At 68.9% G+C, this 47,247-nt stretch carries 55 protein-coding genes; 40 read left to right on the top strand and 15 right to left on the bottom strand.

Translation table 11 applies throughout. The features are described 5' to 3' along the window. Positions 1-197: 197 nt before the first annotated feature. On the bottom strand, positions 198-758 hold the full coding sequence (locus ACZ7KI_RS39380) for a cysteine hydrolase family protein (RefSeq protein WP_470278092.1): 561 nt from the start codon (positions 756-758) through the stop codon (positions 198-200). A 71-nt stretch (positions 759-829) separates the two neighbouring features. On the opposite strand from ACZ7KI_RS39380, the gene ACZ7KI_RS39375 reads away from it, so the two are divergent. Beyond that, positions 830-1,816, top strand: a complete 987-nt coding sequence (locus ACZ7KI_RS39375; protein ID WP_470278091.1) for a GlxA family transcriptional regulator — start codon at positions 830-832, stop codon at positions 1,814-1,816. Further along, entirely contained in the window at positions 1,789-2,562 is a 774-nt protein-coding gene (locus ACZ7KI_RS39370; protein ID WP_470278090.1) for an enoyl-CoA hydratase-related protein, read from the top strand. Before ACZ7KI_RS39375 ends, ACZ7KI_RS39370 begins: the two co-directional genes overlap by 28 nt. Positions 2,563-2,577: 15 nt before the next feature. Here the strand turns inward: ACZ7KI_RS39370 and ACZ7KI_RS39365 are convergent, their stop codons facing one another. Beyond that, positions 2,578-3,117, bottom strand: coding sequence for an NUDIX domain-containing protein (locus ACZ7KI_RS39365; RefSeq protein ID WP_470278089.1), 540 nt, complete (start codon positions 3,115-3,117; stop codon positions 2,578-2,580). Positions 3,118-3,154: 37 nt separating this feature from the next. On the opposite strand from ACZ7KI_RS39365, the gene nucS reads away from it, so the two are divergent. The 13 genes from nucS (at position 3,155) to ACZ7KI_RS39300 (ending at position 15,186) form a co-directional block, all read left to right on the top strand. Beyond that, positions 3,155-3,814 carry an endonuclease NucS gene (gene nucS, locus ACZ7KI_RS39360; protein WP_044852472.1) on the top strand — a complete coding sequence of 220 codons (660 nt, stop codon included), beginning with the start codon at positions 3,155-3,157 and terminating at the stop codon, positions 3,812-3,814. Positions 3,815-4,080: 266 nt separating this feature from the next. Beyond that, positions 4,081-5,043, top strand: a complete 963-nt coding sequence (locus ACZ7KI_RS39355) for a patatin-like phospholipase family protein (RefSeq protein ID WP_470278088.1) — start codon at positions 4,081-4,083, stop codon at positions 5,041-5,043. Positions 5,044-5,087: 44 nt separating this feature from the next. Continuing rightward, complete coding sequence (locus ACZ7KI_RS39350; RefSeq protein ID WP_470278087.1) at positions 5,088-5,864, top strand: hypothetical protein; 777 nt, start codon at positions 5,088-5,090, stop codon at positions 5,862-5,864. A 216-nt stretch (positions 5,865-6,080) separates the two neighbouring features. Beyond that, complete coding sequence (locus tag ACZ7KI_RS39345; protein ID WP_470278094.1) at positions 6,081-7,778, top strand: sodium:solute symporter family protein; 1,698 nt, start codon at positions 6,081-6,083, stop codon at positions 7,776-7,778. A gap of 10 nt (positions 7,779-7,788) precedes the next feature. After that, positions 7,789-8,055: a hypothetical protein gene (locus ACZ7KI_RS39340; protein ID WP_465461399.1), complete on the top strand. Its 267-nt coding sequence runs from the start codon at positions 7,789-7,791 to the stop codon at positions 8,053-8,055. 47 nt (positions 8,056-8,102) lie between these two features. After that, entirely contained in the window at positions 8,103-9,101 is a 999-nt protein-coding gene (locus tag ACZ7KI_RS39335; RefSeq protein ID WP_470278086.1) for a DUF3558 domain-containing protein, read from the top strand. Between the two features lie 69 nt (positions 9,102-9,170). Then, on the top strand, positions 9,171-10,172 hold the full coding sequence (gene dhaK, locus ACZ7KI_RS39330; protein ID WP_470278085.1) for a dihydroxyacetone kinase subunit DhaK: 1,002 nt from the start codon (positions 9,171-9,173) through the stop codon (positions 10,170-10,172). Between the two features lies 1 nt (position 10,173). Continuing rightward, complete coding sequence (gene dhaL / locus ACZ7KI_RS39325) at positions 10,174-10,815, top strand: dihydroxyacetone kinase subunit DhaL (RefSeq protein WP_470278084.1); 642 nt, start codon at positions 10,174-10,176, stop codon at positions 10,813-10,815. After that, complete coding sequence (gene dhaM / locus ACZ7KI_RS39320; RefSeq protein WP_470278083.1) at positions 10,812-11,486, top strand: dihydroxyacetone kinase phosphoryl donor subunit DhaM; 675 nt, start codon at positions 10,812-10,814, stop codon at positions 11,484-11,486. The genes dhaL and dhaM overlap by 4 nt, the downstream gene beginning before the upstream one ends. Positions 11,487-11,705: 219 nt before the next feature. Then, positions 11,706-13,481 carry a 3-hydroxyacyl-CoA dehydrogenase family protein gene (locus tag ACZ7KI_RS39315; RefSeq protein ID WP_470278082.1) on the top strand — a complete coding sequence of 592 codons (1,776 nt, stop codon included), beginning with the start codon at positions 11,706-11,708 and terminating at the stop codon, positions 13,479-13,481. Positions 13,482-13,512: 31 nt separating this feature from the next. Further along, positions 13,513-13,878, top strand: coding sequence for a hypothetical protein (locus ACZ7KI_RS39310; RefSeq protein ID WP_470278081.1), 366 nt, complete (start codon positions 13,513-13,515; stop codon positions 13,876-13,878). 9 nt (positions 13,879-13,887) lie between these two features. Beyond that, entirely contained in the window at positions 13,888-14,721 is an 834-nt protein-coding gene (locus tag ACZ7KI_RS39305) for a YwqG family protein (protein WP_470278080.1), read from the top strand. 186 nt (positions 14,722-14,907) lie between these two features. Next, positions 14,908-15,186: a hypothetical protein gene (locus ACZ7KI_RS39300; RefSeq protein ID WP_470278079.1), complete on the top strand. Its 279-nt coding sequence runs from the start codon at positions 14,908-14,910 to the stop codon at positions 15,184-15,186. A gap of 42 nt (positions 15,187-15,228) precedes the next feature. Here ACZ7KI_RS39300 and ACZ7KI_RS39295 read toward each other — a convergent pair whose 3' ends face one another. Further along, complete coding sequence (locus ACZ7KI_RS39295; protein ID WP_061982398.1) at positions 15,229-15,702, bottom strand: Lrp/AsnC family transcriptional regulator; 474 nt, start codon at positions 15,700-15,702, stop codon at positions 15,229-15,231. A 59-nt stretch (positions 15,703-15,761) separates the two neighbouring features. Here ACZ7KI_RS39295 and ACZ7KI_RS39290 point away from each other — a divergent pair, with 59 nt between their 5' ends. Next, complete coding sequence (locus ACZ7KI_RS39290; protein ID WP_470278078.1) at positions 15,762-16,880, top strand: trans-sulfuration enzyme family protein; 1,119 nt, start codon at positions 15,762-15,764, stop codon at positions 16,878-16,880. A gap of 57 nt (positions 16,881-16,937) precedes the next feature. Continuing rightward, positions 16,938-17,321: a DUF6401 family natural product biosynthesis protein gene (locus tag ACZ7KI_RS39285; protein WP_465501192.1), complete on the top strand. Its 384-nt coding sequence runs from the start codon at positions 16,938-16,940 to the stop codon at positions 17,319-17,321. A 34-nt stretch (positions 17,322-17,355) separates the two neighbouring features. Here the strand turns inward: ACZ7KI_RS39285 and ACZ7KI_RS39280 are convergent, their stop codons facing one another. Both ACZ7KI_RS39280 and ACZ7KI_RS39275 read right to left on the bottom strand, forming a co-directional pair. Further along, on the bottom strand, positions 17,356-18,318 hold the full coding sequence (locus tag ACZ7KI_RS39280; protein WP_470278077.1) for a mechanosensitive ion channel family protein: 963 nt from the start codon (positions 18,316-18,318) through the stop codon (positions 17,356-17,358). Positions 18,319-18,415: 97 nt separating this feature from the next. Continuing rightward, positions 18,416-18,628 (bottom strand): FmdB family zinc ribbon protein, encoded by a 213-nt coding sequence (locus tag ACZ7KI_RS39275; RefSeq protein ID WP_016336811.1) that lies wholly within the window; start codon positions 18,626-18,628, stop codon positions 18,416-18,418. 51 nt (positions 18,629-18,679) lie between these two features. On the opposite strand from ACZ7KI_RS39275, the gene ACZ7KI_RS39270 reads away from it, so the two are divergent. Next, positions 18,680-19,804 (top strand): alkaline phosphatase family protein, encoded by a 1,125-nt coding sequence (locus ACZ7KI_RS39270; protein WP_470278076.1) that lies wholly within the window; start codon positions 18,680-18,682, stop codon positions 19,802-19,804. A gap of 28 nt (positions 19,805-19,832) precedes the next feature. Here ACZ7KI_RS39270 and ACZ7KI_RS39265 read toward each other — a convergent pair whose 3' ends face one another. Then, positions 19,833-20,396, bottom strand: coding sequence for a class I SAM-dependent methyltransferase (locus ACZ7KI_RS39265; protein ID WP_470278093.1), 564 nt, complete (start codon positions 20,394-20,396; stop codon positions 19,833-19,835). 51 nt (positions 20,397-20,447) lie between these two features. Between ACZ7KI_RS39265 and ACZ7KI_RS39260 the strand changes: the two genes are divergently transcribed. Beyond that, a complete protein-coding gene (locus ACZ7KI_RS39260) occupies positions 20,448-21,200 on the top strand; it encodes an AraC family transcriptional regulator (protein ID WP_470278075.1) in 753 nt (250 codons plus the stop codon). Positions 21,201-21,226: 26 nt separating this feature from the next. Continuing rightward, positions 21,227-21,514 carry a hypothetical protein gene (locus ACZ7KI_RS39255; RefSeq protein ID WP_061982250.1) on the top strand — a complete coding sequence of 96 codons (288 nt, stop codon included), beginning with the start codon at positions 21,227-21,229 and terminating at the stop codon, positions 21,512-21,514. On the opposite strand, the gene ACZ7KI_RS39250 is transcribed toward ACZ7KI_RS39255, so the two are convergent. Then, entirely contained in the window at positions 21,515-22,015 is a 501-nt protein-coding gene (locus ACZ7KI_RS39250; RefSeq protein WP_470278074.1) for a GNAT family N-acetyltransferase, read from the bottom strand. It abuts the gene before it with no gap. A gap of 40 nt (positions 22,016-22,055) precedes the next feature. Here ACZ7KI_RS39250 and ACZ7KI_RS39245 point away from each other — a divergent pair, with 40 nt between their 5' ends. Next, complete coding sequence (locus tag ACZ7KI_RS39245) at positions 22,056-22,802, top strand: alpha/beta fold hydrolase (RefSeq protein WP_470278073.1); 747 nt, start codon at positions 22,056-22,058, stop codon at positions 22,800-22,802. A gap of 110 nt (positions 22,803-22,912) precedes the next feature. Next, the gene (locus tag ACZ7KI_RS39240) at positions 22,913-24,121 is read left to right on the top strand and encodes a glycosyltransferase (protein ID WP_470278072.1); all 1,209 of its coding nucleotides are present in this window, start codon (positions 22,913-22,915) and stop codon (positions 24,119-24,121) included. Here ACZ7KI_RS39240 and ACZ7KI_RS39235 read toward each other — a convergent pair. Next, positions 24,118-24,957, bottom strand: a complete 840-nt coding sequence (locus ACZ7KI_RS39235) for a phosphotransferase (RefSeq protein WP_470278071.1) — start codon at positions 24,955-24,957, stop codon at positions 24,118-24,120. The genes ACZ7KI_RS39240 and ACZ7KI_RS39235 overlap by 4 nt on opposite strands. Positions 24,958-25,094: 137 nt before the next feature. Between ACZ7KI_RS39235 and ctaD the strand changes: the two genes are divergently transcribed. The 5 genes from ctaD to ACZ7KI_RS39210 all read left to right on the top strand — a co-directional run bounded on the left by ctaD (position 25,095) and on the right by ACZ7KI_RS39210 (position 31,298). Beyond that, on the top strand, positions 25,095-26,873 hold the full coding sequence (gene ctaD / locus ACZ7KI_RS39230) for an aa3-type cytochrome oxidase subunit I (protein ID WP_005165634.1): 1,779 nt from the start codon (positions 25,095-25,097) through the stop codon (positions 26,871-26,873). 87 nt (positions 26,874-26,960) lie between these two features. Beyond that, complete coding sequence (serB, locus tag ACZ7KI_RS39225; RefSeq protein WP_470278070.1) at positions 26,961-28,190, top strand: phosphoserine phosphatase SerB; 1,230 nt, start codon at positions 26,961-26,963, stop codon at positions 28,188-28,190. A 74-nt stretch (positions 28,191-28,264) separates the two neighbouring features. Continuing rightward, positions 28,265-29,023 carry a peptidyl-tRNA hydrolase gene (locus tag ACZ7KI_RS39220; RefSeq protein ID WP_470278069.1) on the top strand — a complete coding sequence of 253 codons (759 nt, stop codon included), beginning with the start codon at positions 28,265-28,267 and terminating at the stop codon, positions 29,021-29,023. Between the two features lie 21 nt (positions 29,024-29,044). Next, entirely contained in the window at positions 29,045-30,883 is a 1,839-nt protein-coding gene (locus tag ACZ7KI_RS39215; protein WP_470278068.1) for a plasmid pRiA4b ORF-3 family protein, read from the top strand. A gap of 10 nt (positions 30,884-30,893) precedes the next feature. After that, positions 30,894-31,298, top strand: a complete 405-nt coding sequence (locus ACZ7KI_RS39210; protein WP_470278067.1) for an OsmC family protein — start codon at positions 30,894-30,896, stop codon at positions 31,296-31,298. Between the two features lie 71 nt (positions 31,299-31,369). On the opposite strand, the gene ACZ7KI_RS39205 is transcribed toward ACZ7KI_RS39210, so the two are convergent. From ACZ7KI_RS39205 to ACZ7KI_RS39195, 3 genes are all read right to left on the bottom strand, one after another. Next, entirely contained in the window at positions 31,370-31,723 is a 354-nt protein-coding gene (locus tag ACZ7KI_RS39205; RefSeq protein WP_465461377.1) for a hypothetical protein, read from the bottom strand. Positions 31,724-31,780: 57 nt separating this feature from the next. Beyond that, positions 31,781-33,838, bottom strand: a complete 2,058-nt coding sequence (locus tag ACZ7KI_RS39200; protein WP_470278066.1) for an ATP-dependent DNA helicase — start codon at positions 33,836-33,838, stop codon at positions 31,781-31,783. Between the two features lie 125 nt (positions 33,839-33,963). Continuing rightward, positions 33,964-34,554, bottom strand: coding sequence for a biotin transporter BioY (locus ACZ7KI_RS39195; protein ID WP_470278065.1), 591 nt, complete (start codon positions 34,552-34,554; stop codon positions 33,964-33,966). A gap of 153 nt (positions 34,555-34,707) precedes the next feature. On the opposite strand from ACZ7KI_RS39195, the gene ACZ7KI_RS39190 reads away from it, so the two are divergent. Next, positions 34,708-35,382: a hypothetical protein gene (locus tag ACZ7KI_RS39190; RefSeq protein ID WP_470278064.1), complete on the top strand. Its 675-nt coding sequence runs from the start codon at positions 34,708-34,710 to the stop codon at positions 35,380-35,382. Between the two features lie 77 nt (positions 35,383-35,459). On the opposite strand, the gene ACZ7KI_RS39185 is transcribed toward ACZ7KI_RS39190, so the two are convergent. Genes ACZ7KI_RS39185 through ACZ7KI_RS39175 form a run of 3 tightly spaced genes read right to left on the bottom strand, consistent with a single transcriptional unit; the run spans position 35,460 to position 38,010 of the window. Further along, positions 35,460-36,113 (bottom strand): bifunctional 4-hydroxy-2-oxoglutarate aldolase/2-dehydro-3-deoxy-phosphogluconate aldolase, encoded by a 654-nt coding sequence (locus ACZ7KI_RS39185; RefSeq protein WP_470278063.1) that lies wholly within the window; start codon positions 36,111-36,113, stop codon positions 35,460-35,462. Further along, on the bottom strand, positions 36,110-36,685 hold the full coding sequence (locus tag ACZ7KI_RS39180; RefSeq protein WP_465501209.1) for a nicotinamidase: 576 nt from the start codon (positions 36,683-36,685) through the stop codon (positions 36,110-36,112). Before ACZ7KI_RS39180 ends, ACZ7KI_RS39185 begins: the two co-directional genes overlap by 4 nt. A 20-nt stretch (positions 36,686-36,705) precedes the next feature. Beyond that, the gene (locus ACZ7KI_RS39175; protein WP_470278062.1) at positions 36,706-38,010 is read right to left on the bottom strand and encodes a nicotinate phosphoribosyltransferase; all 1,305 of its coding nucleotides are present in this window, start codon (positions 38,008-38,010) and stop codon (positions 36,706-36,708) included. Positions 38,011-38,084: 74 nt separating this feature from the next. Between ACZ7KI_RS39175 and clpS the strand changes: the two genes are divergently transcribed. From clpS to ACZ7KI_RS39140, 7 genes are all read left to right on the top strand, one after another. Then, positions 38,085-38,384: an ATP-dependent Clp protease adapter ClpS gene (gene clpS / locus ACZ7KI_RS39170; RefSeq protein WP_063277132.1), complete on the top strand. Its 300-nt coding sequence runs from the start codon at positions 38,085-38,087 to the stop codon at positions 38,382-38,384. Beyond that, positions 38,381-38,938: a DUF2017 domain-containing protein gene (locus ACZ7KI_RS39165; protein WP_037320714.1), complete on the top strand. Its 558-nt coding sequence runs from the start codon at positions 38,381-38,383 to the stop codon at positions 38,936-38,938. The genes clpS and ACZ7KI_RS39165 overlap by 4 nt, the downstream gene beginning before the upstream one ends. Next, a complete protein-coding gene (locus ACZ7KI_RS39160) occupies positions 38,935-39,927 on the top strand; it encodes a P1 family peptidase (RefSeq protein ID WP_470278061.1) in 993 nt (330 codons plus the stop codon). Before ACZ7KI_RS39165 ends, ACZ7KI_RS39160 begins: the two co-directional genes overlap by 4 nt. 61 nt (positions 39,928-39,988) lie before the next feature. Beyond that, positions 39,989-40,396 (top strand): M67 family metallopeptidase, encoded by a 408-nt coding sequence (locus ACZ7KI_RS39155; RefSeq protein ID WP_465461369.1) that lies wholly within the window; start codon positions 39,989-39,991, stop codon positions 40,394-40,396. 71 nt (positions 40,397-40,467) lie between these two features. Beyond that, positions 40,468-40,740 (top strand): MoaD/ThiS family protein, encoded by a 273-nt coding sequence (locus tag ACZ7KI_RS39150; protein ID WP_465461368.1) that lies wholly within the window; start codon positions 40,468-40,470, stop codon positions 40,738-40,740. 3 nt (positions 40,741-40,743) lie between these two features. Next, on the top strand, positions 40,744-41,694 hold the full coding sequence (locus ACZ7KI_RS39145; RefSeq protein ID WP_061982233.1) for a PLP-dependent cysteine synthase family protein: 951 nt from the start codon (positions 40,744-40,746) through the stop codon (positions 41,692-41,694). A gap of 111 nt (positions 41,695-41,805) precedes the next feature. Beyond that, a complete protein-coding gene (locus ACZ7KI_RS39140) occupies positions 41,806-42,525 on the top strand; it encodes an aspartate/glutamate racemase family protein (RefSeq protein ID WP_470278060.1) in 720 nt (239 codons plus the stop codon). On the opposite strand, the gene ACZ7KI_RS39135 is transcribed toward ACZ7KI_RS39140, so the two are convergent. Next, positions 42,480-43,358 carry an arylamine N-acetyltransferase family protein gene (locus ACZ7KI_RS39135; RefSeq protein WP_470278059.1) on the bottom strand — a complete coding sequence of 293 codons (879 nt, stop codon included), beginning with the start codon at positions 43,356-43,358 and terminating at the stop codon, positions 42,480-42,482. The two genes, ACZ7KI_RS39140 and ACZ7KI_RS39135, sit on opposite strands and share 46 nt — an antisense overlap. A gap of 82 nt (positions 43,359-43,440) precedes the next feature. Between ACZ7KI_RS39135 and ACZ7KI_RS39130 the strand changes: the two genes are divergently transcribed. Genes ACZ7KI_RS39130 through rdgB form a run of 5 tightly spaced genes read left to right on the top strand, consistent with a single transcriptional unit; the run spans position 43,441 to position 47,112 of the window. After that, a complete protein-coding gene (locus tag ACZ7KI_RS39130) occupies positions 43,441-44,109 on the top strand; it encodes a rhomboid family intramembrane serine protease (RefSeq protein WP_470278058.1) in 669 nt (222 codons plus the stop codon). Continuing rightward, positions 44,106-44,912, top strand: coding sequence for a glutamate racemase (gene murI, locus ACZ7KI_RS39125; RefSeq protein WP_470278057.1), 807 nt, complete (start codon positions 44,106-44,108; stop codon positions 44,910-44,912). The genes ACZ7KI_RS39130 and murI overlap by 4 nt, the downstream gene beginning before the upstream one ends. 30 nt (positions 44,913-44,942) lie before the next feature. Next, complete coding sequence (locus ACZ7KI_RS39120) at positions 44,943-45,710, top strand: MBL fold metallo-hydrolase (RefSeq protein WP_470278056.1); 768 nt, start codon at positions 44,943-44,945, stop codon at positions 45,708-45,710. A gap of 23 nt (positions 45,711-45,733) precedes the next feature. Next, positions 45,734-46,510 (top strand): ribonuclease PH, encoded by a 777-nt coding sequence (rph, locus tag ACZ7KI_RS39115; protein ID WP_044852815.1) that lies wholly within the window; start codon positions 45,734-45,736, stop codon positions 46,508-46,510. Then, positions 46,507-47,112 (top strand): RdgB/HAM1 family non-canonical purine NTP pyrophosphatase, encoded by a 606-nt coding sequence (gene rdgB, locus ACZ7KI_RS39110; protein WP_470278055.1) that lies wholly within the window; start codon positions 46,507-46,509, stop codon positions 47,110-47,112. The genes rph and rdgB overlap by 4 nt, the downstream gene beginning before the upstream one ends. Positions 47,113-47,247: the final 135 nt, after the last annotated feature.

Raw genomic sequence — 47,247 nt, 5'->3', positions numbered from 1 at the left:
ACCCGCTCGCGAAACCACGCATACCGCCCAAGTTGGACACTTACCCGTGCAAATAGGGTCCTTTGTGGACAGACCAGTCGCCGTCCCCGCTCCCGCCAGCCGGTCCGGACCCACGCCGGGGCACGCCACGTTTGGGTTACCTCTCAATAACCCGAATCGCCACTCACGACCACCTCGACCCAAGCGCTCCGGAGGCTTCAAAGGCTCCCGAGGATGTCCTTCGTCGAGGTGACCGTGGCGAACCCGCCGCCGTGCAGGTTCGTCGCGGTCGCCTTGGCCAGTTCGTCAGCGGTGAGGACGCTCCCGTCCGGACCGGCGAGGTCGAAGGTGAAGGTGGCGTCGAGGGCGAAAGTGACGTCGTAGCCGAGGTTTCCGCCGATCCGCGCGGTGGTCTCGCAGCAGAAGTTCGTCTGGATGCCGGCGAGCACGAACGAGGTGATGCCGCGCGTCTTCAGCCACCCGTCGAGGTCGATGTCGCCGTGGAAGGCCGAGTTGACCTTCTTGCCGAACACGAGATCCGCGCGGACGCCGTCGAGTTCGGGCTTGAAGTGGTTGCCCTCCTGGCCGGGCCGCAGCGACGAGCCGGGTTTGACGGAGTCGTGGTGCACCAGCACGATCGGCAGTCCCCGTTCCTGCCAGGCGTCCACGAGCGCCTTGATGTTGGCTTCCGCGCCCGGGTTGTTGCGCGGTCCCCAGACCGGCTTGTCGAAGCCACGCTGGACGTCGATCACGAGCAGGGCCTTGGTTTCAGTGGTCATGGCTTCGAGTTTCACGCGTTCCGTCGCGAGAGGGGAGTGGCAGAAGAAGCGCGATGCGGTACTTTTCTGCCATGCAAACCGTGGGTGTGCTCCTCCTGCCGGGCAGCCGGTCCTTCGACCTCGGCGTGATCGGCGAGGTCTGGGGTGTGGACCGGACCGACAGCGGCATCGGCCCCTTCGAGGTCCGGCTGTGTTCGCCGAGCCGCGCGACGGTCGCCACTCGCCCGTTCGGCCAGATCGAGGCGACCCATGGGCTGAGCGGGCTCGACGGCTGCGATCTCCTCCTCGTACCCGGCCGGGTCGATCCGCACGCCGAGGTGCCCGCGGTCGCCATCGCCGCGCTGCTCAAGGCACACCGGAACGGGATCACCGTGGCGTCGCTCTGTTCCGGAGCCTTCACCCTGGCCGCTGCCGGGTTGCTCGACGGCCGATCGGTCACCACGCATTGGCGGTTGCTGGACGACCTGGAGACCGCCGCTCGCGACGCCGTCGTCCAGCGGGACGTCCTGTTCACCGACGAGGGTGACGTGCTGACGTCCGCCGGTGTCGTCGGCGGGTTGGATCTCTGCCTGCACCTGGTGCGACGCGATCATGGCGCCGAGGTCGCGGCCGCGCTCGCCCGGCGGCTGGTGATGCCGCCCGCGAGGGAGGGTGGTCAGCGGCAATATGTCGACAATCCGTTGCCGTCCAAGCCGTCGCGACCGAGTGTTTCGTCCACAATGGACTGGGCGCTCGAGCGGCTCGCCGACGACATCGGTGTCGACGATCTCGTCGGGCACGCCGGACTGAGCGAGCGGACGTTCCACCGCGAGTTCGCGGCGGCCACCGGCGTCACGCCGGGACGCTGGCTGCGCGCGCAACGCGTCCGGCTCGCCCGGCGGCTGCTGGAGACGACCGAACTCCCGGTCGAGCGGGTCGCGCAGCGGTCCGGCCTCGGCACCGCCGCCAACCTGCGGCGACGGCTGCGGGCCGAGGTCGGCGTCGGACCCGATTCGTATCGCCGGACGTTCCGGTCGGTTACCGTCGAAGCATGGCCGAGTACGAGCACATCCTCGTGAAGCGGGACGGCGACACCGTCACCATCACCATGAACCGCGCCGCACGGCGGAACTCGCTGTCAGCGGACCACCTGGCCGAACTCCTCGCGGCGTTCCGCGAGGCCGGACGGACCGACGCCACCGGCATCGTCCTGGCGGGCGCCGGACCGGTGTTCTCGGCGGGTCACGACTTCGGAGACGTCGCCGCGCGTGACCTGATGGGCGTGCGCGAACTGCTGCGGCTGTGCACGGACCTGATGGGCACGATGCAGTCGGTGCCGCAGGTCGTCGTCGCGCGGGTGCACGGCCTCGCGACCGCCGCCGGCTGCCAGCTGGTGGCCTCGTGCGACCTCGCCGTCGCCGCCGAATCCGCCGGATTCGCCCTGCCGGGTGGCAAGGGCGGCTGGTTCTGCCACACCCCCGCGGTACCGGTGGCCCGTTCGATCGGGCGAAAACGACTGATGGAACTGGCCCTCACCGGCGACGTCATCGACGCGGCGACCGCCCTGGACTGGGGGCTGGTGAACCGCGTCGTCCCGGACGACTCACTGGACGAAGCCGTCGCTTCGCTGCTGGAGCGCGCTACGCGGGGCAGCCGGGCGAGCAAGGCGATGGGGAAGCAGACGCTCTACGCGCAGCTGGACCGGCCCGAGGCCGACGCCTACGCGCTGGCGCTGGAAGTGATGGCGTCGGCGTCGCAGCTGCCTGGGGCGCGCGAGGGGATGGCGGCCTTCCTGGAGAAGCGCTCCCCGGTCTGGCCGGACTGACTCGGCGAGTCCCGGTCAAGAGCGTTCGCGCAGCAACAGGAGCGTGTAGGCGGCCAGCGTCTGCGCGTCGGTGATGTCCCCCGAAGTGATCATCTTCTCGAACTCGTCGCGCTCGAACCACGCCGTCCGCATGTCCTGCTCCTCGACCTCACGCTGGGCCTCACCCTGCGTGAGCTCCGTGGCGAGGAACACCCGACCGCGCTGGCTCGAGATACCGGGGGCGATGTCGGTGTGGCCGAGGTCGGTCATCGACCCCGCGATCAGCCCGGTCTCCTCGCGCAGTTCGCGGGCGGCGAGTTCGAGCGGCGGGAGGTCGGCGAGGTCGGGGGCGGTGCCCATGGGGAACTCCCAGCGCCGCCGGCCCACCGGGTAGCGGAACTGCTCGACCAGGTGAAACCTGGCGCCGTCGAAGGGGATCACCACGGCGCAGGTGGGTTTGTCGACGACGGCGTAGATCCCTTCGGAACCATCGAGCCGCCTGATGGCGTCTTCGCGCACGGTCATCCAGTTGTTCCGGTACACCTCACGCGAGCTGACACGCTGAACGGGGTCCATGCGACCAGTATGGCGACGCTTGTCCTACCCTCGCGGGGTGCGCCTAGTGATCGCTCGTTGCCAGGTCGACTACGCCGGCCGTCTGACCGCCCATCTGCCGATGGCCACGCGGCTGCTGCTCGTGAAGGCCGACGGTTCGGTGTCCGTGCACTCGGACGACCGTGCCTACAAGCCGCTGAACTGGATGAGTCCGCCGTGCTGGCTGATCGAGGACGGCAAGCTGTGGATCGTCGAGAACAAGCAGGGGGAGAAGCTCGTCATCACGATCGACGAGATCTTCCACGACCACGCCCAGGAACTCGGCGCGGAACCGGGCCTGCAGAAGGACGGCGTCGAGGCGCACCTGCAGGAACTGCTCGCCGAGCACATCAAGACCCTCGGTGAGGGCTACACCCTGGTCCGGCGGGAGTTCCCGACCGCGATCGGGCCGGTCGACATCATGGCGCGTGACGCCGACGGCGCCAGCGTCGCCGTGGAGATCAAGCGGCGCGGCGAGATCGACGGCGTCGAGCAGCTGACGCGGTACCTCGAACTGCTCAACCGCGACCCGCTGCTGGCGCCGGTGCAGGGCGTCTTCGCGGCACAGATCATCAAACCGCAGGCGCGAGTGCTGGCCGAGGACCGGGGGATCCGGTGCCTCACGCTGGACTACGACGCGCTGCGCGGCATCGAGTCGGACGAGTTCCGCCTCTTCTGACGCCCTCCACCCCGCGGAGCGACCGGGGCGTTGAAAGGCCGATATCGAATCGAGTCCTTGACTCGGTATCTGCATTCTTTCGGGCGCCACGGAATGCCCGAAAGTGCGCGGGAAATTAACGAACTCGAATCGACTCGCAAAAGAACCAGCTATTTCTGAGTCATTCGGGTGAACGCCGGAATCCTCGGTCTCGCGCTGTGTCACACTCGATTTCCGCGAGGGGAAGCGCCGAAATTCGGTGGTCGCGGGGTGCAGGGGTGATGGACATGGCTGATTCTCCGAAGCACGTCGATCTGGTGCTGGAAGGCGGCGGCGTCAAAGGCATCGGGTTGCTGGGCGCGGTGCTGGAGTTGCACGAAGCCGGTTACTCGTTCCCGCGGGTCGCCGGGACGAGCGCCGGCGCGATCGTCGCGACACTGGTCGCCGCTTATCAGAAGGCCGGGAAGGATCTCGGCGGGCTCGAAGCGGTGATGAACGACATGGACTGCCGCCGGTTCCAGGATCAGTCCCTGCTCGACAAGGTCACCGGTCCGATCGGCGACGGCGTCGATCTGCTCCTGCACGACGGGATGCACACCGGTGACTATCTCGCCGAATGGCTCGCGCCGTTGCTGGACGAGGTCGGCGTGTGTACCTTCGCCGACCTCGCCATCGACGATCCCGAAGGTACTTTGCTTGCGTACCAACGGTATTCCCTGGTCGTGCACGTCAGTGACCTGACCCGCCGGGTGCTCGTCCGGTTGCCTTGGGATTATTCCCAGTACGGCCGCGATCCCGGTGCGGAGAAGATCGTCGACGCCGTCCGCGCCTCGATGTCCATTCCGTTCTACTTCCGGCCGGTGCAGTTCGACGTCCGCCCCGAGGGCTCGGTCACCTGGGTCGACGGCGGCCTGTTGTCGAACTTCCCGATCACCGTCTTCGACCGGACCGACTCGAAGCCCGCGCGCTGGCCGACCTGGGGCGTGAAGCTTTCCGGGGAACCGGTCGGCGGCCGGGACAAACCGGTGAAGAGTGCGTTGCGGATCGCCATCAGTTCGCTCGAAACCCTGATGTCGGACTGGAATCGTTACCGCTTGCACGAGGAGGGTGTGAACCGGCGGACGGTGTACGTCGATACGACCGGTGTTTCCGCCGTCGACTTCGGGCTCGGCGAAGAGGAGAAGAAGCGCCTCTTCGAAAGCGGGCGGGAGGCCGCGCGGCGGTTTCTGGAAAAGATTGTGCCGCAGTGAACTCGCCGGCGGTATTCCGGTGGGATGAGGGATAGGAGGATCCCATGCGTTATCGCCCGATCGGCAGCGAACCGGCGGATGATCGCCTCGGCCGGTTCATCCCGGACGACTGGCGTCACGTCGAGCGCTTTCCGCTGACCGCGCTGGCCACCGAGGACCGGCCCACCCGGTCACCGGTCGTCATCGGTGTCAACTGGTACAAGGAATTCGACGTCCCGGAAAAGGACGAGAAGTCCGGCGAGTTCTTCGTCGCGAAGGGCGGCGCGAAATCGCTCACCCGGATCCGCGGCGGGCACTGTGTCTGCCTCGAACCCGGCGAATCGACCGACGGCGAGACCCAGTACGCCTTCTACGACCAGGGCAGAGAGGGTGCCTGCGTCGGATTCGGCTGGTCGCGCTGCATGACGATGTTCAACAACGAGCTCTACGCCGCGCGCTGGCTGTGGGATCAGGCGAAGCTCCGCGACGAATGGGGCGAGACCAACCCCGGTGACAACAACGGCACGTCCGTCCGCGCGGCGGCCGAGGTGCTGCTCGAACTGGGGCACGTCCCGTGGTCGGAGAGCTACGCCGACGACGACCACGTCAAGCGGGCCGCCTACACGCCCGACGTGAAGAACGGCATCCAGGCCTTCCGCTGGGCGAAGAGCGTCGAGGAGGTGCACGAGGTACTGGGCAACCCGCGCGCCGACGAACTCGGCGCGGTCCCGTTCCTGAACTCGTGGGGCCCGGGCTATCCGCATCGCACGTACATGCCGGACGACGTCCTCGCCCGGTTGCTCAAGGAGGACGGCGAAGTCGGCCTGCCAACGGACCGGTAAACCCCCACCGGTCGCGGGGAAGGGCCGTTCCAGGCGCAAGCCGGAGCGGCCCTTTCGCCGGTGACAGGACAGGAATTGTCAAAAAACTGCCCGTTCGGACACGTCCGAGCAGACCTCGCCCTCCCGCGCTGCCGCTCCTGAATCCATGCAGTATGGTCCGCGATTGACGCGTTACCGGCGTTTCTCGTGGACATTTTCACTATGGAGGTGGGTCGGTTGCACGTGCTGGCCGATGCGAACCTGCGGCTGGACGCAAGTCCTATCGACTACGTCCTGCTCGCCTTCTATTTCGCACTGGTACTCGGCATCGGGTACATGGCGCGAAGGTCGGTCTCGAGCAGCCTGGACTTCTTCCTCTCCGGCCGCTCACTGCCCGCTTGGGTCACCGGCCTCGCCTTCATCTCGGCGAACCTCGGTGCGGTCGAGATCATGGGCATGTCGGCCAACGGCGTGCTCTACGGCCTGCCGACCGTCCATTACTTCTGGATCGGCGCGATCCCGGCGATGCTGTTCCTCGGCATCGTGATGATGCCGTTCTATTACGGCTCGAAGGTCCGCAGTGTCCCGGAGTTCATGCTCCGCCGGTTCGGCAAACCCGCGCACCTGGTCAACGGCATCAGCTTCGCGAGCGCGCAGATCCTCATCGCGGGCGCGAACCTGTTCCTGCTCGCCAGCGTGGTGAACCTCCTGCTCGGCTGGCCGCTGTGGGTGTCGATCATCGTCGCGGCCGCGGTGGTGCTCTCCTACACCGCGCTCGGCGGCCTTTCCGCCGCGATCTACAACGAGGTCCTGCAGTTCTTCGTGATCGTCGCGGCGCTGCTGCCGCTGACCATCGTCGGCCTGGTGAAGGTCGGTGGCTGGCAGGGCCTGGTCGACAAGGTCACCGCGAGCCCCGGCGGCGAGGCGCAGCTGCACTCGTGGCCGGGTGACAACCTCACCGGCTTCGGCAACAGCTTCCTTTCGGTACTCGGCCTCGTGTTCGGTCTCGGTTTCGTGCTGTCCTTCGGTTACTGGACGACGAACTTCGTCGAGGTCCAGCGCGCCATGGCGTCGAAGAGCATGTCGGCCGCGCGGCGGACGCCGATCATCGGCGCGTTCCCGAAGATGCTGGTCCCGTTCATCGTGATCATCCCCGGCATGATCGCCGCGGTCACCGTGTCCGAGTACGTCCAGGACAAGCAGGTTCTGCTCGAAGGCGGCGACGCGCCCAGCGGGGTCACCGCGAACAACGCGATCCTGCTGCTGATGCGCGACCTGCTGCCCAACGGCATGCTCGGCGTCGCGCTCGCCGGTCTGCTCGCGTCCTTCATGGCCGGTATGGCCGCGAACCTGAGTTCCTTCAACACCGTCTTCACCTACGACATCTGGCAGTCGTACGTGAAGAAGAACGAGTCGGACGGCTACTACCTCCGCCTCGGCCGCATGGTCACCGCCATCGGCACCGTGCTCGCGATCGGGACGGCGTTCATCGCGTCGAACTCCGGGAACATCCTGACCTACCTGCAGGACCTGTTCTCCTTCTTCAACGCGCCGCTGTTCGCCACCTTCATCCTCGGTATGTTCTGGAAGCGGATGACGCCGACGGCGGGCTGGGTCGGCCTGGTGTGCGGTACCGCGTCCGCGATCACCGTGTGGCTGCTGTCGCAGGCCGGGGTCCTCGGGCTCACCGGGCAGGGCATCAGCTTCGTGGCCGCCGGTACGGCGTTCGTCGTCGACATCGTGGTCAGCGTCGGGGTCTCGCTCGCCACCGCGCCGAAACCGGAGGCCCAGTTGGTCGGCCTCGTCTACTCCCTCACCCCGAAGGAGTCGCTGAAGCACGACGAAACCGGCGACGACGCGGGCTGGTACCGCAAGCCGGGCCTGCTCGCCGGCATCGTGCTGATCCTGACCATCGCGCTCAACATCATCTTCTAGGAGGCCGGAGATGGCTGCTTCCCAAGCTCCCAAGAAGGCCGGCGTCTTCGACATCCGGCTGATCATCGCCCTGCTCATCGGCGGCTACGGCCTGGTGCTCACGATCATGGGCATCTGGTTCACCACCGCCGAGGAGCGCGCCAAGGCCGCCGACGTCAACATCAACCTGTGGGCGGGCATCGGCATGCTGGTGTTCGCGGCGCTGTTCATGCTGTGGGCGAAGCTGCGGCCCATCGTGGTGCCGCCCACGCCGGAGACCGGCGAGGGCGGCGAATAGCCGGGTTGTCCGGACAGCGGCGAGGCGGTCCGGCTACCGTGCACGTCGTGCTGCTCAACGCTCGACGTCGCCGGATCGCGTCCGCGCTGGCCCTGGTCGCCGCGCTCGGCGCGCTGTCGGCCTGCGGACAGAACCTCGGCAAGTCCAACTTCGCCCGTACCACCGTCGCCGCCGAAGCCGGTTCCGGCGGTGAGGTGCCGAGCGGGGACATCAACGATCCGGCGGTCACCCCCGCGGTGATGCGCACGATCGATCCGTGCCCGCTGGTGGGCAAGGAGGTCGTGAGCAGCCTCGGCACCCCGGAAGACCCGCGGCCGTCGTCGACCTCGTTCGGCTCCTGCCGGACGAAGGTGACCGACGCCGGCGGCAAGCAGCTCTCGGTCAGCGTCGATATCGGCGCGTCGACCTACGTCTCCAGCCAAGGCGTGACCGTGACGGCGGTCGAGGGGCTGCCGCAGGTGGAGCGGAAGAGCAAGGACGGCAAGAGCTGCGACGTCGGCATCATGACGCTGCGCAAGCCGGAGCGCGGGCTCGGCTTCTCGGTCACCTACGACGGCGGCGACCCGTGCGCGGCCGCTCGCGCCGTGGCCGCGAAGGCCGTGAAGAGCCTGCACTCGTCGCCCGCGAAGTACCCCTCCAGCGCGGGCACGCTGACAGCCGTCGATCCGTGCACCATCGCCGACACCGCCGTTCTCGGCGAAGTCGTGCCGCATGGCGCCACCACGCTGACCAGCTTCCACAGCTGCGACTGGACCCCGGGTTCCAACCCGCGGATCTCCATCGGCTTCCGCACCGGCCTGCCGCCCGAGGAACGCGACGGGACCAAGAAGATCGAGATCGACGGCGTCGCGGTGTACCAGAAGGCGGGTACCGTCAGTTCGGCCGAGTGCAAGATCGAGTGGCAGCACAAGCCGTGGGTCGACGAAGACGTCGAGATCGTCGGCGTGATCTACAAGAACTACGACGAGAAGAAGGACGAAGCGGCGTCCTGCGAGAAGGCGGCCAAGGTCGCCAAATCGGTGCTCTCCAAGCTGCCGAAGCCCTAGGTGCTGGCGGCATCCGGCCGCGGGCGGTAGGAAGGGGACACCCCACCCGCCGACGTGTCGGAGGTCACCTTGAAGAAGATCATCAACGACCCGAAGACGGTGGTCGCGGAATCCTTGCGCGGACTCGCCGCGGCGCACGCGGACGTCCTGCGCGTGGAGGACGATCCCGCGATCGTGGTGCGGGTGGACGCACCCGTGGCGGGCAGGGTCGCGGTGATCTCCGGCGGCGGTTCCGGGCACGAACCTCTGCACGGTGGCTTCGTCGGGCAGGGCATGCTGACGGCCGCCGTGCCCGGCGCGGTGTTCACCTCGCCGACGCCGGACGCCGTCGAGGCCGCGGTCAAGGCCACCACCGGGGACGCGGGCGCCCTGCTGATCGTGAAGAACTACACCGGGGACGTGCTCAACTTCGAGACCGCCGCGGAACTCGCCGCCGCCGAAGGGCTGGACGTGCGCAGCGTGGTCATCGACGACGACGTCGCGGTCAAGGACTCGACCTACACCGCCGGTCGCCGCGGTGTCGGCGGAACGGTGCTGCTGGAGAAGATCACTGGCGCCGCCGCCGAACGCGGCGACTCGCTCGACGCGGTGGAGGCCTTGGCACGCAAGCTGATCGGCCAGGTCCGCTCGATCGGCGTCGCGCTCACCGCGCCGACCGTGCCACACGCGGGCGAGCCGAGTTTCGACCTCGCCGACGACGAGATCGAGTTCGGCATCGGGATCCACGGTGAACCCGGTATCGAGCGGACAGCCGTGGTGACGGCCGACGAACTCGTCGCGCGCATGGTCGAAGCGGTGGTGACGGACCTGCCGTTCACCGCGGGTGACAAGGTCCTGCTGTTCACGAACTCGATGGGCGGCACCCCGCTGGTCGAGCTGTATCTGGCGCACGGGATCGCCGAGCGGCTGCTGGCCGAGCGTGGGATCGTGGTCGAACGGCGCCTGGTGGGGCCGTACATCACCAGTCTCGAGATGCAGGGGATGAGCCTGACTTTGCTGAAACTGGACGACGAGCTGACCGAGTTGTGGGACGCGCCGGTGCACACCCCGGCACTGAGGTGGGGAGTCTGAGATGAGGGGTGCGAAAGGTGAGTCCTGCACCGCCGAGACGCTCGCCGCCGCCTTGCGGGCGGCGGCCGCGGTGATCGCCGAGCATCGGGTCGAACTGATCGACCTCGACCGTGCCATCGGCGACGCCGACCACGGCGAGAACCTGGACCGGGGGTTCACCGCGATCGTGTCCGCTTTGGACACCGCGACGCCCGAAACCCCGGCCGCGGTCGCGAAACTCGCCGCCACGACGTTGATCTCGAAGGTCGGCGGGGCCGCGGGCCCGCTGTACGGCACGGCTTTCCTGCGCGCGTCGGTCAAGCTGGGCGACGCGGCCGAAGTGGACGGTCATCTGCTCGTCGAGGCACTGCGCGCGGCGCTCGAAGGAGTGCAGGCGCGCGGCAAGGCCGTCGGTGGCGACGCGACCATGGTCGACGCGCTGATCCCCGCCGTGTCCGCCGCCGAGGAGGCGGCGGATTCGGATATCGCGGCGATCCTGACCGCCGCGGCCGATGCCGCCGACAAGGGCGCCGAGTCCACTGTGGACCTCATACCGCGCAAGGGGCGCGCTTCCTACCTCGGCGAGCGCGCGAAGGGGCATATGGATCCCGGCGCCCGTTCGACGGCGCTGCTGCTGCGTGCCTTCGCGGAGGCCGCCAAGTGAGCGTCGGAATCGTGCTGGTCTCCCACAGTGCCAAAGTCGCCGAAGGGCTCGCCGAACTCGCCGCGCAGATGGCGCCGGACGTCACCATCGCGGCGGCAGGCGGGCTGTCGGAAGGCGGAATCGGGACGGATTACGACGAGGTCGTCGCGGCGACGCAGCGTGCCGACTCCGGCGCGGGCGTCGTCCTGCTGTACGACCTCGGCAGCGCGCAGATGACCGCGGACCTCGCCGTCGAATCGCTGGCCGATCCGTCGGCGGCGGTCGTCGTGGACGCTCCGCTCGTCGAGGGCGCGATCGCCGCGGCCGTCGCGGCGCAGGGCGGCGCGGACCGCAAGGCCGTCGCCGAAGCCGCCGCGTCGGCGGGCGCGCCGCCGGATCTGACGTTCGACAGCGGCGCGCAGGACGGCGAGAGCAGCGTCGAACTCACGTTGCGGAACGACGTCGGACTGCACGCGCGGCCGGCCGCGGTACTGGTCCGGAGCATCGCGGGGCTGGACGCCGAGGTCACCGTGCGGCTCGGCGAGGAGACCGCGGACGCCAACAGCGTGCTCGCGCTGATGGCCCTCGGCGCACGTCAGGGCGACCGGATCGAGGTCCGCGCACGGGGAGCGCAGGCCGAAGAAGCGCTCACCAAGGTCAAAGACCTCGTCGACCAGAACTTCGGCGAGTGACACTGAGGGTCTCGTGCCGTGAAGGCCTCCTTGCCTACCGTGAAGGTAGTGAAGGAGGCCTTCACTACCTCGGCTCCCGGTAGGGCGATAGCAAAGGTCCCGTCCGACCTCGTCCGCGGGTGACACTTACTCGATTAGGAGGGTGACAGCCGCTGCTTTCCGCGCCCCGGCATGGCACGATCGGAGAAACTACCAGCGAGTAACCTCCGGAGGCCGGTTGTGGCGCGGGAAATCTCGAGTGTGGGAGTCATCGGTCTCGGCACCATGGGTGCCGGGATCGCCGAGGTGCTCGCGCGAAGCGGTGTGTCCGTGGTCGCGGTGGAGATCGACGACGACGGGGTGAACCGGGGCCGGGGCCATCTGGAGCATTCGACCGAACGGGCGGTGTCCGGCGGCAAGCTCGACGCCGAGGGCCGGAGCGCGCTGCTGGACCGGATCCGCTACACGACGTCGCCGGCAGAACTGTCCGATGTGGACTTGGTGATCGAGGCGATCCCGGAGAACCTCGAAGCCAAGACCGACGTGTTCGCGGCGCTGGACAAGATCACCGGCCCGGACACGATCTTCGTGTCCAACACCTCTTCGTTGTCGATCACCGAGATCGGAGTGCACACCGCGCGGCCGGGCAAGGTCGTCGGGATGCACTTCTTCAACCCGGCGCCGATCCTCAAGCTGGTCGAGATCGTCCGCACGGTGGTCACCGAGCCCGACGTCGTCACCGACGTCGTCGCGTTCGCCGAACGGCTCGGCAAGACGCCGGTGGTGATCGGCGACCGCGCCGGGTTCATCGCGAACGCCCTGCTCTTCGGGTATCTCAACCACGCCGTGCGGATGTACGAACAGCGCTACGCCACACGCGAGGATCTCGACGCCGCGATGCGATTCGGCTGCGGATATCCCATGGGGCCCTTGGCCTTGCTCGACCTCATCGGGCTGGACACCGCGTACGAGATCCTCGACACGATGTACCACCAGTCGCGCAACCGGCTTCACGCGCCGGCGCCGCTGCTGAAGCAGATGATCACCGCCGGTCTGCTCGGCCGGAAGACGGGGCAGGGTTTCTACACCTACGACGAACCCGATTCGCCGACGGTGACCGACGCGGTCACGGCGTCCACAGTGGACACTGTGGCGCCGCGAGAGGTGCGCAAGGTCGGCGTCGTCGGGACCGGGACCATGGCGACAGGCATCGTCGAGGTGTTCGCGAAACGCGGTTACGAAGTCATCCTGCGGGCGCGAAGCGCGGAGAAGGCCGCGGCTTCGGTCGCGCGGGTGAAGAAGTCTCTGGACAAGGCCGTCGTCAAGGGCAAACTGTCCGAAGAGGACGCAGCCGCCGCGCTCGGCCGGATCTCGCCCGCGGTGGACTTCGACGAGTTGGCTGACGTCGACCTCGTCGTCGAAGCGGTGGCCGAGGATCTGGCCGTCAAGCAGGCCGTCTTCGCCGCGCTCGACGACGTCGTGAAGCCGGGCGCGGTTTTGGCGACGACCACTTCGTCGTTGCCCGTGATCGAATGCGCGGCCGCCACCTCGCGGCCTTCGGACGTGGTCGGCGTGCACTTCTTCAACCCGGCGCCGGTGATGAAACTCGTCGAGGTCGTCTCGACGATCGCCACCGCGCCGGACGTCGTCGCGACCGTGGACGCCGTTTGCGCGGCGGTGGGCAAGCACCCGGTGCACTGCGGCGATCGGGCCGGGTTCATCGTGAACGCGCTGCTGTTCCCGTACCTCAACGACGCGGTGAAGATGCTCGAGGCGCACTATGCCGAGGCCGACGACATCGACACCGCGATGAAGGTGGGCTGCGGGTTGCCGATGGGCCCGTTCGAGCTGCTCGACGTCGTCGGGCTGGACGTCTCGCTGGCGATCCAGCGGACCCTGTTCAACGAGTTCCGGGAAGAGGGTTTCGCGCCCGCGCCGCTGCTGGAGCACCTCGTGACGGCGGGGCGGCTCGGGCGGAAGACGGGGAAGGGCTTCAAGGACTACTCGGCCAGGTAGGTCCTCGTGAGTGGCCGGTAGTTTGGACGGTATGCCGGTTTCCTCTGGGGTCAGGAAGCGGATCAAGGACTTTCTCGATCCGGACGACGAGATCCACTACGTGTTCCCTGCCGACATCTCCGGCAGTACCAATCCCAGCGTGTTCTTCGCGGTGACCCGCAAGTCGATCACGGTGCTGACGACGGGGTACTGGTCGAGGACGACGCCGAAACGGGTCATCGCGACGTCCCTGCGCACCCTGCGGATCGGTCCGGTGTGGACCGAGACCACTCCGTGGTTCAAGTTCAACGGCGTCGACTACGAGATCGACGACGAGTACGTCCCGGTCGTGCACGCCGCCGACGCGGAGATCATGCGGGACGTGGCGAAACCTGAAGATCCGCTGCCGGACCTCTAAGCTCGCCGGGTGCGTCAGCTGACTTACGACGGGGTACCGATCCCCGGCCTGAACGACCTGGTCCGGACCGCGATTCGCCTGCACCCCGCGCCGGGCGAACCAGGTCCGGACGAGAGCCACTTCGGCGGCCCGTTGCTCTGGCCGTCGGACGAACCGTGGCCGGAGTGCCCGGTGACCTGGCCGCCCGATCCGGACGCCTCCGACGACGCCTGGAACGGCGGGCATCCGCTCGACGGCCCGGTCCCGGTGATGGTCAGCGCGGCGCAGCTCTTCCGCGACGACTTCCCGGAGCTGCAGTTCCCGGAAGGCGCCGACGTCCTGCAGATCCTGCTCTGCCCGCTGACGCACGACAGCCCGTACCACCAGGGGCCCGCGGTCCGGCTGGTGTGGCGCGATTCCGGTGAGGTGGGGGACATCGCGGATCCACCACCGGCTCCCGACGGCGCCGAGGCCGGATACCTGCCGCGGCCCTGTGTGTTCGAGCCGTGCTCGATCGACGAGCTGCCCCGGCTCTGCGACTTCCCGGCGGAGACCCGTGCCGCGCTCGGCATCCCCGAAGGCGCGAGTGACGATCCGGACGGCTGGCCGGAGCTGGGGCAGTACTCGAAGATCGGCGGCTGGACGGCCTGGTCCGCGACCGATCGCATCGACCTGGGCTGCCGTGAGTGCGGCGCGGAGCTGCGGCAGACGATCGCGCTGGCCACGGAGGAACACGAGGTCGGCTGCGGCTGCGAGGTCGCCGAAGACGGCCCGGCCGGCTGGTCGTTCGGCGCGCGGGGGGTGCTGAACGTCTTCACCTGCCCGGCCGACGGCACGCATCCGTTCAAGGTCCGTATCGTCTGACCTGCGCTTCGGACGGATCCGGCCGTTCCCGGACGGACCCGGACGCCCTCTTGCCTTTTCTCCTCCCGCCGCCGCGGCCAGGCTCGGCGCGGTCGGTTCAGTTCGGTACGAGGGAGGACGAGATGAGGATGCTTCACCGATCACGGACGGCACGCGCCACGATGGTGCTCGTGTCGGCACCTGGCGTTGACCGGGGCGGGGGCTGTCCAGGCGAACGCCGCGGAGGCCGCGACGGACCGGGTCGCCGCGCCGCCGTGCGACACCTGGAACAAGGACCGGGTGCCGACCGGCCGCCACTCGGGGTGGTGCGACGGCAAGGGGCCGGCCAGCTACCGGTTCCGCGTCACCTGCCAGGGCGGCGGCGAGACCCCGGGGCAGTGGCACTGGCTGGGTGACCGGCGTGGCTCGACCGCCTACTGCCCCAACAACCGGCGGGGCATCGGGTTCTCGATCGAGTTCGATTAGCCGGGGGTACCGGATCGTCCGGGCACGCCCCGGGCGATCCGCTCAGCCGGGCGGGAGCAAAGGTCCCCCGCTCCAGTGCTGGAAGACCAGGTTCGTGTGCACCCTGGCGACCTCGTCGCGAGCGGTCAGCTCGTCGAGCACCAGCCGCTGCAGTTCGGTCGCGGACGCGGTGGCGACGTGCGCGAGGAAGTCGTCTGGTCCGGTCAGGTGGTAGACGGCGCGGACCTCGGGCAGGGCGAGCAGATGCTCGACGAACGAGTCCACCAGCGCCCGCCGGTGGGGGCGGACCTGGACGAACAGGAGCGCTTCGAGCGGGCGGCCGAGTTTGGCGGCGTCCACCTCCGCGCGCTGGCCGATGATCACCCCGGTTTCGCGAAGCCGGTTGACGCGGTCGAGGCAGGTCGAGGGTGCGATGCCGACCGCGGCGGCCAGATCCTTGTTCGAGATCCGGGCGTCGTTCTGCAGCAGCCGCAGAATACGAAGATCAACCGTGCTCAGTTCGACGGAATCCGACATCGGCGAATGATATCCGAAGATATTGCGGATGATCCGGAGAAAATCGCACCATCTGGAGTATGACCGCAACGCTGCGCACCCGAGCCGTCCACGCCGGCCGTGACGATCTCACGGACCTCGGCGTCCACGCCGCCCCGCTCGATCTGTCCACGACCTACCCGTCACGGGACAGCGTCGAGGAGGCCGGCCGCATCGACGAGTTCGCCGCCACCGGCGCACTGTCGGGCCTGCCGGTCTACGGGCGGCTGAGCAACCCGACCGTCGAACGGTTCGAGAAGGCGCTGGCCGAACTCGAAGGTTTCGACGACGCCGTCGCGTTCGCCACCGGCATGGCCGCGGTGTCGGCTTCGCTGCTCGTGGCCGTCGCGCGAGGCAAACGGCATATCGTGGCCGTCCGACCGGTATACGGCTGCACCGATCACATGCTCACGTCCGGTCTGCTCGGCACCGAGGTGACCTGGGCCGATCCGGAAGGTGTCGCCTCGGCGCTGCGCCCCGACACCGGTCTGGTGCTGCTCGAAACGCCCGCGAACCCGACCCTGCGCGAAGTCGACATCGCGGAGATCGTCCGCGCCGCGGGTGAGGTTCCGGTGCTGGTCGACAACACCTTCGCGACACCGGTCCTCCAGCGCCCGGGACGGCACGGCGCCCGGTTCGTCCTGCACAGCGCGACCAAGTTCCTCGGCGGACATGGCGACGTCATGGGCGGCGTGATCGCTTGCGGTGCCGAAGACGCCGGGATGCTGCGGCAGATCCGCTTCGCCACCGGCGGGGTGCTGCACCCGCTAGCCGGGTACATGCTGCTTCGCGGCCTTTCGACCCTTCCGCTGCGGGTCAACGCCGCGTCCGCGACGGCAGCCGAACTCGTCGAGCGGCTGCGCGGGCACGCGAACGTCGGCGCGGTGCACTACCCGAGCCTCGGCGGTCCGCTGATCGCGTTCGAGGTCGACGGCGATCCGCACGCGCTCATCGGCGCGGTCCGGCTGATCACCCCGGCCGTCAGCCTCGGCAGCGTGGACTCGCTCATCCAGCATCCCGCGTCGATCAGCCACCGGATCGTCGCCGAGGACGACCGGCGCGGCGCGGGCGTCACCGACCGGCTCATCCGGATGTCGGTGGGCCTGGAGGACGTCGAGGACCTGTGGCACGACCTCGACCAGGCGCTCAAGGCCTGCTGAGCGAGATCGTGGTCACGAGGATGTCGACAAATCGTCCCGCGTCGCTAACCTGGGCGGGTGAAAGATCTGGTTTCGTCCTGGGTGGAATCTTCGGCTCGTAGCACGCTTTCGCGGCTCCACGAGCAGATCGGCGTCGCCGGGCTCGCCGCGGCGGCGGCCCTTCCCGGGCTGTCGGCCGTCTTCGATCAGCACTCCGCAGCGGTGCGGGACATCCTCGCGGCGGGGGTCGAAGGTTCGGCGGCTGTCGCCGGGGTGGTGCTTCTCGCGGGGTACACGCGAGGCCTGCTCGACGAGGCCAGGACCAAGGGCTGGACGTTTCGTGCCCCGGCCGATCTGACGGCCTGGAACACCAGCGACTGGCTGACCGCTCGTCTGGTCGGCGTGTGTTCGCTGGCCGCCACGATGGACGACAGGCGACCGCAGCCGACGGGGAACGGATAGGGCGGCCGGACACCCTATCCGTTCCCGTTCTAGGTCAGCGGTACTCCGGCGGAGGGGGCATTGACCCACCGGGGGGCCGCTGGCCGGGATCCTGATGCGGAGGCATCTGTCCCTGGCTCGGCGGGAACTGCTGGTGCGGGGCGGGCGAACCGCCACCGGTCTGCATTCCGCCACCGGCCTGCTGCGTCCGGGTCGGATCGGCGGCGTGGTGCCCGGCGGACACCGGCTGATGGACGGTCGTCTGCTCGGTCGGCACGTCACCCGAACGACGGGCGTCCTCCCGGCCTCGCTGGTAGGCCTCGGCCTGCGCCTTCGCGGCGGGGATCTCCGCCTCGGCCCGGCCGAGCCAGGTCTCCCAGCGCTGCTGCATCGGCTTGATCAGGCCACCGCCGACACCGACGACGGCGATCCCGCCGATGGTGGCGAGCACGGTGATCAGCACCGGCAGCGTGACCGCGGTGGCCACCCCGATCTGGTTCAGCGCGGCGATCGCACCGAGACCCCAGATGAACACCGAGGCGATGGTGGCCAGCACCTTGCCGTAGGAAACGCCGCTGAGCGCGTTGCCGACCAGGTCCTTGACCGCCTTGGCGATCGCACCGGCGATCACCACGATGACGATCGCGACGATGGCGCGCGGCAGCCAGGCGACGATCTCGTTCAGCAGCGAACTCACCGGGTTCGGGCCGAACACGCCGAACGCGAACTGCAGGGCGATCAGCAGGATGGCGTAGTAGACGATCTTGCTGATGATGTTCGACGCGTCGAACTGGCTTCGGGCCAGCATCTGCTTGAAGCCGCCTCGGTCGATGAGGCGGTTGAACCCGACCTTTTCGAGCACCATGCTCACGGCCTTGGCGAGCGCCTTGGCGATCAGCCAGCCGATGAACAGGATGACCAGGAACGCGAGCAGTTTGGGGACGAAGGTGGCGACCGAACTCCAGGCGCTGGACACGCCTTGACCGAAATCGACGGCCGCCAGTGCTGATGTGGCCACTGGACTTGCTCCCTTCCACCACTGGAGGTTCCAGACTGGTGGAGGGGGAATACCCGATGATTACTTCGTCACACGTACACCCACCCGATCGGGTGGGTCAGCCGCAGCAGCCGCCTCCGCAGCAGCCGCCCCCACCTGCGGGAACGGGGGCCGGTCCGGACGCCGACCCGGTCAGCGCGACGGTCGTCAGCAGTTTGACGGTGTCCTGGTGGCCCTCCGGGCACGGCGCGGGCGCGCCGGACTCGCTCATCGGCCGCAGCAGTTCGAAGGTCCCGGCGCACTCGCGGCAGCGGTAGGCGTAAGTCGGCATACCCGGCATTATCCCATCTCCTTTCGTCCACCGGGATGGCAAGCTGTCCGGGTGGAACTGCCTGTCGCGGCGCAAGTGCCGCACCTCGGCCAAGTCGTCCCGTCCGTCCTCTCCGCACTCGGCGCCGCGGAGTTCGCCAACTCGCTGAGCATCGCCGAGGCGTCCAGTGCGGGTGTCCTGCTCATCGACGGTCTCGGCTGGGAACTGCTCGCCGAGCACGCCGCCGACGCGCCCGTGCTCACGCAGCTGGCGAAGTCGCCGCTGCGGGTCGGCTTCCCGTCGACGACCGCGGCCGGACTCGGCGCGATCGGCACGGGGCTGGCGTCGGGGGAGCACGGGCTGATCGGCTACAGCTTCGAGGTCCCGGGCGCGGGCGTGCTGAACGCGTTGCGCTGGACCAGCCACGAGGACGGCGGCGACCTCCGGGGGAAGCTGCCTCCGCGCGAGGTGCAGCCCCTGCCGACGACGTTCGAGCGCGCGGCGGCCGCGGGCATCACCACCAGCGTCGTCTCGTCGGCGAAATTCGCCGACACCGCGCTCACCCGCGCGACCCAGTCCGGCGGCCGGTACGTCGGCGTCCACGCGCTCGGCGACCTGGCGGCGGGCATCCTGCAGTGCCTCCAGACGCGGCCCGCGTTCTGCTGGGGCTATCACAGCGAACTCGACATGCTCGGCCACGTCTACGGACCGGGTTCGTCGCCGTGGCGGATGCAGCTTAGGCAGGTCGACAGGCTGGTCGAGTCGATTGTGGACGGTCTGCCGCCCGGTGCGCTCCTCGCCGTCGTCGCCGATCACGGCATGGTGACCGTCGAGGGCGCGCTCGACATCGACGACACGCCCGCGCTGCTCGGCGGCGTCCGGACCATCGGGGGCGAGGTCCGGGCGCGGCACGTCTACAGCGAACCGGGTGCCGAGGCCGACGTGCTCGCGGCCTGGCGCGAGGTGGTCGGCGACCGGGCGTGGATCCTCTCGCGCGACGAGGCCGTCGAGGCGGGCTGGTTCGGGCCGGTCTCGGATCGCGTCCGGCCGCGGATCGGTGACGTCGTCGCCGCGTCGAAGGGGCGCTTCGGACTGGTGCGGGAACTGGCCGAGGCCGTCGAGTCCTCTTTGGTCGGTCAGCACGGTTCGCTGACCCCGGCCGAACAGCTCGTCCCGTTGGTCCTCGCCCGCGGCTGACCGAGCGCGTTTAGCCCGCTAAACGCGATCAGTGGGGCTTCCGGGCGGAGAACCGCACAGAGCGTTTCGGGACGTGATCGACCTCGATGTCGGTGAAGCCGGCGCCGGTGAGCCGGGGCCAGACCGAAACCGGGTCGAGCGCGTTCATGGTGTCGCCGAGGTGAAGGAGCCGGAACGGGGCGTTCGCCAGGTTGTCGATCGCACGCAGGACGCCGCCGGGGCGAAGGACGCGGAACGCTTCGGCGAAGATCGCGTCCTGCAACGCTGTCGTCGGCACGTGATGCAGCATCGTGAAGCACACGACGGCCGAGAACTCGCCGTCCTCGAAGGGCATCGCGGCGCCGTCTCCCTGGACGATCCGCACGCGGCCGTCGAACTCCCGCTTGAGCAGTTCCGCCGACGTCTCGTCGATTTCGACGGCGGTGAGGCGGGGGACGAGCCTGACGAGCGCCCGGGTGGTCGCGCCGTAGCCGGGGCCGATCTCGAGTACGGAGTCGCCGAGGTCGAAGCCGGCGACGTTGCCCGGCATCTCGGCGGCGACGGCTTTCGCCCACAACGCGGAACTGCAGAGTTTGCGGTGCACCAGGTTCATCGGCATGAATCCGAAGCTAGCCGTGACCGATAGGCGATAGGCTGCCAACCGATGTCGAGAATCGGACTCCTGCCGCCGATACCGACGGCGATGGTGCTCGGCGAGATGGATCTGCCCGCCGGCACCTGGTTCCCGTGGCACGAGCACGACGGCCACCAACTCGCCTGGGCGGCACGGGGAATCCTGAGCGTGAACGTCGGCGAGCAGTACTGGGTGCTGCCCCCGACCAGGGCGTTGTGGATCCCGGCCGGGGTCCGTCACCGCACCGGCGCCACCGCCCGCACGGTCCTGCGGGGGATCTACGCCGCGCCGGAGCGGTGCCCGCTGCGCTGGCCGTCGCCGACCCTCGTCGCCGTCCGGCCGCTGCTACGGGAGCTGCTGGAACACCTCGGCTCGGCCGACCTCGGCGACGACGCGCGCCGCCGGGCCGAAGCCGTCGCTTTCGACCTGCTCGAATCGGTGGACGTCGTCCCGATCAGCGTGCCGATGCCGTCCGACGAGCGCGCGCTGACCGTCGCGCGGGCGGTGATCGCCGATCCGGCCGACCGGCGCGGCCTGACTGATCTCGCCCGCGACGCGGGCGCGAGTGAACGCACCCTCGCGCGGCTGTTCCTCACCGAGTGCCGGACGACGTTCGGCGCGTGGCGGGTGCAGGCCAGGCTCCGCGCCTCGTTGCCGCTGCTGGCCGAGGGCATGCCACTGACGGCGGTCTCCCGCCGGATCGGCTATTCCTCGCCGAGCGCGTTCGTCGTCGCCTTCCGACGGGCTGTCGGTGTGACGCCGGGCGCCTACTTCGGCGGCTGAGCCGGGACTCCATATACCGTTTCGGCGTGCCTCGACGTAACCGGCCCGATCGCGGTGGACGCCCAGACCTCGGCGCGTCGACCGGCTGGGCGCGCTCCGAGTCGGCCAAGGACGGGGAGTGGCTGGTCCGGACCGTGCCCGGCGCGCAAGCCACCAAGGACTACCGCTGCCCCGGCTGCGACCACGAGATCCGGCCAGGGACCCCGCATCTGGTCGTCTGGCCAGCCGACGACACCGGCGGGGTCGCCGACCGCCGCCATTGGCACAAGCCCTGCTGGGACGCGCGGGCCCGGCGCCGCCCCGGCCGGTGGTGATCAGCGCCGCAGGTGCAGTGACGGCGCTCCCTCGAATTCCTCCTCGGTGTGGATCTTGAAGCCGAGCCGCTCGGCGACCCGGATCGACGGTTCGTTGGCCACCATGATGTCGGCGATCACCGGGACCTCCGGGATTTCCCGTTCCGCCCATTCGACGACGGCGGCCGCCATCTCCGTCGCGTAGCCCTTGCCCCAGGCGAACGGCCAGAAGCGGTACGCGAGGTTCAGCACGCGCTCACCGTTCCATTCGCGATACCGGACGCCGCCGAAGCCGACGATCACCTCCGGATCGTCCAAAACGGACACCGCGAGATAGCCGAAGCCCTGCTCCTCCCAATGCCGCATCCAGACGTCGTACAGTTCCCGCGCGCCCTCGACGGTGTGCGGTACCGGGTTGAAATTGTTCGTCTCCGGATCGGCCTGCAGCGCGACGATGTTCTCGCGATCCGCCTCGCGCAGCCGCCGCAACAGCAGCCTCTCCGTTTTGATCTCTGTCAGCACACATCTGACGGTAGCCCCGGGGTGCGACAGAATTATCGCCATGACGGATCTCCCGCTGGTACTGCTGCACGCCTTCCCGGTCGACGCCCGCATGTGGGACGCGGTGCGCGCGCCGCTCTCGGAGCGCCTCCGGCTGATCACCCCCGACCAGCGCGGTCTCGGCCGCAGCCCGTTGCCGGAGACCGACCGGGAACCGAACTTGGCGGACGCCGCCCGCGACGTCGTGGCCCTGCTCGATCGGCTCGAACTCGACAAGGTCGTCCTGGGCGGCTGCTCGATGGGCGGCTACCTGACGATGGCGGTGCTGCGCGCCGCGCCGGAACGGGTGGGCGGGCTCGTGTTCATCGACACGAAGGCGACGGCCGACACCCCTGAAGCCGCGCAGGCCCGGCACGACCTCGCGGCCCGGGTCGAGACTGAAGGTGCCGCCTGGCTGCCCGAAACGGTCACGCCCGGTCTGCTCGCCGAGAAAACCCGCGCGGACCGGCCGGAAGTCGCGGAGCGGCTCGGTGAACTGATCGCCGCGCAGCCGCCGTCCGGCATCGCGTGGGCGGCCCGTGCGATGGCGGCACGGCCCGATTCGGTGGAAACACTGCGCTCGGTGGACGTGCCTGCGCTGGTCGTGGTCGGCGAAGAGGACGGCCTGACCCCGCTGGACGCGGCGAACACCCTGGTGGAGACGCTGCCGAACGCGACACTGGTCGTCTTGCCGGAGGCCGGACATCTGACGCCGCTGGAGGATCCGGCCGGAGTCGTCGAAGCGATCTTGGGCTGGTACCCCGCGTAAAAGCGTTTCCCTCGCCCCTTTAAAGGTATAGCGGACAGGGGGACTTGCGGCAAGCCCCCATTCCCGGTCCACAATTCGGCCTTCACGTTTTTGCCGAAGGGGGATTTCCCATGCGCGTACTCCTGTCCACGATCGGGACAAGGGGCGAGGTACAACCGCTGGTGGCGCTGGCGACGCGGTTGCGGGAACTCGGCCAGGACGTCCGGCTCTGCGCGCCGCCGGATTTCCGTGAATGGGCCGAAGGACTCGGGATCTCCTTCGCGCCGCTCGGACCTGAGCTGCGACCGACCGCGAAACCGGATTCCGCGATGACCAAGGCGATGGCTTCCCCCGAGGGGCGGCGTGCGATGGCCGAGGCCATGGTCGTGAACCAGTTCGAGACCATGCCGGAGGCGGCCGAGGGCTGTGACGCCGTCGTCGCGGGAATGGCCTTGAACATCGCCACCCATTCGGTGGCCGAATGGAAAGGAATTCCCTATTTCTTCACCGCTTATTGCCCGATAACGCTGCCTTCGCTGCACCATCGTCCGCCCGTTTTCCCGGGATGGGCACCGAAGAATCCCGATGCCGCCATCCCGTCCTTGTGGGCCGAAGACGCGGAACGGTGGAACGAGCGATGGGGCGGGGTGCTCAACACGCGGCGGAAGCTGCTGGGCCTGCCGCCGGTCGACGACGTCCGCGGGCATGTCTTCACCGAGGAGCCGTGGCTGGCGGCCGATCCGGTACTGGCGCCATGGCGGGGACCGTCGGCGCTGGACGTACACCAGACCGGTGCCTGGATCCTGCCGGACCACAGCCCGTTGTCCCCGGAACTGGATGCGTTCCTCGGCGACGGGGAACCGCCGGTCTACTTCGGATTCGGGAGCATCCGCGCGCCGGAAGAGATCGCGAAGGCGATGATCGGCGCGGCGAGGGCGCACGGACGGCGGGCGATCGTGTTCCGCGGCTGGACCGGACTGTCACCGATCGACGACGAACCCGACTGCCTCGCCATCGGGGAGGTCAATCAGCAGGTGCTCTTCCCGCGCGTCGCGGCGGTCGTGCACCACGGCGGTGCCGGCACGACCACGGCTGCGACCAGGGCCGGGGTACCGCAGGTGCTCGTTCCGCAGATGTTCGACCAGCCCTACTTCGCGCAGCGCGTCCGCGATCTCGGCCTCGGGACTTCGATCACCGGGGAACCAAGCGCGGAGTCGCTGACCCTCGCGCTCTCCGAGGTGCTGCGACCGGAGGTGACCGAGCGAGCGCGTCGGGTCGGTGGTGAGGTGCGGGTCGATGGGGCCGACGTCGCCGCGCGCTCGCTGATGGCGGCCGTCTAGCCTACGCGCTGGAAGTAGCGCTCCAGAGCCGCCTCGGCCTCCCCGCGCCGCTCGGGAAACCGCTGGGCGATCACGAACCGCCAGGGAACCTCGAACAATCGACGCAACGCGAGGAACGGCTCAAGTGACGAAGGTGAGATATCGGCCGGGTACGCGGAGAGAGCCGAAGCGCCAAGGTCCGCGTAGAGAACGGCGAGGTCCCAGCCGAGCGGTCCGCGCCAGGTGTCCTCGAAGTCGAGCCAGCACGGCCCGGCCGCCGTCGCGATCACGTTCCCCCGATGGGCGTCACCGTGCAGCGGACGGCCCTCGCCCGCCGGGAGGGCCGCCGCGACCCGTTCGAGTTCTTCACGCAGCCGGGACACCGCGCCGCCCATCGCGTGACCATGCCGGTCGAGCAGGATCCGAAGGTCATGGACCGGCCCCAGTTCGGGCAGCTCACCGGGGTAGTCGGCGAGCGTGGCGTGTACTCGGGCGAGTGACATCGCCACCTCCCGTGGCGACAGGGTGTCGCCCGGTTCATGGGGCGTGTAATGCCAGAGAGTGACCGGAAGGCCGTCGGCGAAATGCGGGCCTGCCGGGGGATCCGCCGTGGGTGAGACGACGAGCACACCACGTTCCGTGAGGTACCTGGACAGCGCGACATCGCGCGCGAGCCAGTCCTCGGGGGACCGCCGGGCGAGGCGCGTCGTGCCCGGCACCCGCGCCACCACCGGACCCAGTCTCACCAGCACGTTCGACTTGAAATGCAGGACATCGGGGCTGCCTGTCGGCAGCCCGTACCGGTCACCGACGGCGATCGCCGCGGCCACCCCCGCACGCGTGTGTTCGTCGGCCACGGCGCGATCTTGCCAGCCGGTGCGCGCGACTGTCGGTAGTGAGGGCTACGATCCCCACTAGCCGTCGGAGAGGGTCGGAGAACCCGCCCCGGCGACCGGAAATTGACCACCACAAGGTTTGAGTGTTGGAGGCAGGAGTGACGGCCGTAGCCCCCAAGCCGATCGCCACGCGCCCGTATCCCGCGCGGGAGTCGGTTAAGGGTTCGTACCTGCTGCGGTTGTTCCGCACGACGGACCACAAGCAAATCGGCATCATGTACCTGGTCACGTCGTTCGCCTTCTTCATGGTGGGCGGCGCGATGGCGATGCTGATCCGCTCCGAGCTGGCGCGTCCCGGGCAGCAGTTCCTTTCGCAGGAGCAGTACAACCAGCTGTTCACGATGCACGGCACGATCATGCTGCTGCTGTACGCGACGCCGATCCTCTTCGGCTTCGCGAACTTCGTGCTGCCGCTGCAGATCGGTTCGCCCGACGTCGCCTTCCCGCGGCTGAACGCGTTCTCGTACTGGCTGTACCTCTTCGGCGGCCTGATCGTGATGTCCGGCTTCCTGACCCCGGGTGGCGCCGCCGACTTTGGCTGGTTCGCCTACACCCCGCTTTCGGACGCCATCCACTCGCCCGGCGTCGGCGCCGACCTGTGGATCTCCGGTCTGGTCGTGTCCGGTCTCGGCACCATCCTCGGTGGCGTCAACATGATCACCACGGTGGTCTGCCTGCGCGCCCCCGGTATGACGATGTACCGGATGCCGATCTTCACCTGGAACATCCTGGTCACCAGCATCCTGATCCTGCTGGCGTTCCCGATCCTGACCGCGGCCCTGATGGGCCTGCTGGCGGACCGGCATCTCGGGGCGCATGTGTTCGACCCCGCGAACGGCGGCGTGATCCTCTGGCAGCACCTGTTCTGGTTCTTCGGCCATCCAGAGGTCTATATCGTCGCTCTACCGTTCTTCGGGATCGTGTCGGAGATCTTCCCGGTCTTCAGCCGCAAGCCGATCTTCGGTTACAAGGGCCTGGTCTGGGCGACGCTGGCGATCGCCGCGCTGTCGGTGGCGGTGTGGGCGCACCACATGTACGCGACCGGTGCCGTGCTGCTGCCGTTCTTCTCCTTCATGACCTTCCTGATCGCGGTCCCGACCGGCGTGAAGTTCTTCAACTGGATCGGCACGATGTGGAAGGGCCAGCTGTCCTTCGAGACGCCGATGATCTTCTCGATGGGCTTCATCGTCACGTTCCTCTTCGGCGGTCTGACCGGCATCATGCTGGCCGCGCCGGCGATCGACTTCCACGTGTCCGACAGTTACTTCGTCGTCGCGCACTTCCACTACGTGCTCTACGGCACGATCGTGTTCGCCACCTTCGCCGGGATCTACTTCTGGTTCCCGAAGATCACCGGCCGCATGATGGACGAGAAGCTCGGCAAGTGGCACTTCTGGACCACGTTCATCGGCTTCCACGCCACGTTCCTGGTGCAGCACTGGCTGGGCGCCGAAGGTATGCCGCGGCGGTACGCGGACTACCTGCAGTCCGACGGCTTCACCACGCTGAACACGATCTCCACGATCGGCGCGTACATCCTCGGTGCCTCGACGCTGCCGTTCATCTGGAACGTCTTCAAGAGCTACCGGTACGGCGAGATCGTCACGGTGGACGACCCGTGGGGCTACGGCAACTCGCTCGAATGGGCGACGTCCTGCCCGCCGCCGCGGCACAACTTCACCGAGCTGCCGCGGATCCGCTCCGAGCGCCCGGCGTTCGAGCTGCACTACCCGCATATGGTCGAGCGCATCCACAAGGAGGGTGAGATCGGCTTCTTCGGGAAGCAGAAGGTCAACACCCACCGCGCGCCGTCCCAGGTGCTCACCGAGGCGGCCATGCCGGGTGATCACTCGAAGGACAACTCCAGCGAGAAGTGACCCGATAAGCGGAATCGGCGCGTGCCTTGCCTCACACAGGGGCAAGGCACGCGCCTTTTTCATACTCGGCTGAGAGAGACTGAGCCCGTGACGCAGACACCAGTTCTCATCACCACCACCGGCCCCGACAAGCCGGGGGTCTCCTCGGTCCTGTTCGCCGTGCTCTCCCGGCACGACGTCGACATCCTCGACGTCGAGCAGGTGGTCATCCGCGGCCAGCTGGTGCTCGGCGTGCTCGCCGGGGTGTACCGCGACCCCGAGGGCCTGCAGGAATACGTCGAGCAGGCGATGGCGTCGGTCGGGATGCAGGTCGAGGTGAAGATCGGCTCGGCCATCGGCGCCGACCCGTTCGCCAGCGGCCAGAAGGATTCGACGCACGTCCTGCTGATGCTCGGCCGTCCGGTGACCGCGCGGTCGTTCTCCGACGTGGCGCGCCGTCTCGCCGCGCTGGACGTCAACATCGACTCGATCCGCAGTGTCGCCGACTACCCGGTCACCGGGCTGGAGCTCTACGCCTCGCTCGCGCAGGACACGCCGGAAGCCGACGCGGCCTTGCGGACCGCGCTGGCCGACGCCGCCGTGGAGGCCGGGATCGACATCTCGGTCGAGCGGGCCGGGCTCGCCCGGCGGGCCAAGCGCCTGGTCGTCTTCGACGTCGACTCCACGCTCATCCAGGGCGAGGTCATCGAGATGCTCGGCGCGCACGCCGGCGTCGAACCCCAGGTTCGTGAGATCACCGAAGCCGCGATGCGCGGCGAGCTGAACTTCGGCGAGTCTCTGGAGCGCCGGGTCGCGCTGCTGGAAGGTCTCCCGGAGACGGTGCTCGACGAGGTCGCCGCGTCGATCGAGCTCACCCCCGGCGCGCGCACGACCATCCGCACGCTGAAGCGGATGGGTTTCCGCTGCGGGGTCGTCTCCGGCGGGTTCACCAGGATCATCCAGTCCCTTGTGGACGATCTCGGCCTCGACTTCGCCGCCGCGAACGAACTCGAAGTGGTCGACGGCAAGCTCACCGGCCGGGTGGTCGGGGAGATCGTCGACCGCGCGGGCAAGGCGACGGCGCTGCGCCGGTTCGCCGAGGAGTACGAGATCTCGTTGCAGCAGTGCGTCGCGGTCGGCGACGGGGCGAACGACATCGACATGCTGTCGGTCGCCGGGATGGGTGTCGCCTTCAACGCGAAGCCCGCGCTGCGCGAGGTCGCCGACACGGCGCTTTCGCACCCGTACCTCGACGCCGTGCTGTTCCTGCTCGGGGTCACGAGGGCCGAGATCGAGGCGGCCGACGCGGCCGACGGTCTCGAGCTTTCCCGGCCATGAGCGAGCTTGCGAGCGAATCATTCAACACAGGGCCCGCTCATGCGACGCAAAGCGACCCACTACGAGGAGTAGGCATGAGCGTGCTGGAGCCGCTGGCGGCGCGCTACGCGTACTGGCTCGGCCTCCCCGCGGAAAGCACGGTGGACACCTCCGACGAGGATCCCGCCGAAGTCCGGGCCATGCCGGTCATCCTGCGGATGGAACGCGCCGAACCGCCGTCCCGGACCGCTTTGCTGGAAGCCGCCGCGGCGGCCGCGATCGCGGTCTGTCTCGACGAGCGCGCCGAGCCCGAAGGCGAATGGCACGAGCCGCTCAAGGCGTGGGTCGACGGCCGGATCCGCAAGGTCGCCCGCCGCGCGCGGGGCGCGCATTGGCAGGCGGTGCAGGAACTGCCGGGCATCACGATCGAGGTCGACGGCGCCGAGGCGCGGGTGTTGCTGCCCGGCCGGGTCGTCGATGCCCCGAAAGAGGTCTCGCGGCTGCAGATCTCCGGCAGCGAACTCCCGGCCGACGAGCCGGGGCCCGCGCCGGACGGGATCCCGCGGTTGCTGCTGAACCCCGAGGTCTCGATGACCGTGGGCAAGGGCGCCGCCCAGGTCGGGCACGCGACGATGATCCTGGCCTCGCTGCTGGACGAAGCCGAACAGGCCGCTTGGGCCGAGACCGGATTCCGGTGCTCGGTGCGGACGCCGCCGGTCGCGGTCTGGAAGGCGCTGTGCCCGATCGAGGACCCGGAGGGTTCTTGGCGGCGCGACGGTGTCGTCGCGGTCCGGGACGCGGGGTTCACCGAGGTGGACCCGGGGACGGTCACCGTCATCGCCCAGCGCGGTTGAGACCTGAGTATGGTGCCGGGCATGGCTTCCGGCATTACTGCAAAAGCTCCTGTCCGGGTATCCCGCGAGATGGCCGAGGCCGCCGGTGATTGTCCTGCGCTGGCCTCTGTTCAGGTGCTGGCCGAATGGATCGGGACCGGCAAACCGGTCACTACGAGGGGTGTGCTGAAACCGGCCTTGGCGGTCGAAGCGTGCGACAAGCTGGGGATCGAGCTGTCGACCCGCAAGCCGCGCAGCGCGCTGGACATCGAGCAGTTGATGCTGGTGTGGACGACGGCGCTGGACGCCGGATTCATCGAGGTGTTTCGCGATCAGGTGGGGCCAGGGCAGAATCTCGAGGAGTGGTTGGGCGGGAACCCGGAGAACGTGCTGGAAATCTGGGCCCAATGCTCGTTCAAGTCTCTCGGGCTCTCCGGCGAGGCCGGAGAACAGATCGATTTGGAAAACCTTGCCGTACTGGCCGATCTTCACGGACGTGGTGGTTCCGCGTCGCTCGGCGACCTGCGCGGAGTCATCGAGGAGATGACCGTCGGCAATCCCGTGGCATGCGAGTGCCCCGGTTGCGTGTCCGGTGGTCTGGGGAGCGAGTTCGACTTCTCCGACGGCTTCGGCGCGGATGAGTCCTACGCTGCGGACCTCGTGGAGATACTGGGTGAATTCGGTATCGCGATCCTGCGTGACGGTACTGCCGAGCTGACCTCCCTCGGACACTGGCTGACCGACTTCATGTTCCGGGAAAGCGCTCCCGCGCCGGAGGTGGATGGGGCGACGCTGCTCGGTGAGCTGGCCGCGGTGCCGCCGGCGGTCGCCTCGGTGATGTCCCGGCCTTGGCAGGCCGCCCGTACGCCTGCCCAGGCCGTCCATGAATTGCTCGCGGCCGGCGAATCCGCGTCCGGGCAACAGCGTCTGTTGGCCGTGACCCTGGCCGGGGAGTACGGTCCGGAGGCCTTGCCCGTCTGGCGTGAATGGGCGGCCAAGGACGGGTTCGGCGCGTATGCCCGAATCGTGCTGGCGGAGGAGGAAGGAACCGTTCCGTCCGAAGCCGACGAGGCGTGGATCACCGCCGACACTCTCACCATCATGCTGGAGGCGTTACCGCCCGACCTGCCGGCCGATCTGCTTCCCGGGTTACTTCAGGATCAGGCGGGAGGCGACCTGGCCGCGGCTCTGTCCTTGCTCGAGAACAGCGGGCATCCGGGCGCGCCGAGGCTGGTCTCGTTGCTGACTCCCGCTCGCCCTGAGATCAGGATCGTGCCGCCGGGTGAGTGGCGGATGCCTGTGGCGCGCACCGAAGTTTCGGTACCAGGCGCCCGGTATCGGATCAAGGTTCAGCTGCGGGGGGCGACGAAACCGCCGGTGTGGCGGCGCCTCGAGGTCCCCGCCGCACTCACCCTCGGCCAGTTCCACTTTGTCATCCAGGACGCGATGGGCTGGGAAAACTGCCATATGCACGTTTTCACCGACGGTGCCTACGAATACGGCTTACCCGACCCCGGGCTCGGTCATCGGGACGAATCGGCGGTACGCCTGTCCGACGTTCTTGTCGGAGTCGGCGCCAAGCTCGGCTATACCTACGACTTCGGCGACGACTGGGAACACACCATCACGTTGGAGAAGGCTCTTCCCGCGGACCCCGGAATGACCGGCGTCGTCTGCACCGCGGGCAAGGGGACATGCCCGCCCGAGGACTGTGGCGGCGTGTGGGGGTACCAGCGGTTGCGGGAGATCCTCGCCGATCCAGACGCTGACGAGCACGATGACATGCTCGAGTGGCTGGGCCTGAATACGGGTGACGAGTTCGATCCACACGAGTTCTCCGTTGAGGAAGTCAATCAGATCTTCACCGGCGACAACCTCTGAAAGGGACACCGTGACCCTGGAAGTCCAACGCGACGGCGAGCACGCGTTCATTGGCCGCAACGAACGCGGCGCCGAAGTCCGCATCGGGCGCAAAGGTGCCGAGGGCGCCTTCTCTCCGGCCGAACTGCTGCAGATCGCGGCGGCGGGCTGCTCGGCCGTCACCGCCGAGAACCTCATCACGCGCCGGATCGGCGAAGACTCGACCTTCCGGGTCGGCGTGACCGCGGATCGGCGTGACGACGCTCCAGAGCTCGACGGCGTCCACGTCGCTTTCGACGTCGACGTGTCCTCGCTCGCCGCGGAGGACCGGGAGGCGCTCGCGGCGGCGGTGGACCGCGCCATCGAGCGGTTGTGCACGGTGAGCCGGACGCTGAAGAAGGGCATCCCGGTCACGGAAAGCTTCCCGGTCGAGTAAGTGCCCGGATGCTATGAAAGGTCCTTTCCTTGCAAATTTTGCAAGGAAAGGACCTTTCACAGCGCTTGGCTCTAGTGTTTGGCGGCGTGGCCTTCCGCGCTCCAGACCACGTACGCCTCGTCGGCGTCGGTGGTCATGGCCTCGATGAACTTCTCGTTGTCGAAGCCGGGCAGCGTCTGCAGCCGCTCGATCAGCGCGTCGGCGGCCGGGTCGCCGCTGGGGATCGCGGTGCCCTTCCCGTCGGTGCCGGCGAGCATGAAGAAGACATCTTCTTTCCACGGGCCTTCAGGGATCACTCTGACCACCACCGCGGACAGCTCCGACCACGTGACGGCTTCCTCGCTTCCGTCCGCGAGCTGACGCCGCACTCCGGTGTCATCGACGCTGACGGTCCGGGATTGTGCGTTGGGCGACTCGTGGGACAACCGGTTCTCCCTGTCTTCGGCGTTCCGTTAACGGTACTCGGCCGTGTCCCAGACCACTCAGGCCGGGGCGGCCGCGTCGAGGCGGCGCAGCGCGTCGCGGGCGACCTTCGGATCCATGGTCGGCCAGAACGGCGGCAGCGAGGCACGCAGGAATCCGCCGTAGCGGGCCGTGGCCAGCCGCGAGTCCAGGATCGCCACGACACCGCGGTCGGTGACCGAGCGGTGCAGCCGTCCGGTGCCCTGTGCGAGCAGCAGCGCGGCGTGCGTGGCGGCGACGGTAAGGAAACCATTGCCGCCTCTGGCTTCCACGGCTCGCTGCCGCGCGGACGAGACCGGGTCGTCCGGACGCGGGAAGGGAATACGGTCGACCACGACGAGCTGCAGCGACGGACCGGGGACGTCGACGCCCTGCCACAGCGACAGCGTGCCGAACAGACAGGTGCGCGCGTCCTCGGAGAACTTCTGCACCAGCAGACCGGTGGAATCGTCGCCCTGGCAAAGGATCGGCAGGTCGAGCCGCTCCCGCATCTCCTCGGTCGCCTGTTTCGCCGCGCGCATCGAGGAGAACAGGCCGAGTGTGCGCCCGCCCGCGGCCTCGATCAGCTCCGCGAGCTCGTCCATGGTGGAGGGCTGCAGGCCGTCCCTGCCGGGCGGCGGCAGGTGTTTGGCCAGGTAGAGAATGCCGTTGCGTTTGTGGTCGAACGGCGAGCCGACGTCGAGGCCGGTCCACTTCGGGCCTTCGAGGTCGTCGCTGTCGGCCGGGGCGGCCTTGTCGGTCGCCGCGCCCGCGGCCTTCTCGACCCTGGCCCCACCGGGCGGGAGGCCCCACTGCCTGGCCATGGTGTCGAAGGTGCCGCCCAAGGTCAGCGTCGCCGACGTGAGCACGGTCGTGTGCTGGTTGAACACGCGTTCACGCAGCAGGCCAGCCACGCCGAGAGGCGCCACCTTCAGCGCGGGAGGGCGCGGGTTCGTGGAGAACCTGTCCCCGGTCAGCCAGACGACGTCGCGTTGCTGCGCCTTGTCGTCGTCGAAGGCTTCCAGCAGCCGGACCGCGGTGTCGTGGACCTCTTCGAGCAGTGACCGCGCCAGTTTGCGCGCCGTGGCCTCGTCGACCTCTTCCTTCCGGTCCTTGCCGAGCGCGGTGAGGCAGCGCTGCGCGGCGTCGCGGACCGCGGGGATCGCGCCGGTGAGGGCCTGCGGCAGCGAATCCATCCGGCCGGACGGCAGGTCGTCGAGGATCAGGGCCAGCCCGTCGCTCGCCTCCAGCAACTGGTCCGCGACTTCCTCGTCGACCAGCTTCCCGCAGCGCCGGGCGGCGGCGGACACCATGCCGCTGGTCAGTTCGCCGGTCGCCACGGACGTCACGCGGTCGACCAGGTCGTGTGCCTCGTCGATGATCACCAGGTCGTGCTCGGGGAGCACCTGGTAGCCCTGCAGCGCGTCGATCGCCAGCAGCGCGTGGTTGGTGACGACGACGTCGGCCTTGCCTGCCTCGGCACGGGACCGTTCCGCGAAGCAGTCGGTGCCGATGGGGCAGCGCGAGGCGCCGAGGCATTCCTTGGCCGTGACGGAAACCTGGCGCCACGCCTGATCCGAGACACCGGGGACCAGTTCGTCGCGGTCACCTGTCTCGGTGTCCGACGACCATTCCCGTAGCCGCGTGACCTCCTTGCCCAGCCGGGAGACCGCGAACGGGTCGAACAGCTGCTGATCCTCCGGCTCGTCCGGGGCGCCGGAATCGAGCCGGTGAAGACAGAGGTAGTTGCGACGGCCCTTGAGGATCGCGAAGGTGGGTTCGCGGCCGAGGGGCTTCTTCAGCGCCTTCGCCAGCCGGGGAAGGTCGCGGTCGACCAGCTGTCGTTGCAGCGCGATGGTGGCCGTGGACACCACGACAGTGGCCTCCTTCTCGACCGCGTGCCGGATCGCGGGAACGAGGTAGGCCAACGACTTCCCGGTACCGGTGCCCGCCTGGACGGCCAAGTGCTCGCCGGTGCGGATGGCGCGGCCGACGGCGTCCGCCATCCGCACCTGGCCCTCGCGCTCGGCACCACCCACGGACTCGACCGCGTGGGTCAGGAGTTCGAGGACGCCGGGGAAATCAGCACGGTTGGGCACGGGACAAGACGATAGCCGGGACCACCGTCAAGATCGTCCGCACCGTGCAATGAAAGGTCCTTTCCTGGCAAAATTTGCGAGGAAAGGACCTTTCATTGCAGCGCGTGGGGCGGTGAAAGGGCCGGTCACGCGTCCTTGCGGAAGCGGGAAACCAGCGCCCAGGTGCCCGGGAGCAGAGCCGCCGCGACGGCGATCTTCAACGCGTCACCGATGAGGAACGGGACGACGCCGTGCTGCAGCGCGGTCGACAGGCCGGAGCCGGTCGAGGCCATCAGCCACGGCACACCGAACGAGTAGATGACGAGGTTGCCGAGCACCATCGTGCCCGCCATGCGCAGGGGCGTGCGGTCACCGCCGCGGCCGGCGAGCGCGCCCACCAGGGCGCCGGCGAAGACGAACCCGACGATGTAGCCCGCGCTGGCGCCGAACAGACCCGAGGAGCCTTTCTGGAACCAGCCGACACCGGCGGCACCGACGGCGAGGTACAGCGCCATCGACAGCGCGCCGCGCTTCCAGCCGAGCGCCGCGCCGACCAGGAGGGCGGCGAACGTCTGGCCGGTCATCGGCACCGGAGAGCCCGGCACCGGGATGACGATCTGCGCGGCCGCGCCGGTGAGGGCGGCACCACCGGCGACCAGGATCGCGTCACGGACGAGGGCGCCGGGGACGAGGTCGGCGAGGACCGGACGGTGGCCGGCCACGGACAGCGAAGACACTCAGACCTCCTATGAGTACACGAATGTGAACCGAGGTTAACGTCAGAAGACAGGTCGCGGTCCGAATGTCGGCCACCTCACGGTCCGGCTCGATCCACTCGTCCGGGTGGCGTGGCCCTGCGCCGGTCAGGCTCTTGCTGGAAGCTGCCAGTCATGAAGAAGACCAGGACAGCGGGAAGGCTGCTCTCGGTGACCATGCTGACCGGGGCACTGGCGGCGGGAGGCACGGCGGCGTCGGCCGAACCGGCACCCGCGTCGGCGTCGGCGTCGGTCGGGTCGGTCGACGTGGAGATCGGCGACGAACACGTCGTCACCGGCGAACTGGCGCCGTGTGACGTCGACGGGCCCCTGACCGCGACCACCGCCGGCGGATCCATCGGCGACTTCGCCCGGTTCAACGGCGGCGACTCGAACTGCGGCCGTACAGGTGCGGTGGCGGTTGGTGAGGGGTCCGGGCGGCGGTTCGAGACCACCCTGCTCAAACGCTACGGCGGACCGGTGATCAAGGTCCGCACGTTCCTGGCGAAATGCAGTACCACCAAGGACGGCAGCCTCGGCTACATCGAGTTCGGCGACATCACCGGGTTCACGCTGCCGGAGACCATCCCGCAGAACTACCGGCAGACCATCGCCGGCGGAAAGGGCGGGACGGCACTGGCTTCGCTCACGGTCAACGAGACCGTCACGCCGACCCCGCCCGACGGGAGCCTGGTGACGCACATGCTGCACATCAAGCTGTTCCCGCAGGGCGGCGGACCGGCGAAGGGCGACATCTACCTCGGTACCGCGCGCTGCGACCCGTACGGCAAGAAGAAGCCAACCCCCTGAAGGCCCCGCATTTCGTCCTCTGGTTGCGGTACTTGCGTGTGCAAGGACCGCAATTAGAGGACGAAATGCATAAGGGGTCAGGCGCGCGAGACGTACTTCGCGGCCGCGGCGACGAACTCGCTCGCCCGGGTCGCGAGGTCCGTCAGCGATCCGCTGGAGGTGAGTGCGTCCCCCAGCAGCGGTGTCGCGGCCGCGACGGCGATCGAACCCGACTCGAGGTACTTCCCGACCTCGGCGAGGTGGACGCCACCGGTGGGCACCAGGGGGATGTCCGGCATCGGCGCCCGGATCGCCCGCAGGTAGGCGATCCCGCCGACGGCGGCGACCGGGAACACCTTCACCGCGGCCGCGCCGAGGCGCCACGCCTGGTCGATCTCGGTCGGGGTCAGCGCGCCGCAGATCACCGGCAGCCCGCGTTCGTGCGCGCGCTCCAGCACCAGCGGGTTCACCGTCGGCGTGACCAGGAACGTCGCGCCCGCGTCCGCCGCGATGTCCACGTCGGACACTTCGCGGACACTCCCGGCGCCGACATACGCGTCGTCACCGAGTTTCTTGCGGATGGTCGTGATGGCTTCCGCGGCTCCCGGCGTGGTCAACGCCGCTTCGAGCACCCGGACGCCCGCCGCGTGCAGCACCGTGGCGGCGTCGGCGAAGCGGCTCGCGTCGGCCGCTCGCAGAATCGCGATGAGCCGGTTTTCGATCAAGGTGTCCTGGAGGTCGTGCTGGATCATGCGGAAGGGACCGGCGCCTTTCCGGTGTAGCTCACGCCCGCCTCGTCGAAGTCCTTGAGCGCGGCGTCGACCGTCGGCTGCGAACCGCCGACGGTGAGGTCCAGCAGCACCCGGACGGTGAAGCCCGCCTTCGCCGCGTCGAGCGCTGTGGCGCGTACGCAGAAGTCGGTCGCGATGCCGACGACGTCGACCTCGGTGACGTCGTGCTCCTTCAGCCACGCTTCGAGCGTCTTGCCGTCGCGCGCGTTGCCCTCGAAGCCCGAGTACGCGGCGGTGTACTCGCCCTTGGAGAAGACTTCGGCGATCGGGACCACGTCGAGCGCGGGGTGGAACGACGCGCCGGAGGTGCCCGCGACGCAATGCCGCGGCCAGCTGTCCTTGAAGTCCGGCGTCTCGCTGAAGTGGTCGCCCGGGTCGATGTGGTAGTCACGGGTGGCGACGACGTGCGCGTAGCCGCCCTCGGCGGCCAGCTTCGAAATCCCTTCGGCGGCCGCGGCGCCGCCGGGCAGGCCGAGCGACCCGCCTTCGCAGAAGTCGTTCTGCACATCGACCACGATCAGGGCGGTCCCCATGTGTTGCTCCTGAACTCTCGTTAGACGAATACGGTCGGGATGGCAGGCTCCCCGTGCGAAAGCTTGAGGCCCTCCCACGGCAGGCTCACCAGCGCACGCCGAAGCCGCTGGCGCGCGTCGTCCAGCGTGGGCAGATCATCCACCGTCCGGCCGTCCCGGACCAGCGGAATCTGCAATTCGTGGTCGTTCGGTTCCCGTTCCGGTACCGCCGAGCCGGCGGTCCAGATCACCTCTTCGACGGCGGTCCCGGTGCCGCGGTGCCGTCGCAGTGCCGATTTCCGCCCGCCGCGGGACTCCTTGTGCGCGCTGCGCTTGGCCACCGGTTTGCCGTCGACCTCGACGAGCTTGTAGACCATGCCGGCGGTCGGGGCACCGGAACCGGTGACGACCGAGGTGCCGACGCCGTACGCGTCGACCGGTTCCGCCCGCAGTGCCGCGATGGCGTGTTCGTCGAGGTCACCGGACACCACGATGCGGGTGTCCTTGGCGCCGAGGGAGTCCAGCTGCTCGCGGGCCTTGCGGGCCAGCGGGCCGACGTCACCGGAGTCGATGCGGATCGCGCCGAGCTCGGTTCCGGCCACCCGGACGGCTGTTTCGATCCCCTTGGTGATGTCGTAGGTGTCCACCAGGAGTGTGGTGTCGGCGCCCATCTTGCTCACCTGCGCGCGGAACGCGGCTTCTTCGCTGTCGTGCAGCAACATGAAGGCGTGCGCGACGGTGCCCCGCGTCGGGATTCCGTAGCGCCGACCGGCTTCGAGGTTGGAAGTCGTGGCGAAACCGGCGAGGTACGCGGCCCGCGCGGCGGCGACGGCGGCGTACTCGTGCGTGCGGCGCCCGCCCATCTCGATGATCGGCCTGCCGTGCGCGGCGCCCGACATCCGAGCCGCCGCGGACGCGATCGCGCTGTCGTGGTTGAGGATCGAGAGGATCAGCGTCTCCAGGACGACGGCCTCGCCGAACGAACCGGTGACGGTCAGGATCGGGGAGCCGGGGAAGTAGAGCTCACCCTCGGCGTAGCCGTCGATGTTCCCCGAGAAGGAGTAGTCCGCGAGCCACGAAAGGGTGGCGTCGTCGACGACGGCCGTCGCCTCCAGCTGGCTCAGCTCGGCGTCGGTGAACCGGAAGTCCGCGATCGAGTCGAGGACGCGGCCGGTGCCCGCGACGACGCCGTAGCGGCGGCCGTCGGGCAGACGACGTGCGAAGACCTCGAAGACGCAGGGCCGGTCCGCGGTCCCGTCGGCGAGCGCGCTGGCCAGCATGGTCAGCTCGTAGTGGTCGGTGAGCAGCGCGGTGCTGGCGCCAGTGGCCGCCTCGGGGAAACCCATGGTGCCAGCCTATTCACCCACACGGCCGGACCTGCCAACCCATACCGGGTCGGGCCCGTGACACCATGGAGTGCATGTCCACGCCTGTCGCATCCGAGCAGACGCAGGTTGATCCACAGGGAGTAGAAATCGTCTCTGAGGACAAGCCCTGGCGGACGGTCGTCTGGAACGATCCGGTGAACCTCATGTCGTACGTGACGTACGTGTTCCAGAAGCTGTTCGGTTACAGCCGGGACCACGCCACGAAGCTGATGCTCGACGTACACCAGAAGGGCAAGGCGATCGTGTCCTCCGGTTCGAAGGAGAAAGTGGAGACCGACGTCGCGAAACTGCACGCGGCCGGCCTCTGGGCGACGATGGAACAGCCGTCGTGAACGGATGGCGCCGCAAGGGCGAGACCATCGTCGCCGGGTTCGAGCAGCAGGAGGCCGCGGTACTGCGCGGTCTGGTCAGCCAGCTGGAGGACATGCTCACCGCGCGCGCCGAGGAGGCGCCGCAGGACGAGCTGGCCGAGCTGACCGGGATCCGCACGGGTCCGACCGAGTCGCCGGACGATCCCGTCCTCTCGCGGCTGTTGCCGGACTTCCACAAGCTGGACCCGGACAACCCGACCCGCGAGGACATCGACTCCGCCGCCGCGATGCGCTCGATCCACGAGCCGGATCTGCTGGACAAGAAGGTCGGCGTCGCCAAGATCGTGCTGGACACGCTGCCGAGGGACGGCGGGAACGTGCGGCTGACCTTCGAGCAGGCCGACGCCTGGCTGGGCGCGCTCAACGACGTCCGGCTCGCGCTGGGCACCGCGCTCGACGTCACCGAGGACATGCCCGACGAGCTGCCCGAGGACGACCCCCGCGCGCCGCATCTGGGCGTCTACCACTGGCTGACCTGGGTGCAGGAAACCCTCATCCAGTCGCTGACCTCGTGATCACCGACGTTCCGGGGGTGCTGGTCGGGCACCACGAGCGGGTCGGTGACGGCTGGGCGACCGGGACGACGGTCGTGCTGGTCCCCGGCGGTGCCGTCGGGGCCGTCGACCAGCGCGGCGGCGCGCCCGGGACGCGCGAGACCAATCTGCTGGAGCCGGAGAACCTGGTCCAGCACGTCAACGCGATCTGCCTGTCCGGTGGGAGCGCGTACGGCCTGGCCGCGGCGGACGGCGTCATGCGCTGGCTCGCCGAGCGGAACCTGGGGATCCCGGTCGGGACGCAGCCGCACGAGGTGGTGCCGATCGTGCCCGCCGCCGTGCTGTTCGACCTGCCGCGCAGTGAATGGGGCAACCGCCCGGACGCGTCGTTCGGTTACGCGGCCTGTGAAGCCGCCGCGGCCGGTCCTGTCGCGCTGGGGACCGTCGGCGCGGGTGCCGGGGCCAAGGCCGGTTCACTCAAAGGTGGGATCGGGACGGCCTCGGAGCGTGTCGGCGAGTTCACGGTCGGCGTCGTGGCCGCGGTGAACGCCGCCGGTGAGGCGGTCGACCTCTCGACCGGCCGCGCGTTCGCGGCGGATCACGAGGTCGACGGCGAGTTCGGCGTCCGCTGGCCGGACCGGCCCGGTGACGTCGAGGCGAAGGCGGCCGGGCTCAACACGACCATCGGCGTGGTCGCGGTCGACGCGGCGCTGTCCAAGGCGGAGGCCCGGCGGCTCGCCGTGGCCGCGCAGGACGGTCTCGCCAGGGCCGTGCGGCCCGCGCACACGATGTTCGACGGTGACACGGTCTTCGCGCTGGCGACCGGCGAGCGGGAACTGCCCGGCGGCGCGGGACCGATCGCGGCGACGGCGCGCGCGGCGGTGCTGGACACGTTGTGCTCGGCGGCCGCGCGGGTGTTCGGGCGGGCGATGGTGCACGGCGTGCTGAACGCCACTTCCGCCGGCGGCATGCGCGCTTACCGCGACGTCTGGCCCGAAGCGCTCGCCTGACCCCGAGTGGCGGCAATCTCAGAGTGTGGACCGGCTCTGTCCAGCACCTAAGATGTGCGATGTGCTCCGGATCCGCCGTGAACTCGTCGACGAGATCGTCGCCCATGCCCGCCGTGACCATCCCGACGAGGCGTGCGGGGTGATCGCCGGTCCGGAAGGATCGGACAGCCCCGAACGGTTCATCCCGATGGTCAACGCCGCCCGGTCGCCGACGTTCTACCAATTCGACTCGATGGACCAGCTCAGGTTGCATCGCGAACTGGAGGCGAACGGCGAGGTCCAGGTGGTCATCTACCACTCGCACACCGCCACGGACGCCTACCCGTCGCGCACCGATGTCTCGATCGCCGCGGAACCCGACGCGCACTACGTGCTCGTCTCCACCAAAGACCCCGATTCGCACCAGTTCCGGTCTTACCGGATCGTGGACGGGGAGATCACCGAGGAGCCCGTCGAGATCATCGGCTGAACCCCGGCCCGGAATAACCGGGGCCGGACCGAACGTCTGCGTAGTAGAGAACCCACCGGAGGTAGAACACCATGGCCGTGACCGTGTCCATCCCGACCATCCTGCGTACGCACACCGGCGGCGAGAAGTCCGTCGAAGCGGCCGGCAAGACCGTGCTCGAGGTGATCGACGACATCGAGTCCCGCCACGGCGGCCTCAAGGCCCGCCTGGTCAAGGAAGAGAAGCTGCACCGCTTCGTCAACGTCTACGTGAACGACGAGGACGTCCGCTTCTCCGGTGGCCTCGAGGCCGAGGTCAAGGACGGCGACACCCTGACCATCCTGCCCGCCGTGGCCGGAGGCTGATCCATGGCTCGCTTCGAGTCGCTGCTCGACACGCTCGGCGGCACCCCGCTGGTCGGCCTGCCCCGGCTTTCGCCCACCCACGACGTGCGGTTGTGGGCGAAGCTGGAGGACCGCAACCCGACCGGTTCGATCAAGGATCGCCCCGCACTGGCGATGATCGAGGCCGCCGAGCGTGAAGGCACCCTCCGGCGTGGCTCCACGATCCTGGAGCCGACGTCGGGCAACACCGGGATCGCGCTCGCCATGGCCGCGAAGCTCAAGGGCTACGGCCTGGTGTGCGTCATGCCGGAGAACACCTCCACCGAACGCAAACAGCTGTTGCAGGCGTACGGCGCGAGGATCGTCTATTCGCCGGCTGCGGGCGGCTCCAACGAGGCCGTCCGCCGGGCGAAGGAACTTGCCGAGGCCAACCCGGACTGGGTCATGCTCTACCAGTACGGCAACCCCGCGAACGCCGACGCGCACTATCGCGGCACCGGGCCCGAACTGCTCAAGGACCTGCCGACGCTGACGCATTTCGTCGGCGGTCTCGGCACCACCGGCACCCTGGTCGGCGTCGGGCGCTACCTGCACGAGACGAAGCCGGACGTGCAGATCATCGCGGCCGAGCCGCGCTACGGCGAGCTGGTGTACGGCCTGCGGAACCTCGACGAGGGGTTCGTCCCGGAGCTTTACGACGCGAGCGTGCTCAACGGCCGCTTCTCCGTCGGCGCCTACGACGCGCTTCGCCGGACACGTGAGCTGCTGGAGCACGAAGGCATCTTCGCGGGGATTTCGACCGGTGCCGTGCTGCACGCGGCGCTCGCCGTCGCCGAGAAGGCCGCCGCTTCGGGGAAGCCCGCCGACGTCGCCTTCGTGGTCGCGGACGCTGGGTGGAAGTACCTCTCGACGGGCGCCTACTCCGGCTCGCTCGACGAAGCCGCCGAAAGGCTCGACGGGCAGCTCTGGGCCTGATTCACCTCTTCTCGCGCGCTATGAAGGGTCCTTTCCTGGCAAAATTTGCAAGGAAAGGACCTTTCATAGCGTTGGCGGCACCGCACGCGCGGCGCTGGCACGATGGCGAGCATGAAGGTCATCGGGTTGCTGGGCGGGATGAGCTGGGAATCGTCGGCCGAGTACTACCGGCTGGTCAACGAGCGCGTCCGTGGGCTTCGCGGCGGGTACCACTCCGCGCACACCGTGCTCTACTCCGTGGACTTCGCCGAAATCGAGGCGATGCAGGCCGAAGGCCGCTGGGACGACGCCGGACGCGAACTGAACCGCGTCGCGCGCGCCCTCGAAGCCGCCGGGGCGGACTTCGTCGTCTTGTGCACCAACACGATGCACAAGGTCGCCGAGCAGCTCACCGACGGCCTCGGCGTCCCGTTGCTGCACCTCGCCGACACCACGGCCGCGGCGATCAAAGCCGAGAACGTCAAGCGGGTCGGGCTCCTGGGCACCGGGTTCACCATGGCCCAGCCGTTCTACCGCGAACGCCTCGCCGCGCACGGTCTCGACGTGCTCGTCCCGGACGAGGACGACCGCGAGACGGTGCACCGGATCATCTACGACGAACTCGTCCACGGCGTCGTCACCGCCGAGTCGCGCGAGCGGTACCGCGAGGTCATCGCGCGGATCGTCGACGCGGGCGCCGAGGGCGTGATCTACGGATGCACCGAGATCGAACTGCTCGTCGGCCCGGAAGACAGTTCGGTGCCCACCTTCCCCACCACCAGGCTGCACGCCGAAGCGGCCGCGGACTACGCGCTCGGCAAGACCGCGCTCCCTTCCGCCCCGGCGAGGTGACGCTCGTGCTGGGCGACGGCCTGCCGCCACAACCTGTCCCGTTCCTCATCGGTGAACAGGCCACGCCGCACCCCGAAGACGTCCTCGATCGCCGTCCACCACTCGGCCGGTGATTCCAGCACCGTCTTGCCGCCCGGCAGGCGGGTGAGCGTCAGCGCGCGCAGCGAATCGAGGCTTTCGGCGTCCCGGCGCTGCAGCACGAGCGTGCGGACGAACCCGGAGTTCTCGGACGTGGACAGCTCGACGTGTTTCTCGGCGAAGTCCTGCATCACGGCCGTCTCGGGCGCGAAATCCATGCCGACGAAACTTCCCTGCGGATCGTGGTCGAACCGCCAGCCGCCGGGCGTGATCTCCGACGTCCGCATGCGGAACACCAGCGGCCCCTGCTTGTACTCGCCTTCACGCAGCGGGAGTGGCTCGTGGATGCCGTCGCCGAGCCCCACGTCGACCAGCCAGCCGACTTCGGGCGTCTCCGGGAGCCCGGTCACCGTCAACGCCAGGTGGTTGAGGTGGATCCCGGCGGTCTCCTGAGCGGTGTGCGCCCCGCCGGGATGGCGTGTGACCTGGTATCCGAGCGCCTTCAGCAAGGACGAGAACGCGCCGTTGAGGTGATAGCAGTAGCCGCCGCGACCGGCGACGATCCGGCCGAACGAGACCGCCGGATCCAGCGACGTGACCCGGCCGAGCTGGACTTCGAGATCTTCGTACGGCACCCGTTCGACGTGTGCCGCGTGCAGGCGAAAGAGCGCGTCGAGGCTCGGCGGCTCGTGCTCCAGGCCGAGTCGCGCGAGATAGGCGGGCACGTTGACGTGCTCGGAAGAAGAGATCCCCATGCCGACGACCGTAGCGTCACCCACCGACAAATCAGGGTTCTCACCGAGGCGACCCCGCCCGTTCCGGCCGTAGCCTGGGGAGGTGACCACTTTGCCCCAGCCGGTCCCGGCGAACGAGTCGTCCGGTACGGATCCGGCCAAACGCGTCCTGCCGCCGAACCCGAAGGCCGCCGCGATCGTGGCACTGGCCTTCACCGTGCTGCTCTACCTGGTCGAGCTGGTCGACGTCGTACTGCCCGCCGACCTCGACCAGGGCGGCATCCTCGCCCGCGACGTCTCCGGGCTCGACGGCGTGCTCTGGGCGCCGCTGCTGCACCACGGCTGGCAGCATCTGTTCTCCAACACCGTCCCGGTCCTGGTGTTCGCCTTCCTCGCGATGGCGTCGGGGATCGGCAGGTGGATGCTGGTCACCGCGATCATCTGGGTGCTCTCCGGCCTCGGCGTCTGGCTGATCGCGCCGGACAACACGGTGACCGTGGGCGCCTCCGGCGTCGCTTTCGGCTGGCTGGCGTTCTTGCTGGTCAGGGGCATCTTCAACCGGGCCGCCGGCCAGATCCTGGTGGCCGTGCTGCTGCTGGGGATCTGGAGCGGAATGCTCTGGGGACTGCTTCCGGGTGATCCGGGCGTCTCGTGGCAGGGTCACCTGTTCGGCGCGCTGTCCGGGGTCTTCGCGGCCTGGGTGGTGGCGAGGATGGACAAGACCCGAGCCCGGAAGACGGTCGCGGGCGGTCCCGGTAGCCTCGCCGTGTGACCAAGCCGAGCGCCGACGCCCCGATCGGCGTCTTCGATTCCGGAGTGGGCGGGCTCACCGTCGCCAGGTCGATCCTGGAACAGCTACCCGGTGAGCAGTTGCGCTACGTCGGCGACACCGCCCGCAACCCGTACGGTCCGCTGCCCATCGCGACGGCACGCCAGTACGCGCTGGAAGCGCTGGACGACATCGTCGACGGTGGGGTGAAAGCGCTGGTCATCGCCTGCAACACCGCCTCCGCGGCCTGCCTTCGCGACGCGAGGGAGCGCTACGACGTCCCCGTCATCGAGGTCGTCCTCCCGGCCGCGCGAAGGGCCGTCTCCGCCACACGCTCCGGCCGGATCGGCGTGATCGGCACCGAGGGCACCGTCCGGTCCCGTGCCTACGACGACGCCTTCACCGCCGCGCAGGACGTCGAGATCACCAGCGTCGCTTGCCCCCGGTTCGTGGACTTCGTCGAACGCGGGATCACCACCGGCCGTCAGGTGCTCGGACTCGCGCAGGGCTATCTCGAACCGCTGCTGGACGCCCAGGTCGACACGCTGGTCATGGGCTGTACGCACTACCCGCTGCTGTCCGGGGTCCTGCAGATCGTCATGGGCCAGGACGTCACGTTGGTGTCGAGCGCCGAGGAAACCGCGCGTGACCTCGTGCGTGTCCTCACCGAGAACGACCTCCTCGCCGAACGCGGCACCCCGCCGAGGCACGAGTTCGTCGCCACCGGATCCGCCGAGCCGTTCACCAGACTCGCTCAGCGGTTCATGGGTTTCGCTCCGGGTGTGCTGGCTCCCACCAGCGCGTAAAAAAGCCGATTCCGCGCTTAAGGTGTCACAGTGCGTCTCACGATCCTCGGCTGCTGCGGCAGCATCCCCGGGCCCAACGCCGCCGCGTCCGGCTATCTGATCGAGGCGGACGGGTTCGTCCTGGGACTCGAACTCGGCAACGGGACGCTCGCGCGGCTGCAGGCCCTGCGCGACCCGTTCGATCTGGACGCGCTGATCCTTTCGCATCTGCACCCCGATCACTGCGCCGACGTCAGTGCGCTCACCGTCATGCGGCGGTACCACCCGGCCCTGCCGTATCCCGAAAGGCCGCGCCGGCTGCCTGTCTATGGACCGTCGGACGTGCATGAGCGGCTCTCGTACGCCTACGCGGCGAACGAGGAGGAGCGGGCGACCACCGACCTCTCCGACGTCTACGACTTCCATGCCCTGCGGACCGAGCCCATGCGGATCGGGCCGTTCGAGGTCACCGCCGTCCCGGTCGACCATCCGACCCCGGCGTTCGGCCTGCGGATTGCCCACGGCGGCCGGACGCTCGCCTACACCGGCGACACGGGCATCTGCGACACCTTGACCGAGCTCGCCGACGGCGTCGACGTCCTGCTTTCCGAGGCTTCCTGGACCGACTCGCCCAACCGGCCCCCCGGCGTCCACCTGTCCGGTAAGGAAGCGGGGGAACTCGGGCGCAAGGCGGGGGTGGGGCGGCTGCTGCTCACCCACGTCGCGCCCTGGACCGACCCCGCCGCCGTCCTCGCCGAGGCGGCCGTCGCGTTCCCCACGGCCGAGCTGGTCGAGCAGGGCGCCGTCTACGACGTCTGACGCGGGGTTCTAGAGTGACGGCCGTGGCGAGAAAAGACGGCAGGAACGACGACCAGCTTCGCGACATCAAGATCACCCGAGGCTTCCAGCGGTGGCCCGCGGGTTCGGTGTTGATCGAGTTCGGCGACACCCGGGTGCTGTGCGCCGCGAGCGTCACGGAAGGCGTCCCCCGCTGGCGGGCCGGTTCCGGCCTCGGCTGGGTCACCGCCGAGTACGCGATGCTGCCGTCGGCGACCAACACCCGTAGCGACCGCGAGTCCATCAAGGGCCGCGTCGGCGGCCGCACCCACGAGATCTCCCGGCTGATCGGCCGGTCCCTGCGTGCCTGCATCGACCTGGCGGCGCTGGGGGAGAACACGATCGTCATCGACTGCGACGTCATCCAGGCCGACGGCGGTACCCGCACGGCCGCGGTGACCGGCGGCTACGTCGCGCTCGCCGACGCCGTCACCTGGCTCGGCGCGGCGGGCCGTCTCGCCGACCCGCAGCCGCTTTCGTCCTCGGTCGCGGCGGTCAGCGTGGGCGTCGTCGACGGCCGCGTACGCCTCGACCTGCCGTACGAGGAGGACTCGCGCGCGGAGGTCGACATGAACGTCGTCGCCACCGACGCCGGCACGCTGATCGAGGTGCAGGGCACCGGTGAGGGCGCCACCTTCGCGCGGTCCACTTTGGACACGATGCTGGACATGGCGCTCGCGGGCTGCGAGGAGCTGACCCGCCTGCAGACCGAGGCGCTCGCGCTGCCGTATCCCGGCGAACTGCCCGAGCCGCGTACGGACAAGAAGAAGGGTGCGAAGTGACCAAGCTTCTCCTTGCCACCCGCAACGCGAAGAAGCTCGGCGAGCTCCGGCGCATCCTGGTGGCGGAGGGGATCGAGGGCGTCGAGGTCGTCGGCCTCGCCGACGTCCCGGAATTCCCCGAAGCGCCCGAGACCGCGCCGGACTTCGAGGGCAACGCGCTCGCGAAGGCGCGGGACGCGGCCGCCGCGACCGGTCTCCCGGCCATCGCCGACGACTCGGGGATCGCCGTCGACGCGCTCAACGGCATGCCCGGTGTGCTGTCCGCCCGCTGGTCCGGAAAGCACGGCGACGACGAGGCGAACCTGGACCTCGTGCTGGCGCAGCTGTCCGACACTCCCGACGAGCGGATGGGCGCGGCCTTCGTCTGCGCGGCGGCGCTGGTCGTCCCCGGTGGCGACGAGACCGTGGTGCGCGGGGAATGGCGGGGCTCGCTGATCCGGGAACGCCGTGGTGCCAACGGATTCGGTTACGACCCGATCTTCGTGCCGGAGGGCGGGACCCGGACTTCCGCGGAGCTGGAACCGTCCGAAAAGGACGCGGCCTCGCACCGGGGGAAGGCGTTGCGGAACCTGGTGGCAGAACTCAGGAAACTGGCCGGTTGAGGTGGTCGTGGGGGGGGGGGGGGGGTGGGGACCAAACCCCCCCCCCCCCCCACCCCCCCCCCTCCCCCCCCCCCCCCCTCCCCTTCGAAACATTGGTTTCCTGTGGGTTGGGGGAAAAGGAGAATTTGACCCCAA

This window comes from Amycolatopsis sp. NPDC039088 (genome assembly GCF_055598845.1).
The sequence above is the reverse complement of the archived record's forward strand: the minus strand, read 5'-3'. Positions and strand labels throughout refer to the sequence as shown.

Bases quoted from the DNA above. Each gene is read 5' to 3' on its own strand.
- ACZ7KI_RS39380 (WP_470278092.1), bottom strand. From the start codon at position 758: ATGACCACTGAAACCAAGGCCCTGCTCGTGATCGACGTCCAGCGTGGC.
- ACZ7KI_RS39375 (WP_470278091.1), top strand. From the start codon at position 830: ATGCAAACCGTGGGTGTGCTCCTCCTGCCGGGCAGCCGGTCCTTCGAC.
- ACZ7KI_RS39370 (WP_470278090.1), top strand. From the start codon at position 1,789: ATGGCCGAGTACGAGCACATCCTCGTGAAGCGGGACGGCGACACCGTC.
- ACZ7KI_RS39365 (WP_470278089.1), bottom strand. From the start codon at position 3,117: ATGGACCCCGTTCAGCGTGTCAGCTCGCGTGAGGTGTACCGGAACAAC.
- ACZ7KI_RS39355 (WP_470278088.1), top strand. From the start codon at position 4,081: ATGGCTGATTCTCCGAAGCACGTCGATCTGGTGCTGGAAGGCGGCGGC.
- ACZ7KI_RS39350 (WP_470278087.1), top strand. From the start codon at position 5,088: ATGCGTTATCGCCCGATCGGCAGCGAACCGGCGGATGATCGCCTCGGC.
- ACZ7KI_RS39340 (WP_465461399.1), top strand. From the start codon at position 7,789: ATGGCTGCTTCCCAAGCTCCCAAGAAGGCCGGCGTCTTCGACATCCGG.
- dhaL (WP_470278084.1), top strand. From the start codon at position 10,174: ATGAGGGGTGCGAAAGGTGAGTCCTGCACCGCCGAGACGCTCGCCGCC.
- ACZ7KI_RS39310 (WP_470278081.1), top strand. From the start codon at position 13,513: ATGCCGGTTTCCTCTGGGGTCAGGAAGCGGATCAAGGACTTTCTCGAT.
- ACZ7KI_RS39295 (WP_061982398.1), bottom strand. From the start codon at position 15,702: ATGTCGGATTCCGTCGAACTGAGCACGGTTGATCTTCGTATTCTGCGG.
- ACZ7KI_RS39290 (WP_470278078.1), top strand. From the start codon at position 15,762: ATGACCGCAACGCTGCGCACCCGAGCCGTCCACGCCGGCCGTGACGAT.
- ACZ7KI_RS39275 (WP_016336811.1), bottom strand. From the start codon at position 18,628: ATGCCGACTTACGCCTACCGCTGCCGCGAGTGCGCCGGGACCTTCGAA.
- ACZ7KI_RS39265 (WP_470278093.1), bottom strand. From the start codon at position 20,396: ATGAACCTGGTGCACCGCAAACTCTGCAGTTCCGCGTTGTGGGCGAAA.
- ACZ7KI_RS39260 (WP_470278075.1), top strand. From the start codon at position 20,448: ATGTCGAGAATCGGACTCCTGCCGCCGATACCGACGGCGATGGTGCTC.
- ACZ7KI_RS39245 (WP_470278073.1), top strand. From the start codon at position 22,056: ATGACGGATCTCCCGCTGGTACTGCTGCACGCCTTCCCGGTCGACGCC.
- ACZ7KI_RS39240 (WP_470278072.1), top strand. From the start codon at position 22,913: ATGCGCGTACTCCTGTCCACGATCGGGACAAGGGGCGAGGTACAACCG.
- ACZ7KI_RS39220 (WP_470278069.1), top strand. From the start codon at position 28,265: ATGAGCGTGCTGGAGCCGCTGGCGGCGCGCTACGCGTACTGGCTCGGC.
- ACZ7KI_RS39215 (WP_470278068.1), top strand. From the start codon at position 29,045: ATGGCTTCCGGCATTACTGCAAAAGCTCCTGTCCGGGTATCCCGCGAG.
- ACZ7KI_RS39190 (WP_470278064.1), top strand. From the start codon at position 34,708: ATGAAGAAGACCAGGACAGCGGGAAGGCTGCTCTCGGTGACCATGCTG.
- ACZ7KI_RS39185 (WP_470278063.1), bottom strand. From the start codon at position 36,113: ATGATCCAGCACGACCTCCAGGACACCTTGATCGAAAACCGGCTCATC.
- ACZ7KI_RS39180 (WP_465501209.1), bottom strand. From the start codon at position 36,685: ATGGGGACCGCCCTGATCGTGGTCGATGTGCAGAACGACTTCTGCGAA.
- ACZ7KI_RS39175 (WP_470278062.1), bottom strand. From the start codon at position 38,010: ATGGGTTTCCCCGAGGCGGCCACTGGCGCCAGCACCGCGCTGCTCACC.
- clpS (WP_063277132.1), top strand. From the start codon at position 38,085: ATGTCCACGCCTGTCGCATCCGAGCAGACGCAGGTTGATCCACAGGGA.
- ACZ7KI_RS39150 (WP_465461368.1), top strand. From the start codon at position 40,468: ATGGCCGTGACCGTGTCCATCCCGACCATCCTGCGTACGCACACCGGC.
- ACZ7KI_RS39145 (WP_061982233.1), top strand. From the start codon at position 40,744: ATGGCTCGCTTCGAGTCGCTGCTCGACACGCTCGGCGGCACCCCGCTG.
- ACZ7KI_RS39140 (WP_470278060.1), top strand. From the start codon at position 41,806: ATGAAGGTCATCGGGTTGCTGGGCGGGATGAGCTGGGAATCGTCGGCC.
- ACZ7KI_RS39135 (WP_470278059.1), bottom strand. From the start codon at position 43,358: ATGGGGATCTCTTCTTCCGAGCACGTCAACGTGCCCGCCTATCTCGCG.